General features: G+C 61.2%; 43 protein-coding genes and 1 pseudogene (1 of these 44 running past the window's edge). 12 read left to right on the forward strand and 32 right to left on the reverse strand.

What is annotated here, in order from left to right; genetic code table 11:
- Positions 1 to 147 precede the first annotated feature (147 nt).
- The 12 genes from PFU01S_RS18465 to PFU01S_RS18520 all read right to left on the reverse strand — a co-directional run bounded on the left by PFU01S_RS18465 (position 148) and on the right by PFU01S_RS18520 (position 10,043).
- Positions 148 to 930, reverse strand: coding sequence for a TatD family hydrolase (locus PFU01S_RS18465; RefSeq protein ID WP_027914365.1), 783 nt, complete (start codon positions 928 to 930; stop codon positions 148 to 150).
- A gap of 27 nt (positions 931 to 957) precedes the next feature.
- Positions 958 to 1,944 carry a DNA polymerase III subunit delta' gene (locus PFU01S_RS18470; protein WP_028687679.1) on the reverse strand — a complete coding sequence of 329 codons (987 nt, stop codon included), beginning with the start codon at positions 1,942 to 1,944 and terminating at the stop codon, positions 958 to 960.
- Positions 1,937 to 2,569 carry a dTMP kinase gene (gene tmk, locus PFU01S_RS18475; protein WP_027914363.1) on the reverse strand — a complete coding sequence of 211 codons (633 nt, stop codon included), beginning with the start codon at positions 2,567 to 2,569 and terminating at the stop codon, positions 1,937 to 1,939. The genes PFU01S_RS18470 and tmk overlap by 8 nt, the downstream gene beginning before the upstream one ends.
- Before the next feature lie 9 nt (positions 2,570 to 2,578).
- Complete coding sequence (mltG, locus tag PFU01S_RS18480) at positions 2,579 to 3,772, reverse strand: endolytic transglycosylase MltG (protein ID WP_042139780.1); 1,194 nt, start codon at positions 3,770 to 3,772, stop codon at positions 2,579 to 2,581.
- A gap of 4 nt (positions 3,773 to 3,776) precedes the next feature.
- Positions 3,777 to 4,592, reverse strand: a complete 816-nt coding sequence (gene pabC / locus PFU01S_RS18485) for an aminodeoxychorismate lyase (protein ID WP_027914362.1) — start codon at positions 4,590 to 4,592, stop codon at positions 3,777 to 3,779.
- Complete coding sequence (gene fabF, locus PFU01S_RS18490) at positions 4,592 to 5,836, reverse strand: beta-ketoacyl-ACP synthase II (RefSeq protein WP_023533084.1); 1,245 nt, start codon at positions 5,834 to 5,836, stop codon at positions 4,592 to 4,594. The genes pabC and fabF overlap by 1 nt, the downstream gene beginning before the upstream one ends.
- Before the next feature lie 187 nt (positions 5,837 to 6,023).
- Positions 6,024 to 6,260 (reverse strand): acyl carrier protein, encoded by a 237-nt coding sequence (gene acpP / locus PFU01S_RS18495; protein ID WP_027914361.1) that lies wholly within the window; start codon positions 6,258 to 6,260, stop codon positions 6,024 to 6,026.
- A gap of 203 nt (positions 6,261 to 6,463) precedes the next feature.
- Positions 6,464 to 7,204: a 3-oxoacyl-ACP reductase FabG gene (gene fabG / locus PFU01S_RS18500; RefSeq protein WP_027914360.1), complete on the reverse strand. Its 741-nt coding sequence runs from the start codon at positions 7,202 to 7,204 to the stop codon at positions 6,464 to 6,466.
- 15 nt (positions 7,205 to 7,219) lie between these two features.
- On the reverse strand, positions 7,220 to 8,158 hold the full coding sequence (gene fabD, locus PFU01S_RS18505; protein ID WP_028687680.1) for an ACP S-malonyltransferase: 939 nt from the start codon (positions 8,156 to 8,158) through the stop codon (positions 7,220 to 7,222).
- 147 nt (positions 8,159 to 8,305) lie between these two features.
- A complete protein-coding gene (gene plsX / locus PFU01S_RS18510; protein ID WP_080992891.1) occupies positions 8,306 to 9,316 on the reverse strand; it encodes a phosphate acyltransferase PlsX in 1,011 nt (336 codons plus the stop codon).
- A 3-nt stretch (positions 9,317 to 9,319) separates the two neighbouring features.
- Positions 9,320 to 9,502: a 50S ribosomal protein L32 gene (gene rpmF / locus PFU01S_RS18515; RefSeq protein WP_008096416.1), complete on the reverse strand. Its 183-nt coding sequence runs from the start codon at positions 9,500 to 9,502 to the stop codon at positions 9,320 to 9,322.
- A 13-nt stretch (positions 9,503 to 9,515) separates the two neighbouring features.
- Entirely contained in the window at positions 9,516 to 10,043 is a 528-nt protein-coding gene (locus tag PFU01S_RS18520; RefSeq protein WP_027914357.1) for a YceD family protein, read from the reverse strand.
- A 95-nt stretch (positions 10,044 to 10,138) separates the two neighbouring features.
- On the opposite strand from PFU01S_RS18520, the gene PFU01S_RS18525 reads away from it, so the two are divergent.
- Positions 10,139 to 10,717, forward strand: coding sequence for a Maf family protein (locus PFU01S_RS18525; RefSeq protein ID WP_027914356.1), 579 nt, complete (start codon positions 10,139 to 10,141; stop codon positions 10,715 to 10,717).
- A gap of 43 nt (positions 10,718 to 10,760) precedes the next feature.
- Here PFU01S_RS18525 and PFU01S_RS18530 read toward each other — a convergent pair whose 3' ends face one another.
- From PFU01S_RS18530 to rluC, 3 genes are read right to left on the reverse strand one after another with little or no spacing between them, the layout of a single operon-like run.
- Positions 10,761 to 11,750, reverse strand: a complete 990-nt coding sequence (locus tag PFU01S_RS18530; RefSeq protein ID WP_028687681.1) for a S49 family peptidase — start codon at positions 11,748 to 11,750, stop codon at positions 10,761 to 10,763.
- Between the two features lie 6 nt (positions 11,751 to 11,756).
- On the reverse strand, positions 11,757 to 12,431 hold the full coding sequence (locus PFU01S_RS18535; protein WP_028687682.1) for an HAD family hydrolase: 675 nt from the start codon (positions 12,429 to 12,431) through the stop codon (positions 11,757 to 11,759).
- Complete coding sequence (gene rluC, locus PFU01S_RS18540; RefSeq protein ID WP_023533098.1) at positions 12,421 to 13,377, reverse strand: 23S rRNA pseudouridine(955/2504/2580) synthase RluC; 957 nt, start codon at positions 13,375 to 13,377, stop codon at positions 12,421 to 12,423. Before rluC ends, PFU01S_RS18535 begins: the two co-directional genes overlap by 11 nt.
- Before the next feature lie 794 nt (positions 13,378 to 14,171).
- Here rluC and rne point away from each other — a divergent pair.
- On the forward strand, positions 14,172 to 17,525 hold the full coding sequence (gene rne, locus PFU01S_RS18545; RefSeq protein WP_028687683.1) for a ribonuclease E: 3,354 nt from the start codon (positions 14,172 to 14,174) through the stop codon (positions 17,523 to 17,525).
- Between the two features lie 112 nt (positions 17,526 to 17,637).
- Here the strand turns inward: rne and murB are convergent, their stop codons facing one another.
- From murB to PFU01S_RS18585, 8 genes are all read right to left on the reverse strand, one after another.
- Positions 17,638 to 18,657 (reverse strand): UDP-N-acetylmuramate dehydrogenase, encoded by a 1,020-nt coding sequence (murB, locus tag PFU01S_RS18550; RefSeq protein WP_028687684.1) that lies wholly within the window; start codon positions 18,655 to 18,657, stop codon positions 17,638 to 17,640.
- On the reverse strand, positions 18,654 to 19,118 hold the full coding sequence (locus tag PFU01S_RS18555) for a low molecular weight protein-tyrosine-phosphatase (RefSeq protein ID WP_028687685.1): 465 nt from the start codon (positions 19,116 to 19,118) through the stop codon (positions 18,654 to 18,656). Before PFU01S_RS18555 ends, murB begins: the two co-directional genes overlap by 4 nt.
- On the reverse strand, positions 19,118 to 19,879 hold the full coding sequence (kdsB, locus tag PFU01S_RS18560) for a 3-deoxy-manno-octulosonate cytidylyltransferase (protein WP_028687686.1): 762 nt from the start codon (positions 19,877 to 19,879) through the stop codon (positions 19,118 to 19,120). The genes PFU01S_RS18555 and kdsB overlap by 1 nt, the downstream gene beginning before the upstream one ends.
- Positions 19,876 to 20,061: a Trm112 family protein gene (locus PFU01S_RS18565; protein WP_003247142.1), complete on the reverse strand. Its 186-nt coding sequence runs from the start codon at positions 20,059 to 20,061 to the stop codon at positions 19,876 to 19,878. The genes kdsB and PFU01S_RS18565 overlap by 4 nt, the downstream gene beginning before the upstream one ends.
- 42 nt (positions 20,062 to 20,103) lie before the next feature.
- The gene (lpxK, locus tag PFU01S_RS18570) at positions 20,104 to 21,105 is read right to left on the reverse strand and encodes a tetraacyldisaccharide 4'-kinase (RefSeq protein WP_028687687.1); all 1,002 of its coding nucleotides are present in this window, start codon (positions 21,103 to 21,105) and stop codon (positions 20,104 to 20,106) included.
- Positions 21,105 to 21,539 carry a flagellar polar localization protein PocB gene (pocB, locus tag PFU01S_RS18575; protein ID WP_028687688.1) on the reverse strand — a complete coding sequence of 145 codons (435 nt, stop codon included), beginning with the start codon at positions 21,537 to 21,539 and terminating at the stop codon, positions 21,105 to 21,107. Before pocB ends, lpxK begins: the two co-directional genes overlap by 1 nt.
- Positions 21,536 to 22,171, reverse strand: coding sequence for a flagellar polar localization protein PocA (gene pocA / locus PFU01S_RS18580; protein WP_023533075.1), 636 nt, complete (start codon positions 22,169 to 22,171; stop codon positions 21,536 to 21,538). Before pocA ends, pocB begins: the two co-directional genes overlap by 4 nt.
- Before the next feature lie 61 nt (positions 22,172 to 22,232).
- Positions 22,233 to 24,449 carry a DNA internalization-related competence protein ComEC/Rec2 gene (locus PFU01S_RS18585; protein WP_028687689.1) on the reverse strand — a complete coding sequence of 739 codons (2,217 nt, stop codon included), beginning with the start codon at positions 24,447 to 24,449 and terminating at the stop codon, positions 22,233 to 22,235.
- A gap of 142 nt (positions 24,450 to 24,591) precedes the next feature.
- Here PFU01S_RS18585 and PFU01S_RS18590 point away from each other — a divergent pair.
- A pseudogene (locus PFU01S_RS18590) lies at positions 24,592 to 25,092 on the forward strand (DUF2062 domain-containing protein); the annotation flags it as partial.
- A 15-nt stretch (positions 25,093 to 25,107) separates the two neighbouring features.
- Here PFU01S_RS18590 and PFU01S_RS18595 read toward each other — a convergent pair.
- From PFU01S_RS18595 to PFU01S_RS18605, 3 genes are all read right to left on the reverse strand, one after another.
- Positions 25,108 to 25,887: an ABC transporter permease gene (locus tag PFU01S_RS18595; RefSeq protein ID WP_023533108.1), complete on the reverse strand. Its 780-nt coding sequence runs from the start codon at positions 25,885 to 25,887 to the stop codon at positions 25,108 to 25,110.
- Positions 25,884 to 26,816, reverse strand: coding sequence for an ABC transporter ATP-binding protein (locus tag PFU01S_RS18600; protein WP_027914346.1), 933 nt, complete (start codon positions 26,814 to 26,816; stop codon positions 25,884 to 25,886). Before PFU01S_RS18600 ends, PFU01S_RS18595 begins: the two co-directional genes overlap by 4 nt.
- 145 nt (positions 26,817 to 26,961) lie before the next feature.
- A complete protein-coding gene (locus PFU01S_RS18605) occupies positions 26,962 to 27,585 on the reverse strand; it encodes a glutathione S-transferase (RefSeq protein WP_027914345.1) in 624 nt (207 codons plus the stop codon).
- Between the two features lie 199 nt (positions 27,586 to 27,784).
- Here PFU01S_RS18605 and PFU01S_RS18610 point away from each other — a divergent pair, with 199 nt between their 5' ends.
- The 6 genes from PFU01S_RS18610 (at position 27,785) to PFU01S_RS18635 (ending at position 36,111) form a co-directional block, all read left to right on the forward strand.
- Complete coding sequence (locus PFU01S_RS18610) at positions 27,785 to 30,232, forward strand: acyl-CoA dehydrogenase (RefSeq protein ID WP_028687690.1); 2,448 nt, start codon at positions 27,785 to 27,787, stop codon at positions 30,230 to 30,232.
- 66 nt (positions 30,233 to 30,298) lie between these two features.
- Entirely contained in the window at positions 30,299 to 30,709 is a 411-nt protein-coding gene (locus tag PFU01S_RS18615; protein ID WP_027914343.1) for a PA2817 family protein, read from the forward strand.
- A gap of 366 nt (positions 30,710 to 31,075) precedes the next feature.
- Positions 31,076 to 31,618, forward strand: a complete 543-nt coding sequence (locus PFU01S_RS18620) for a fimbrial protein (protein WP_028687691.1) — start codon at positions 31,076 to 31,078, stop codon at positions 31,616 to 31,618.
- A gap of 91 nt (positions 31,619 to 31,709) precedes the next feature.
- Entirely contained in the window at positions 31,710 to 32,465 is a 756-nt protein-coding gene (locus tag PFU01S_RS18625) for a fimbrial biogenesis chaperone (protein WP_028687692.1), read from the forward strand.
- A gap of 27 nt (positions 32,466 to 32,492) precedes the next feature.
- Positions 32,493 to 34,976, forward strand: a complete 2,484-nt coding sequence (locus tag PFU01S_RS18630) for a fimbria/pilus outer membrane usher protein (RefSeq protein ID WP_033737064.1) — start codon at positions 32,493 to 32,495, stop codon at positions 34,974 to 34,976.
- 115 nt (positions 34,977 to 35,091) lie between these two features.
- Positions 35,092 to 36,111 (forward strand): fimbrial protein, encoded by a 1,020-nt coding sequence (locus tag PFU01S_RS18635; RefSeq protein WP_162179779.1) that lies wholly within the window; start codon positions 35,092 to 35,094, stop codon positions 36,109 to 36,111.
- A gap of 36 nt (positions 36,112 to 36,147) precedes the next feature.
- Here PFU01S_RS18635 and PFU01S_RS18640 read toward each other — a convergent pair whose 3' ends face one another.
- Genes PFU01S_RS18640 through PFU01S_RS18660 form a run of 6 tightly spaced genes read right to left on the reverse strand, consistent with a single transcriptional unit; the run spans position 36,148 to position 50,025 of the window.
- Positions 36,148 to 40,008 (reverse strand): RHS repeat domain-containing protein, encoded by a 3,861-nt coding sequence (locus tag PFU01S_RS18640; protein WP_028687695.1) that lies wholly within the window; start codon positions 40,006 to 40,008, stop codon positions 36,148 to 36,150.
- A gap of 39 nt (positions 40,009 to 40,047) precedes the next feature.
- The gene (locus PFU01S_RS22180) at positions 40,048 to 40,566 is read right to left on the reverse strand and encodes a hypothetical protein (RefSeq protein ID WP_132578882.1); all 519 of its coding nucleotides are present in this window, start codon (positions 40,564 to 40,566) and stop codon (positions 40,048 to 40,050) included.
- A 16-nt stretch (positions 40,567 to 40,582) separates the two neighbouring features.
- Entirely contained in the window at positions 40,583 to 43,471 is a 2,889-nt protein-coding gene (locus PFU01S_RS18645) for a hypothetical protein (protein ID WP_154665207.1), read from the reverse strand.
- 3 nt (positions 43,472 to 43,474) lie between these two features.
- Positions 43,475 to 45,760 (reverse strand): hypothetical protein, encoded by a 2,286-nt coding sequence (locus tag PFU01S_RS18650; protein ID WP_028687696.1) that lies wholly within the window; start codon positions 45,758 to 45,760, stop codon positions 43,475 to 43,477.
- Positions 45,761 to 45,812: 52 nt separating this feature from the next.
- Positions 45,813 to 48,215 (reverse strand): hypothetical protein, encoded by a 2,403-nt coding sequence (locus tag PFU01S_RS18655; protein ID WP_028687697.1) that lies wholly within the window; start codon positions 48,213 to 48,215, stop codon positions 45,813 to 45,815.
- Positions 48,216 to 48,243: 28 nt separating this feature from the next.
- A complete protein-coding gene (locus tag PFU01S_RS18660; RefSeq protein ID WP_028687698.1) occupies positions 48,244 to 50,025 on the reverse strand; it encodes a hypothetical protein in 1,782 nt (593 codons plus the stop codon).
- 194 nt (positions 50,026 to 50,219) lie between these two features.
- Here PFU01S_RS18660 and PFU01S_RS18665 point away from each other — a divergent pair, with 194 nt between their 5' ends.
- The 3 genes from PFU01S_RS18665 to PFU01S_RS18675 all read left to right on the forward strand — a co-directional run.
- On the forward strand, positions 50,220 to 54,920 hold the full coding sequence (locus tag PFU01S_RS18665) for an RHS repeat-associated core domain-containing protein (RefSeq protein ID WP_081783968.1): 4,701 nt from the start codon (positions 50,220 to 50,222) through the stop codon (positions 54,918 to 54,920).
- Between the two features lie 210 nt (positions 54,921 to 55,130).
- Positions 55,131 to 57,134, forward strand: a complete 2,004-nt coding sequence (locus PFU01S_RS18670; protein ID WP_081783969.1) for a hypothetical protein — start codon at positions 55,131 to 55,133, stop codon at positions 57,132 to 57,134.
- A gap of 338 nt (positions 57,135 to 57,472) precedes the next feature.
- Positions 57,473 to 57,671, forward strand: the 5' portion of a protein-coding gene (locus PFU01S_RS18675) for an autotransporter outer membrane beta-barrel domain-containing protein (RefSeq protein WP_239933652.1). Its footprint extends 1,850 nt past the window's final position; the window shows 199 of its 2,049 coding nt (coding positions 1-199); it begins with the start codon at positions 57,473 to 57,475; its stop codon lies beyond the right edge, outside the window.

Genomic DNA, 57,671 nt, shown 5'->3' on the forward strand with positions numbered 1-57,671 from the left:
TCTGCGGCGCCTGGACTACAGCGCACTTAGGAGCAAGAGCAAGAGCAAGAGCAAGAGCAAGAGCAAGAGCAAGAGCAAGAGCAACTGCAGCTGCAGCTGCAGCTGCAGCTGCAGCTGCAGCTGCAGCGTTAACTCAGAGTATGCGGCTTAGCAAACCCTTGCCAACGGAAACAACCGCTTGAAGTTTGTAGTGGTCTGCTCAGCCAACTGTTCATAGCTGACACACCGTAATGAAGCCACATATTCAGCGACTTCCCGCACATATTGAGGCAGGTTAGGTTTACCCCGATAGGGAATCGGCGCCAAATACGGCGAGTCGGTTTCCACCAGAAGCCGATCCGTCGGCACCTGCCGCGCCACCTCCCGCAACGCCTCGGCATTACGGAACGTCACGATCCCCGAAAGCGAGATGTAATATCCAAGATCCAACGCCGCCTTGGCCATTTCCCAGTCTTCGGTAAAGCAGTGCAGAACGCCTGCCTGCGGCAAGTTCGCCTCACGCAACAGCGCCAAGGTATCGGCACGGGCCGCTCGGGTATGGACGATCACCGGTTTTCCCGTCTGCCGCGAAGCTTCCAGGTGCAAGCGAAATGACGCCTGCTGCAGTTCGGCAGCTTCCGGCTCGTAATGGTAATCCAGGCCGGTTTCACCGATCGCCACTACATGGGGATGGGCCAATTCGGTCAACAGCCAGTCCAGGGCAGGCGCTGCACCCGGCGCCAGGTCCAGCGGGTGAACGCCTACCGAGCAATCCACATCGCTGTATTGCTCGGTCAACGCTTTGACTGCGCCTGCATTTTCGGCACTGACACCGATGCACAGAAAGTGCCCGACACCCCGAGCGCGTGCTGCCTTCAAGGCAGCATCGAGCGAACCCCCGTGGGCGCTGAGGTCAAGGCGGTCAAGATGGCAATGGGAATCTACAAGCATGGGTACACACACGGATAAGGATTAAAGTCAGCGCCCAGTTGGCAGTTGTAGCCAATGAGCCAGCAACGATTCGATCAGCAAAGCACGGTTCAGGTTCGCCTTGCCCAACACTTTCTGACGCTGCTCAAGGATCCAGGCCTGAACCTCGAGGACGTTCGCCGGACGGCTCTTTTGCGCAAGGTATTGCACCACTTTGCGCATGTCGGCCATGCCGAGCCCATCATCGTCCTGGGTCAACTGGTAACGCAGGATCAGCTGGGCCCAGTCGAAAAACCAATCGAACAGCAACAACAACGGCACGGCTGTCCAGGCGTCGGCCAACTGGCTGGGCGACTGCTGCTGCTTGAGCAGCTTCTTCACACCGTCGGTCACCAGGGCACGCTGTTCATGCACGCCGTGTTGATGAAGACTCAGGGCCAACAGCGGCGAGCCGGCAGACAAGGTCAACAGATCGTCACGCCGGGCCTCATCAGTCTCCGGCAAGGCGCTGGCCAGCCAGGCATGGCTCTGGGCCTTGGTCGGCTGTGGACAGGTGACCTGCTGGCACCGGCTCTTGATGGTAGGCAGCAAGCGGCTGGGTTGGTGGGTCACCAACAGCAGCACCGTGTCGCCAGAAGGCTCCTCCAGGCTTTTGAGCAGCGCATTGGAGGCGTTCACGTTCATCGATTCGACAGGCTCGATCATGACGACCTTGCGCCCGCCCAACTGCGCGGTCTGAGCGACGAATGCAACCAGTTCACGGACCTGATCCACCTTGATTGGCTTGTCCAGCTCTTCAGGCTCAAGCATGAAGTTGTCAGGGTGACTACCGGCCTTGAGCAAATGGCAGGACTTGCACTGGCCACAAGGCAGCGTGCCATTAGGCCGCTGGCACAGCAGCCGCGCCATCAGACGCTCGGCCAGATCACGCTTGCCTATCCCCTTGGGACCGTGCAGCAGATAGGCATGGGCATGCTGGGCGCGGCCAGCCAGTTGCTCCCATAGCGTCTGCTGCCAAGGATAGGCATCAGCCACGGCAGCGCTCCACGATACCTGGCAGCAATCTGTCCAACGCTTGCTGAACGTTCGCCAGCGACTGCGACGCATCCAGCAACGTATAGCGTTGGGGTGCCGCAGCTGCGCGTTCCAGGTAGGCGCGACGGACCGCCTCGAAAAACGCCTGCCCTTCCTGCTCGAACCGATCCAGCCGCCCTCGCGCTGCGGCGCGGGCCAGGCCTACTTCGACTGGCAGATCAAACACCAACGTCAGGTCAGGGCGAAGGTCGTCCTGCACGAACTGCTCAAGCGTCGCGATACGGTCGACGGGCAAGCTGCGCCCGCCCCCCTGATAGGCGTAAGTTGCATCTGTGAACCGGTCACACAGCACCACCGCCCCACCCGCCAGCGCCGGTCGGATCACCTGTGCAAGGTGTTGAGCGCGTGCAGCGAACACCAACAAAAGCTCGGTATCGGCGTGCATCGCCTCATCGCTCGGCGACAGCAGCAACTCACGAATCTTTTCAGCCAGTGGCGTGCCGCCTGGCTCGCGGGTCAGCACCACGTCCAGCCCTTGCTCGCGCAGCCGGGCAGCCAGGTATTCCCGGTTGGTGCTCTTGCCCGCGCCTTCGGGGCCTTCCAGTGTAATAAACAAGCCGCTCACATACAGTCCTTATTGGGGGGCGTCGGGCGCCGACGGTTCGGTCGCCCGATCGCCATCGACCTTACCCTGTTCAGGCGCAGCGGCCGGAGCAGATGCATCATCCGATGCTCCCGCCTCAGGCGCCTGAGATGAACCGGACGGCGCCACATTGTCCGAGGGGGTTGGCTGCGCAGTGCCGGGGCTTGAGCGGTAATCTGCCCGACGCTTGAGCTGAAACTCGCGCACAGCAGAGTTGTGATCGTCCAGGTCATCGGAAAAGACGTGGCTACCGTCACCGCGCGCGACGAAGTAAAGGCTGGTGCCATCTGCCGGGTTCAACGCCGCATGGATGGCCTCACGGCCGACCATCGCAATAGGTGTCGGCGGCAGCCCAGTCATGGTGTAGGTGTTGTAAGGCGTCGGCTGGCGCAAATCAGCGCGTGTGATGCGGCCGTTGTAACGCTCGCCCATGCCATAGATGACCGTTGGATCGGTCTGCAGCATCATGCCCAGGCGCAGACGGCGGACGAAGACGCCTGCGATCTGCCCGCGTTCCTGTGGAATGCCGGTTTCCTTTTCCACCAGCGAGGCCATGATCAGTGCCTGATAAGGATCACGATAAGGCAGGTCGCGGGCGCGCTCCGCCCACTCGCGCGCCAGCACCTCTTCCAGGCGCATGTAGGCTTGCTGCAACAGTTCCACATCGCTCATGCCGCGCACGAAGCGATAGGTGTCCGGAAAGAAGCGGCCCTCCGGGAACACGCCAGCGTGCCCCAGCTTTTCCATGACTTGGGCATCGGAGAGGCCATCAAGTGTCTGCTTGATCTTTTCGTGCTTGGCCACCGCCGCACGCACCTGGCGGAACGTCCAGCCTTCGACGAGGGTCAGGTTGTATTGCACCACGTCGGCCCGCTGCCAGGCGTCGAAAAGCTGTTTCACGGTCATGCCGGGGGTCAGGCGATACTCGCCCGTATGCAGCGGCACGCCGGCCATGTTGAAGCGCCAGTACAACCTGAGCCATAGCGCGTCGTCCAACAGCCCCTCTTGTTGCATGCGGTAGAACATGCGATTGGGCGTAGCGCCATTGGGCACATCCAGCAGGCGCTCCTGTGCCACATGCACAGGTTGATCCAACACCGAATGGACCTTCCAGGCCGACCAGCCAAGGGCCAGGCCCATGACGATCAGGCACATTTCCAGCAGCAGCAGGAATTTACGTCTCACGAATTCAGGTTTCCAGTAACGTACGGGCAACGGCCTGCAACGTTCGGGTGAGGGGGCCAGGCAGCCAGTTTAGCGCGCCTGCAGTGCGGACGGGCCAGATGCCGTAAACGCTATTGCAAACGAATGCTTCATCAGCCTGTCCGAGCTCATCGAACGCCAGGTCACGCACTTGCACAGGGATATTCATCAGCTTCGCCCGCGCCAGCAGTGCGGCGCGCATCACGCCCGCTACCCCGCAGCGATCAAGCTTGGCAGTAAGAAGCGTGCCTTGCTTGACCAGGAACAAATTGCTGTAGACACCCTCGATCAGCCGGCCCTGACCGTCACGCATCAGGCCTTCGGCGTATTCGCCGCCCTGCCATTCGGACCGTGCCAGCACCTGCTCGAGGCGGTTGAGGTGTTTGAGCCCTGCCAGCAAGGGTTGTTCCCCGAGCCGGGTCTGGCACATGAACAGGCGCACGCCCAACTCGGCGTGTTCGGCTGGGTAGATGGGCAACGGGCTGGCTTGCAGGATGCGCCGCGCCACTACGCCAGATGCGGGTGCATACCCGCGCTGGCTGTCACCGCGGGTCAGGATCAGCTTGGCCACGCCCTCACCCAGCTGAGCGGCATAGCGTCTTACTTCATCGGCCACCAGGGCCACGTCGGTGGCGATGGACAGGCGCTGACAGCCCAGTGCCAAACGCGCCATGTGCTCATCCAGCAGCGAGGGCTGCCCCTTGCGTACAGCGAAGGTCTCGAACAGACCATCCCCATACGCCAACCCGCGGTTGTGCAGGTTGATCGCAGCCGCAGGCGTGCCATCGACCCAGCTTTGCATCACTCGGCGAACCGGCGGAACACCAGGGAGCCGTTGGTGCCACCAAAGCCGAACGAATTGGACAGCACGACATCGATCGGCATGCTGCGGGCTTGGTGCGGCACGAAGTCCAGGTCACAGCCTTCGTCCGGCTCATCCAGGTTTATGGTCGGCGGCGCCATCTGGCTGTTGATCGCCAACACACTGAAGATGGCCTCCACCGCACCGGCAGCCCCCAGCAGGTGCCCGGTCATCGACTTGGTGGAGCTCACGGCCAGCTTGTAGGCGTGCTCGCCGAACACGCGCTTGATGGCTGCCACTTCGGCCAAGTCCCCCGCCGGCGTCGAGGTGCCGTGGGCGTTGATGTAGCTGACCTCCTGCGGCTGCACGCCGGCATCGCGCAGGGCATTAACCATGCAACGGGCTGCGCCTTCGCCCGATTCGGGTGGCGACGTCATGTGATAAGCATCACCGCTCATGCCAAACCCTACGAGCTCGGCGTAGATCGTTGCACCCCGTGCCTTGGCGTGCTCAAGTTCTTCGAGCACCAAGGCACCGGCACCGTCGGACAGGACGAAGCCGTCACGGCCTTTGTCCCAGGGGCGACTGGCCCGCGCAGGCTCATCGTTGCGGGTGGAAAGCGCGCGCGATGCGCCAAACCCGCCCATGCCGAGCCCACAGGCGGCCATTTCAGCGCCGCCGGCGATCATGACGTCAGCCTCGCCATGCGCAATGTTGCGCGCAGCCATGCCGATGCAGTGGGTACCGGTGGTGCAGGCGGTGGCGATGGCGTAGTTCGGCCCTTGCAGGCCCAGGTGGATCGACAGGAAGCCGGAGATCATGTTGATGATCGAGCCTGGCACGAAGAACGGCGAGATGCGCCGAGGGCCTGCGTCGTGCAATGTACGGCTGGTCTCCTCGATATTGGTCAGGCCGCCGATGCCCGAGCCCATGGCCACGCCTATGCGCTCACGGTTGGCGTCGGTCACTTCCAGGCCGGCGTTGCGCACTGCCTGAAAACCGGCCGCCAAACCGTATTGAATGAACAGATCCAGCTTGCGAGCCTCTTTGGCCGACAAGTACTGTTCAACCTCGAAGCCCTTCACCGAGCCACCAAAACGGGTGGAGTAGGCAGAAAGATCCGTATGCTCGATCGGACCGATGCCACTGCGGCCAGCCAGAATGCCCTGCCAGGTGCTCGGTACATCGGTACCCAGTGGCGACAGCATGCCCATACCGGTGACCACGACGCGTCTACGCGACACAGTACTCTCCTTTTCTAATGACAGAGTTTCTTGCCATTGCATCCAGTTGGACGGAATGAAATGGCAACAAGCTCTCGATGCGGGGCCTGGCAGCCGACACGGCGACAGCCAAAGCTTGCAAAGAAAAAACCGCACGCCAGTCAAGGCAGTGCGGTTTTTCCCGACAAGAAGCGTCGACTACAGCGTCTTAGGCCTGGTGGCTGTTGACGTAGTCGATGGCAGCTTGAACGGTAGTGATCTTCTCGGCTTCTTCGTCAGGAATCTCGGTCTCGAATTCCTCTTCCAGAGCCATCACCAGCTCAACGGTGTCAAGCGAATCGGCACCCAGGTCATCGACGAAGGACTTCTCGTTAGTCACTTCTTCTTCCTTGACGCCCAGTTGCTCGGCGACGATTTTCTTGACGCGTTCTTCGATGGTGCTCATACCTAGTTTTCACTCCTAATGGATATATGTCAGGCAGCTGGCCGGTGGCTAATTTTATAGAAGAACGTCCGCTTTTCAAGCTCAACGCGCCTTCAGCCTAGTCCCACGACCAGCCCCCTGGAATCTGATTGCAGCTTTATAACGGATTTTAGGCTCGCAGTATGACTCTTTTTTTACGAAATCCGTCACATTGAACGGCGATATTACATGTACATCCCGCCATTGACGGGCACGGTTGCGCCCGTCACGTACGCTGCGCCGTCAGAGGCCAGGAACGAAACCACCTTGGCGATTTCATCTGCCTGACCCAGGCGGCCCAGCGGAATCTGGGTCTGCAGGGCTTCGCGCTGCGCTTCTGGCAGCTCGCGGGTCATGTCGGTATCGATGAAACCCGGAGTGACCGAGTTGACGGTGATACCGCGCGAGCCCACTTCACGCGCCAGGGCGCGACTGAAGCCTTCCAGACCGGCCTTGGCCGCAGCATAGTTGGCCTGCCCAGCGTTACCCATGGCGCCGACCACCGAGCCGATGCTGATGATACGGCCCCAGCGCGCCTTGGTCATGCCGCGCAACACGCCCTTGGACAGACGGTAGAGGCTGTTCAGGTTGGTATCGATGACATCGAACCACTCGTCGTCCTTCATGCGCAGCATCAGGTTGTCACGCGTGATACCCGCATTGTTCACCAGAACGGTCGGCGCACCGAACTGCTCGCCGATGGCCGACAGTACCGAATCAACCGATTCGGCGCTGGTCACGTTCAGCTCCATGCCGGTACCGGCAATACCATGTTCCTTCAGGGTCGCGGCAATACGCTCGGCACCCGAGGCCGAGGTCGCAGTACCGATGACGGTGGCGCCTTGGCGACCCAGTTCCAGGGCGATGGCCTGGCCAATGCCACGGCTGGCGCCAGTGACCAGTGCAACTTTACCTTGCAGGCTCATGCAAGCTTCTCCAAATCAGGCCAGTGCCGCACGCGTGGCGGCAACGGCGTCAGGGGTGTTGAGGTTGTAGGTGGTTACGCCATCGGCGCAGCGCTTGTTGAGGCCAGCCAGGACCTTGCCCGGACCGCACTCGACCAGGTGCACCGCACCGTTGGCAGCCAGCGCCTGGACGCACTCGACCCAGCGCACGGGCTGGTACAGCTGGGCCAGCAGATCACGCTTCAGCGCATCCAGATCGGGTGCGATGGCAGCTGTCACATTCTGCACAACCGGAATCTGTGGCGCCTGCCACTCGATGGCATTGACCGCGGCGGCAAATCGTTCGGCCGCAGGTTTCATCAGCGCGCAGTGCGACGGTACGCTGACTGCCAGCGGCAAGGCGCGCTTGGCGCCTTTTGCCTTGCACAGCTCCATGGCCCGGTCCACGGCGGCCTTGTTACCGGCGATCACCACCTGGCCCGGCGAATTGAAATTGACCGCGCTGACGACTTCGTCTTCAGCCGCTTCGGTGCAGATCTGTACCACGACGGCGTCGTCCAGCCCCAGGATTGCGGCCATGGCACCGTGCCCGGCAGGCACGGCTTCCTGCATCAACTGGCCGCGGCGCTCGACCAGGCGAACGGCGTCCTTGAGGCTAATGCTGCCCGCTGCGACCAGGGCACTGTACTCACCCAGGCTATGACCCGAGACGAATGCAGGCTTGGCGCCGCCCTCCTCAAGCCACAGGCGCCACAGCGCAATGGAAGCGGTCAGAATGGCCGGCTGCGTTTTATCGGTCTGATCGAGTTGCTCTTGCGGACCTTCCTGAACCAGTTTCCAAAGGTCGTAACCCAGCGCCTCGGAAGCTTCCTTGAAGGTCTCGATGATCACCGGCTTCTGCGCGCCGAGCTCGGCGAGCATGCCCAGCGACTGGGAACCTTGACCTGGAAAGACGAATGCGAGAGATGCAGACATTGAACAAGCCCTTATGATCTTGTCGTCGGATAGAGGCGCCTGGCGCATGCCAGGCGCAGAATCTGAACATTTGGATGAAGACCGAAACCGTGCGGTCACATTTAAGCATTTCGTCGGCAAGACCGCTAAGTGCGGGCTCGCATCACATTACGTGAGCAAATCCTCCAGGCGACCATGGAGGCGCTTGGGCAAATTCTCCTGAATTTCGATCAGGGCCCGCTGGATTGCACTCTGAAAGCCCTCCACGCCTGCCGCGCCGTGGCTTTTGACGACGATGCCCTGCAACCCCAGAAAGCTGGCACCGTTGTGCCGTGCCGGGGCCAGATCAGCCTGCACACGTTTGAGCAGCGGCATGGCCACAGCGCCCGCCAGGCGCGACAACAGTCCGCGCCTGAAGGCCTGCTCGATACGCTGCGCAATCATGGTGGCCAACCCTTCGCTGGACTTGAGCAGGATATTGCCAACGAAACCGTCGCAGACCACCACGTCCGCTGCCCCTTCGTACAAGCCGTCACCTTCGATGAAACCGACGTAATTGAGGCCGCGAGCCCCTTGCAACAGGTTTGCCGCCAGCCTGACCTGCTGATTACCCTTTATGTCTTCGGTGCCCACATTCAGCAGTGCCACTCGCGGGCGCTGCACGCCCAGCGACTGCGCCGCCACCGACCCCATCACCGCAAACTGGTAAAGCTGCTCGGCCGTGCAGTCGACATTGGCGCCAAGGTCAAGCAGCTGGCAGTAGCCGGTGCGTGTCGGGATGGCGGCTACCATGGCTGGACGATCGATGCCCGGCAGCGTTTTGAGCACGCCACGAGACAGCGCCATCAGGGCCCCGGTATTACCGGCGCTGACACAGGCCTGGGCCTTGCCGTCACGCACCAGCTCCAAGGCAACACGCATGGATGAATCCGGTTTGCCGCGCAATGCCTGTGAAGGCCGCTCGTCCATACCGATCACTTCTGCGGCACCGAGAATGTGCAGGCGCGCGCGATCGGCAGCTGAATAGCCGCTGACAAGTTCTTCCAAGAGGGAGGGTTGACCGACGAGGGTCAGGTGAAGCGAGGGGGTAGCCGACAGGCAGGCGATGCTAGCCTGGACAATGCTGCGGGGACCGAAGTCCCCGCCCATTGCGTCGATCGCGATGATCTGAGCGGACAAGGATTACTCGTCAGCGCCCTTATCGATCACTTTGCGACCACGGTATACGCCTTCTGGCGAAACGTGGTGGCGCAGGTGCACTTCGCCGGTGGACTTCTCTACCGACAGCGCGTTTTCCGACAGGGCATCGTGCGAACGACGCATGTCACGGGCAGAGCGGGATTTTTTGTTCTGCTGAACAGCCATAATTGATTAACTCCTAAACGTTTGGGTCACGCTTTAACTGCGCCAAAACACTGAACGGGTTGGACCGCGATACCTCGTCCTTGCTCGAGTCGGGCTCGTCTGCGCCCGCCGGCTGCTGGCATTCTTCCGGATGATGAGCAGGCACGATGGGCAAGGCGAGCAACAGCTCTTCCTCGATCAGCGCCTGCAGATCCAATGGATCTTCGCCCAGTTCCAGCACGTCATAGCCTTTCGGCAACGACTGGGTATTCGCACCCTCCTTCACCACGGCGTAGGTACACTCGCTGTGGATCGGCAGGGTGACCAGCTCAAGACAACGCTGGCAAACCATCTTGACTTCGACATCCAGCTCGCTGTGGATAACCACAGTGTGCTGTTCGTCTCGTTCAAAATCGAACTTCGCCTGCACCGTACCGACATTGTCGGAAAGCGGGTCGCAGAGTCTTTCCAAATCAGCGAGTGGTAGCGAACCGCTAAGGGTTACGCCACGATCAGCCAATTTGCGCGGGTCAACGTGAGGTGGAATCGGGTCATTCAACATAGGCGCAGCATTCTAGGGATGCCCCCCGTCCCTGTCAAAGGAATTTGGTGGCATCGTGCGTGATAGGATGGGTTCAACCGAATCAGGAGCTTACCATGCTTGCACTGTTACTGGCTTCCAGTTCCCTTTATCGCCGCGAACTGCTTGCGCGCCTGCGCCTTCCGTTCACCTGGGCAAGCCCTGACATAGACGAAACGCGCCAGCCGCAAGAGCCTGCAATCGACCTGGTCCAGCGCCTGGCCATGCAAAAAGCCCAAGCCCTTGCGGGCAGCCACCCAAACCACCTGATCATCGGCTCGGATCAGGTCGCGGTGCTAGGCGAGCACATTCTGGGCAAGCCCCACACAGTCGAGCGAGCCTGCGAACAGCTGCTCGCCTGCAGTGGCCAGCAGGTAACGTTCCTTACCGCACTGGCGCTGCTCAACAGCGCCACCGGGCAGTGCCAGGTGGACTGCGTGCCGTTCACCGTGAAGCTGCGGACGCTGGACCGAGAGCGTATCGAACGCTACGTGGCAGCGGAAATGCCCCTCGATTGCGCCGGTAGTTTCAAGGCCGAAGGGCTTGGCGTGAGTTTGTTCGAAAGCACCGAGGGGTGCGATGCGACCAGCCTGGTGGGGCTCCCACTGATACGGCTCGTCGACATGCTGGCCCTGGAGGGAGTGCGCGTACCATAGCCAAACCGGGGGTCGTGCACCGACCCCCTAGAGGCGACTGGGCTTAACGCAATTGCGGGCCCTGGAAACCCATCCACATGGCCAGGCGCTCTGCCACGCTGGCGCCCATGCGCTTGGAGAAACGATCCAGTGGCGATTCCTGCACGGTGAAATCCACCAGATCCTTTTCGCCCACCACCTCACGCGCCACATAGCTGGCACTGCCCAGGCCATCGATCAGGCCAAGCGCCTTGGCCTGCTCGCCGGACCAGACCAGGCCGCTGAACAGCTCCGGGTGATCCTTGTCCTTGAGTCGCTCGCCCCGCCCCTGCTTGACCATGGCGATGAACTGGTTGTGGGTGGTGTCCAGCACGCCCTGCCAGAACTGAGTCTCCTCAGGTTTCTGCGGTGAGAAGGGATCGAGAAACGCCTTGTGCTCACCGGACGTGTAGAGCCGGCGCTCCACGCCAAGCTTGTCCATGGCGCCAACGAAACCATAGCCCGCAGCCGTCACGCCAATCGACCCGACCAGACTGGCCTTGTCGGCATAGATCTCATCAGCGGCACTGGCGATGTAATAGGCTCCCGACGCACCCAGGTCGGTGATGACGGCGTACAGCTTGATGCCAGGGTGCTCGGCACGCAGGCGGCGAATCTCGTCATACACATAGCCTGCCTGCACGGGGCTGCCGCCCGGGCTGTTGATGCGCAGGACCACCGCCTTGGTCTTGCTGTCCTTGAAGGCATCGCGCAGGCCCTTGACGATGTTGTCGGCACTGGCAGCCTCCTGGTCGGCGATGACCCCGCGTACCTCCACCAAGGCTGTATGACTGGCACCGCCCGAGGCAGCCTTGTCCATGTCGGCCCAGGGCAGGAACAGCGCCAGGATGGCGAAGAGATAGATGAACGTCAGCAGCTTGAAAAAGATACCCCAGCGTCGCGACCGGCGCTGTTCCTGGATCCCCGCCAGCAAGGTCTTTTCCAGCAGCTTCCAACTTTTGCGCTCCTCGCGCTCCTCGGGCTCGGCCTCGGGGGCCTTCCATTCGCCTGCCATGCTCACCTACCTCGAAAATGAACCTGCGGAACCGGACAGCCACTCGCGCAGCTGGCCAAAGTGATCGATACAAACCTGCGGCCCGAACTCGGCCAGCGCCTGGAGCGACATTGCGCCATAACCCACGGCGACGCAGTGCATCCCCGCGTTACTGGCCATCTGCAGATCGAACGCAGAATCTCCGACCATCAGCGCATGACCCGGTTCGACGCCGCAATGGTCGAGTATTTGTTCGAGCATCAGTGGGTGGGGCTTGCCGCGCGTCTCATCGGCCGCACGCGTGATATCGAAAAACCGCTCAAGGCCGTTGGCCTTGAGCACCCTGTCAAGACCGCGGCGCGCCTTGCCGGTAGCCACCGCCATTCGATAGCCCTCGGCGCGAAAGGCCGCCAGCGATTCGACAACGCCGTCGAACAGTGGCGAAGGCTGTTGATCGAGCGCCGTGTAGATATCGGCATAGTGCTGACGAAAACGCTCTACCTGCTCAGGTGTCAGACGCGGATAAAGGGTGTGGATCGCCTCGGCCAGCGACAGCCCGATGATCCCCTTGATGGCCTGTTCCTGACTGGGCGCGTGGCCGGCGCGCTCGGCAGCAACCTGCATGGCCTCGACGATGCGCCCGACGGAGTCGGCCAAGGTGCCGTCCCAGTCGAAGATCAGCAGCGCGTAGTCACGGCGCACTCAAACGCTCCACGGTCTTGGCCCACATTTCATCCACGGGCGCCTCCAACTTGAGCTCCCCACCATCCGGAAGCGGCACCGTCAGCGCATACGCGTGCAGGAAAAGACGCTTGCCGCCCAGCTCGCGGATTTCGCGACTGAAATCTTCGTCGCCATACTTGCTGTCGCCTGCGATCATGTGCCCGGCATGCAGGGCATGCACGCGAATCTGGTGGGTACGGCCCGTGATCGGGCGCGCCTCCACGAGGGTGGCGAAGTCGCCGAAGCGGCGCAGTACACGGAACAGGGTCAGCGCCTCCTTGCCTTCGTCGTTGACTTCGACCATGCGCTCGCCTGAGCGCAGGTTGCTCTTGAGCAGCGGTGCATTGACTTGTTTCTTCGCGGTTGGCCAGTGACCGCGCACCAGGGCCATGTAGCGTTTGTCCACGCCATCCCCGCGCAGCGCAGCATGCAGATGGCGCAGCATGCTGCGCTTCTTGGCGATCATCAGCAGGCCCGAGGTGTCCCGGTCCAGGCGATGCACCAGCTCCAGCTCCTTGGCATCAGGGCGCAACTGACGCAGCGCCTCGATCACCCCAAAACTCAGCCCGCTACCGCCATGCACGGCGATCCCGGCAGGCTTGTTCATCACGATCAACGCCTTGTCTTCGTGAACGATGGCGGCTTCGAGCCGCTGCAGCAGCCCCTGAGCCACCGGCGCCGGCTCGTCGCGCTCAGGCAGTCGCACGGGCGGCACCCGCACGATGTCGCCCGCCTGGATCTTGTACTCGGGCTTGACCCGACCTTTGTTCACTCGCACCTCGCCCTTGCGCAGGATGCGATAGACCAAGGTCTTGGGCACACCCTTGAGGGCTGTGATGAGAAAGTTGTCGATACGCTGGCCGGCAAGTTCCGGCGCGACTTCAATCAGCTGGACGCCGGAAGTCGGAGAGGTATTGGTTGTCATGGCGCAATCATACAATTTTTATGGAATTGAAGCACTTAATCATTGCTGCTATAGTCGCGAACGCCGCCATAAGCGGCAGGCCAGTGGAATCAGGCTGTGCGCCAGTCACTGACCTACGCAATTCTCCAGGACGCGAGGCCGTCCTACGGGGGTTCGCCAGTTTACCGAATTGCCTGGAATCGCCACCAGCGCCGTGTAGAGAAGACCGAAAATAAACGACAAGTGCGGTGTCAAACCTGCTTACACGCTTCTTTTCGCAGTACCTCTGCCCGCCCGTCGCTTCCACGCAACCCATGGCGAATGCCTCGGAAATACCTGCCTTGGACATGAATGGCGCCAGCGCAGAATCGCGCTGGCGAAAAATGCAACCCGTTGCGGATTCAGCGCGCGGCAGCACCCGAATTATCAGGGATACGTGCAGGGTGGAGATGCACAGCCCTCGGACCGTGTAGCACCGCGTCCGGCCACCAGCCCCATCATACGGCTGGCGAGCGGATAAGGTCCTGAACAGATGCCCCTGGGCGTCCACGGCTGAAGGTTGATTCCTCCTCCTGACTGAGTGCACCAGGCCCGCTTGGTTGATTCGGATAACAATTCGAAGCCTCCGGGGCCTTGTTGGCACCGCAGCAAAACAGGACGCGTCGTCGCGACAACGGCAGGCTGGGCAACCGGCTGGTGCCGAACGTCGCTCGACACGGGGGTGGTTAACCACCCTTTGCGCACCTTGGCACCGACCATGAGACGTCGTGTGTGCCGAACGCCGTTTCCGGCAGCCCGGAAACCGACGGTACAACATGAAAAGAATGCTGATTAACGCCACTCAACCCGAAGAGTTGCGCGTAGCCCTGGTGGACGGCCAACGCCTCTACGACCTGGATATCGAGTCCGGTGCACGTGAGCAGAAAAAGGCCAACATCTACAAAGGCAAGATCACTCGCATCGAACCTAGCCTCGAAGCCGCCTTCGTCGACTTCGGTTCCGAACGTCACGGCTTCCTGCCGCTGAAAGAAATCTCCCGCGAATACTTCAAGAAGGCCCCTGAAGGCCGCGTCAACATCAAGGAAGTGCTCAGCGAAGGCCAGGAAGTCATCGTCCAGGTCGAGAAGGAAGAGCGCGGCAACAAAGGCGCCGCCCTCACCACCTTCATCAGCCTGGCCGGCCGCTACCTGGTGTTGATGCCCAACAACCCACGCGCCGGCGGCATTTCCCGTCGCATCGAAGGTGAAGAGCGCAACGAGTTGCGCGAAGCGCTCAATGGCCTGACCGTACCAGGCGACATGGGCCTGATCGTTCGCACCGCCGGCCTTGGCCGCAGCAGCGAAGAGATGCAGTGGGACCTGGACTACCTGCTGCAACTGTGGACCGCCATCAAGGAAGCCTCGCTGGACCGCGCCGCGCCGTTCCTGATCTATCAGGAAAGCAATGTCATCATCCGCGCCATCCGCGACTACCTGCGCCAGGACATCGGCGAAGTGCTGATCGACAGCATCGATGCCCAGGAAGAAGCCCTGACCTTCATTCGCCAGGTCATGCCGCAGTACGCCAGCAAGGTCAAACTGTACGAAGACAGCGTCCCGCTGTTCAACCGCTTCCAGATCGAGAGCCAGATCGAAACCGCGTTCCAGCGCGTGGTCGAGCTGCCATCAGGCGGTTCGATCGTGATCGATCCGACCGAGGCGCTGGTGTCCATCGACATCAACTCGGCACGCGCCACCAAGGGCAGCGACATCGAGGAAACCGCGCTGCAGACCAACCTGGAAGCGGCCGAGGAAATCGCCCGCCAGCTGCGCCTGCGTGACATCGGCGGCCTGATCGTGATCGACTTCATCGACATGACCCCTGCCAAGAACCAGCGCGCCGTGGAAGAGCGCGTGCGTGAATGCCTCGAGGCCGACCGCGCTCGCGTGCAGGTTGGCCGCATCTCGCGCTTCGGCCTGCTGGAAATGTCCCGTCAACGCCTGCGTCCGTCGCTGGGCGAAAGCAGCGGCATCGTCTGCCCGCGCTGCTCGGGCACCGGCATCATCCGTGACGTGGAATCGCTGTCGCTGGCTATCCTGCGCCTGATCGAAGAAGAGGCCCTGAAGGATCGCACTGCCGAAGTCCGTGCCCAGGTGCCGATCCCGGTGGCCGCCTTCCTGCTCAACGAGAAGCGCAATTCCATCACCAAGATCGAGCTGCGTACCCGTGCACGCATCATCATCTTGCCGAACGATCACCTGGAAACCCCACACTTCGAAGTCCAGCGCCTGCGCGACGACAACCCTGAAGTACTGAACAACCAGTCCAGCTACGAAATCGCCGCCAGCGAGACCGAAGAAGCGCCACAGCCGACCGCCACCCGCACCCTGGTTCGCCAGGAAGCCGCTGTGAAAACTGCCCCGGCCCGTGCGAACGCACCTGTACCTGCCACCGAGCAGCCACAGCCTGCGCCAGCCGCCGCCCCTGCCCCAAGCGCCCCGGAGCCCAGCCTGTTCAAGGGCTTGGTGAAGTCGCTGGTGAGCCTGTTCGCTGGCAAGGAAGAACCTGCTGCCGCGCCTGTCGCCCCTGCCGCTGAAAAGCCGACTACCGAGCGCAGCCCGCGCAACGAGGAACGCCGTAACGGACGCCAGCAGAGCCGTAACCGTAACGGTCGTCGCGACGAAGAGCGCAAGCCGCGTGAAGAGCGTGCCGAGCGCGCCCCGCGCGAGGAACGCCAGCCACGCGAGGAGCGTGCTGCGCGTGAAGAACGTGCACCACGAGAAGAACGTGCCCCGCGCGAAGAGCGTGCACCACGCCAGTCGCGCGAGGACCGTCGCGGCAACCGTGGCGAAGAGCGCGTGCGTGAACTGCGCGAGCCGTTGGACGCTACACCGCCAGCAGAACGCGAGGAGCGTCAGCCGCGTGAAGAGCGCGTAGCCCGCGAAGAACGTGCTCCACGTGAAGATCGCGCGCCTCGCGAAGAACGTGCTCCGCGTGAAGAGCGCGCACCTCGCGAAGAACGTGCTCCGCGTGAAGAGCGCGCGCCTCGGGAAGAGCGTGCTCCGCGTGAAGAGCGCGCCCCACGTGAAGAGCGCGCACCTCGCGAAGAGCGTGCTCCGCGTGAAGATCAAGCGCCTCGTGAAGAGCGTGCAGCCCGGGAAGAACGCGCCCCGCGCCAACCTCGTGAAGAACGTCAGCCACGCACGACCGAGGAAGCAGCAGAACACGCCGCCGAGCTGGCCGAAGAGCAACTGCCGAACGAAGAGCAACTGCAGGATGAGCAGGACGGCAACGATGGCGAGCGTCCGCGCCGCCGCTCGCGTGGCCAGCGTCGCCGCAGCAACCGTCGCGAGCGCCAGCGCAACGCCAATGGTGAGTTGATCGACGGTGAAGAAGAAGGCAGCGAAGAGCAGCCTCAACAGCGCCAGGCCACCGAGCTGGGCGCAGAGCTGGCCGCAGGCGTCGCGGTGACCGCTGCGGTTGCGACCAGCAACATCAGCACCGACGCCGAGGCCCAGGCCAATCAGCAGGCCGAGCGCGCTACCGCCGAAGTCGCCGCTGTTGCCCCAACCGACAGCAGCGAAATCGCCCAACTGGTCGAGCAGGCTGACGCTGTGGCCCAAGCAGAAGCGGCCGCCGTGGCCCCGGCGGTCGAGCAGCCAGTCAGCGAGCCAGCGCCGTTTGTCGAGGCCTCGGCCGAGCCAGTGGTTGAGGTTGTCCCGCAGCCGGCAATTGAACAAGCCTCCGTTGCTGAGCCAGCCGCGGCCACCGAAACTGCAGCCGTTGAAGCCCCGGCAGACGTTCAGGCACCTGAAGCACCAGTCACTGAAGTGCCCGCGGAAGCCCCGGCCATCGAAGCCGGCGAAATCGAGCAGGCACCTTCCGTGATCGAGGTTGCCCCGGTAGCCGAACAGCCCGCCCCGGCGGTCGAGGCCCAGCCAGAGGTGGCCGAGCCAGAGGTTGTGGCCGAGCCTGAAACGGCCGCGCCTGAGCCTGAGCCAGCCGCCGCAGCCGCCGTGGCACAGCCTGCCACCGTCATGCTGTCCAACGGCCGCGCACCAAACGATCCACGTGAAGTGCGTCGCCGCAAGCGTGAGGCTGAGGCTGCCGCCAAAGCCGCCCAGGCTACCGCCGCTACCGACGCGCCAACGTCAGAGACCGCCGACGAGCCGAAAACCCATCAGGGTTGATAGCCAAGGCTGAATGAAAAAGCCCCGCCAGTGCGAACTGGCGGGGCTTTTTCTTGGCCGGGCGTTTACCCTTATGGACGGACACGGCGCCTGGACGACGCTGTAGGCAGCATCAATAAAGATTGGGCTCCATCTCGAGCTCAACCCCGAACCGCTCCAGGATGTCGGCCTGGATTCGCCGCGCCAGAGCGTGCATTTGCGCCCCGCTCGCCTGGCCATGGTTGACCAGCACCAGCGACTGCAGGCGATGCACCCCGGCATCGCCTTCGCGATAGCCCTTCCAGCCCGCCCGCTCGATCAGCCAGCCCGCTGCCAGCTTCACTTGGCCATCGGCCTGAGGGTAGGCAATGACATCTGGATGCTGCGCACGAATGCGCTCAACCACCTGCGCCGCGACCACGGGGTTCTTGAAGAAACTCCCGGCATTACCCAGCTCGGCCGGATCAGGCAATTTCTCACGACGAATACTGCAGATAGCATCACTGATGGCCTGCGCAGTGAGCACGGTGCTGCCCTGCTCGGCCAGGCGCTGACGCACCGGGCCGTAGTCCAAGCGCGCCTGCAAGGTGCGACTCAAGGCGAAACGCACACGCAGTATCAGCCAGCGACCAGGGTTACGCTTGAACAGGCTGTCACGGTAGCCGAACGCGCAGTCGGACAAGGCGAAGTCACGGACTTCACCCGTCTTGCGGTCCAGCGCGGTCAAGCCAGCGAAGACATCCTTGATCTCGACGCCATAAGCGCCCACGTTCTGCATGGGTGCAGCGCCTACTGTGCCGGGAATCAGGCTGAGGTTCTCCAACCCGCAAAACCCCTGCGCGAGCGTCCACTGCACAAACGGGTGCCAGGCCTCACCCGCCTCGGCCTCGACCACAACGTGTTCGCCATCGTCAGTGAGCACGCGACGACCCTGGGTTGCGACGTGCAGCACCAGGGCATCGACATCGCGGGTCAGCAGCAGGTTGCTGCCCCCACCGATCACCAGCACCGGTACACCCTGCTGCTGCGCACCGTCCAGCGCCTGACGCACCTGCAGGTCGTCTTTGGCCTGGATGAAATAGCGCGCTTTCACGTCGATGCCAAAGGTGTTGTACGGCTTGAGCGAGACCTGCTCCTGCCAATGCTCGGTCATAACCGCCCCTTGATTTCCACGACCAGCGCTTGGCAGGCGGTTTCGATCAGGTCGAGCACCTGCTCGAAGCCGTCGGCACCGCCATAGTACGGGTCTGGCACTTCATCGAGCGCAGAACCGTAGCGGCGCAAAAACAGGTCGAGCTCACCCACTGCCGTGGACGGGCGCAGGGCACGCAGATCGCGCAGGTTGCTCTGATCCATCGCCAGGATCAGGTCGTACTCGGCGAAGTGCGCCACCTTGACCTGCTGGGCACGCTGCTTCGACAGGTCGTAGCCACGTGCCAGCGCGGCCTTGAGGGTGCGGCTATCGGGCGCCTTGCCAACGTGCCAGTCGCCCGTACCGGCCGAGGCTACCTGCACCTGATCGGCAAGCCCTGCGGCCTGCAGTTGATGACGCAGCACGCCTTCGGCAGTAGGCGAGCGGCAGATGTTGCCCAGGCACACGAACAGAACGCGCATTAGGCCTCCAGCAAGCGCCGTACGCGCTCCAGGTCTTCAGGGGTGTCCACGCCCACGGCGGGGGCCTCGATGGCATCTTCCACATGAATACGCACGCCGTGCCACAACGCACGCAGCTGCTCCAGCGCCTCGGTCTGCTCCAGCCAGCATGGGCCCCAGCCGACGAAATCATGGAGGAAACCAACCCGATAGGCATACATGCCGATATGGCGACGGTAAGGCACACCGGGTGGCAGATCCTGGCCTTTGGCAAACGCATCGCGGGCCCACGGCAGCGGCGCACGGCTAAAGCTCAGGGCCAGGCCGTTCTTGTCGCTCACCACCTTGACTGCGTTGGGGTTGAACACCGCTTGCGGTTCGTGGATCAGCTCGGCCAAGGTCGCAATACCGGCTTGCGGGTTAGCCGCCAGGTTGGCGGCCACCTGGTCGATGATCACTGGCGGAATCAGCGGCTCGTCACCCTGCACGTTGACCACGATGGCGTCGCTGGGCAGGCCGAGCCGCACGGCCACCTCGGCCAGTCGGTCAGTGCCGGATTCATGGTCGACGCGGGTCATCAGCACTTCGGCGCCAAATGCCTGGCAAGCTTCGTAAATGCCGGCATCGTCGGTTGCGATGACGACACGGCTGGCGGCACTTCGGCGCGCCTGTTCCCACACGTGTTGCACCATTGGCTTGCCGGCGATGGGCAGCAGGGGCTTGCCTGGCAAGCGCGTGGAGCGCAGGCGGGCTGGAATGACGACAGTGAAATCCAGGCTCATTTGTCCAGGCGCTCATCATCGGTCAGGGTACGTGCCTCGCTTTCCAGCATGACCGGGATACCGTCGCGAATGGGATAGGCAAGGCCGGCGCCCTTGCTGATCAGCTCGGTCTTGTCGGCGCTGAGCTTGAGCGGGCCCTTGGTGATTGGGCAGGCCAGGATATCGAGCAGTTTGGTGTCCATAAAAGGCTTCCTTTGGCCAGATGGCCGACATTGAAAACGGGATCAGGGCTTGGGTAGCAAACGTTGCAACTGCAGGTCGAACCAAGTGCCAAATGCCGGCGTGGGTTGGGCTTCCACAGCCAGGTACCACCAGTTCTCGGCCGCGAAAGAGCGGCACTTCACCGCATCCTTCTCGGTCATGACCAGCGGCAGTGGCGGTGTGAAGGCAAGGTTCTGGGCACTGAATTGTGCGTGGTCGGCAAATGGGTGCGGCAGCGGCTGCCAGCCTAGCCCTTGCAAAGTATTGAAGAAACGCTGCGGATTACCGATGCCGGCTACTGCATGCAGGCGCTGGCCGGCGGAAAAATGGTCGAGTGCCCGGCGCTCGCCCGTGCGCAGATTGACCAATGCGCTGGGCTGCAGGCGAAAACCAAAGCCTTCGGCAGTGTCTTGCTCTGCGCCATTGAACAGGACCGCGTCGGCCGCCTTCAGGCGCTCGACAGGCTCGCGCAAGGGGCCGGCCGGCAGGCATCGGCGGTTGCCCAGGCCGCGAGCGGCGTCGATCAAGACCAATTCCAGGTCTCGCGCCAGGCGGTAGTGCTGCATGCCGTCGTCACACAGGATCAGGTCCAGGTGTTCGCTGGCCAGCAGGGCCTGCACCGCACGGGCGCGGTCCGGGTCGATCATCAGCGGCACACCGGTACGCTGCACGATCAGCAGCGGCTCGTCGCCCGCCTGCTCGGCAGCCTGATCGGCCGTGACCCGCCAAGGCAACTGCGGCGGCTTGGCGCCATAGCCACGGCTGACCACCCCTACCCTCAAGCGCCGCTGGCGGCAGTGCTCGATCAGCCAGAGAATCATGGGGGTCTTGCCCGTACCGCCGACGGTGATGTTTCCCACCACGATGACGGGCACCGGGGCGCGGTAGCTGGCCCGCTGGTCGTTGAGAAAACGCCTGCGCTTGCGTTTGACCACCCAGCGGTACAGCGCTTCCAGCGGACGCAGCAACGCCAGTGCAGGATGGCCGGTGTACCAGGCAGCAAGCAGGCGATCGGCTAGTGTCATCAGGGTGTGCTCTGGGCCGCCTCGACGGTGGTCATGCGCAACTGGCTGAAGCCGAGCTTGCCGGCGGCATCCATTGCGGTGACCACAGCCTGGTGCGGGGTCTTGCCGTCGGCACTGATGGCCAGGGGCAGTGTGTTGTCGCCACCTGATTCACGCTCGATGGCCTCGCTGAGGGTGGCCAGGTCGCTCTTGGGCAGCAGGTGGTTATTCACTGAATACACCCCTTCGGCACTGATGGTGATCTCTACCAACTTGCCCTCATCGCCCGGTGCCCGCTCGGCGCTGGCCGCTTCGGGCAACTGGACGCGCAGCTGGGTTTCGCGAGTGAACGTGGTGGTGACCACGAAGAACAGCAACAACACGAACACTACGTCGATCAACGACGCGAGGTTGATGTCGATGTTCTCGCGCTGGCGATTGCGCCGAAACTTCACGCCTTGCCTCCCGCCACTTCCACCTCGCGGTCCCCCTGAATCACTTCCACCAGTTTGATCGCCTCCTGCTCCATGCCCACCACCAGCTCATCGATGCGGCGCAGCAGGAAGCGGTGGAAGAACACCGCCGGGATACCGACCATCAGCCCGGCTGCGGTGGTTACCAGGGCCTTTGAAATACCGCCCGCCAGCACCGAGGCGTTGGCGGTCATCTGCGACCCCATGAACGCGCTGAAGATGTCGATCATGCCCAGCACGGTGCCCAGCAGGCCCAGCAGCGGCGCCATGGCGGCAATGGTGCCCAGCGTGCTGATGTAGCGCTCCAGCTCGTGGATGACGCGCGAGGCGGCTTCCTCGATGCACTCTTTCATGATTTCGCGACCATGACGCGAGTTGGCCAGCCCTGCCGCGAGGATCTCCCCCAGGGGCGAGTCGGCACGCAGGGCCTTGAGCTTGTCACTGGTCAGTTGTTTGTCCTTGATCCACATCCACACCTGGCCCAGCAGGTGAGGCGGACTGACGCGACTGGCGCGCAGGGTCCACAGGCGCTCGACGACGATAGCCATGGCGGCGATGGAACTCAGAATGATCGGCAGCATCATCCAACCGCCTGACTTGACCAATTCCCACACAGTAGAAGCCCTCTGGAAAAGGTCGCCACTTTACCATAGGCGCGCCAGGGGCTCATCAGCATTAACCACCCCTGGCGTCACGCCAGAACCGACGCTGGCTGCGCATACCCTCGACCTTTCCTTGCACACCGAGCACCAGATGCAACGCCCCCTCCACCGCCGTGTCGTGAAGGGTCATGCCATGCCTGCGATAGCGTTCGACCACCTGTGCATGGGGATGCCCGAAGCTGTTGTTGCGCTCGCGGGATATCAGTACCCCACGCGGGGCTGCAGCGCGGATGAAGGCTTCGCTCGACGAACTGCGGCTGCCGTGGTGAGGCGACTGCAGCCAGTCGATGCGTGGTGAGTCCATGGCAGCCAGCCACGCACGTTCGGCCCCCGCCTCCATGTCCCCGGCCAGCAGCAAACGCTCGCCCGACGCCTCGACCAGCAACACGCAGGAGCGGTCATTGCTGGTGCGCGCATCCGCCCAGCGCCACAGGGAAAAGCGCACGCCGTCCCACTCCCACTGCTCGCCACTGACGCAAGGCTGTAACTGAACCGCTTCCAGCGGCTCACCGCCAATCGCCCGCCTGATCGGCAGCCCGCGCCCGATTGCACCTGCACCGCCGGCGTGATCGGCATGGGCGTGACTGACCACCAGCAGATCCAGGCTGTCGACCCCCAACTTGCGCAAGGTGGGCAACACGACCCGTTCACCCAGATCGCTTTCACCCCTGGCTGGACCTGCGTCATACAGCAGACTGTGCTGCCGGGTACGCAGCAACACCGCCAAGCCTTGGCCCACGTCCAGCTGCCACACCTCGACTTGGCCATCCGGGACAGGCTCGCGAGGTGCCCAGAGCGCCACGAGCATCACCGCACCCAACCCACGCAGCGGCACACCCCGTGGCAGCAACAGCAGCAGTGCACCCAGGCAGACCAGCAGCCAGGCCCACAACGGCAATGCGGGAGGCACCCATGCCGGGCGCTGCTGGGCGACCAGCGCCAAGGCGCGAAACAAGATATCCAGCAGGCCGCCTGCCAGCCACAGCAAGGCCTCACCTGCGCTTCCCAAGGGCAGCAACAAGGTGCCCAATAGCGCCAGCGGCAATACCGCCAAGCTCACCCACGGCACCGCCACCAGGTTGGCCAGCGGGGCACTCAGGCTCACCGGCAAGCCCACCGCCAGCAGCACTGGGAGCAGCCCGACGGCGATGACCCACTGCGCTCGCGTCCAGGCCTGCCAGGGTTGCCAAGCCCCTAGCCGGTCACTGAAGGTGTAGATGAGCGTGGCCACGGCGCCGAATGACAACCAGAAACCTGGAAGCAGCGCTGCCAATGGCTCGAACAGCAGTACGGCAACCAGCGCAAGTAACAAGGGGTGAAACGCACCCAGATGACGAAAGCGCAGCCGCCACAGCAGCACCACGGCCAGCATCAGACAGGCGCGCTGTACTGGCACCCCTGCCCCAGCCAGCCAGCCGTAGGCCAGCGCCGCACTCATCGCCAGCGCACAGGCCCAAGGCAGCCACGGCACCCGGGCCGGCCACAGCCCCCAGCGGGCCAACCACGCGACCACGGCGTAGAGCAGACCCGCCACCAGACCGATGTGCTGGCCCGAAATCACCAGCAGGTGCACGGTGCCGGTTGCCTGTAGCGCCTGCCAGTCCTCGCGTGCCAGGCCTGCCCCATCGCCAAGCACCAGCGCCACCAGCGCGGCTTGCCGACCATTGGCCTCGACAGCCAGCAGCCGCTCGCGCAGCGCATCGCGCCAGCTGGCTGGCGCGGGCGTCAGTAACTGCCCGGCTTTGACCGTTCCGCTGGCGCCGACCCGGCGTGCCAGCAACTGCGCCTCCCGGTCAGGCCCGTGGGGGTTCAAAAGCCCGCCCGGCCGCTGCAGGGTCACGGCCAGGCGCCACTGCTCGCCGGCACGCAGCGGTGGCCCGTCAAACCAGCTCAATTGCAGGCGTTGCGGCAATTCGGCACGCCGGGAATGCGCCCCCTCAAGGTCGAAGCGAACGCCTTGCGCGGTGCGCGCCGGCAGGCCGACCACGCGCCCTTCCAGCCATAACGTGCGACCCTCGAGCCCTGGCGCCAGACGATCATCCATGGCCTGCTTGGCAGACCAGCAAGCCCAGCAAAAGCCCAGCAGGAACACGCCCAGTAACCACCCGCGGGTGAACAGACTGACGACAGCGCCCGCCGCAAGCAATAACAGCCATCCGACCGATGGCAGTTGAGGCACCAGGCCGAGGCTGAGCAGACCAAGTGCAAGCGCCAACATCCCTGTGCGCATGAGGTAGAGCTCCAGAAGCTGTATCAACCTCTGAGGCATAGCCCACTTGTCGGCAATGCTTGCTCAACAATTGTCACAAACTCTGAACGAGGCCGACCGGGAATCAGGGCATACTGCCTCGGTCAACGCTCCGGGAGCCCCCATGCCGCGCCGACTATTCAAACGCTACATGCCGGACCCGAGCAGTATTCGGGAACACAAGTCCTTACGCTTTTTCGGCACGTTGCTGCATGACCCGAACCTGTGGCACCTGAACCGTCATTCGGTAGCACGAGCCATGGGCGTCGGCCTGTTCGCCGCCTTGATCCCGATGCCTGCGCAAATGCTGCTGGCCGCGGCGTTGGCCATTCCGTTGCGGGGTAACCTGCCGATCGCCGTCAGCCTGGTGTGGCTGACTAACCCGCTGACCATGCCACCGGTGTTTTTCGTGACCTACATGGTCGGTGCCTGGCTGATGCAGGTACCGCCACGCGCGCTGCCCGACACATTGACCTTCTAGTGGATCACCGACCAACTGTCGACGGTCTGGCAACCCTTCCTGCTCGGTTCAATCGTCTGCGCCGTGCTGCTGGGTATGCTCGGCTATTTCAGCACCCTGCTGTACTGGCGCTGGTGGGTGGGCCGGCAATGGCGTCGTCGCCAATGCCGGTGCAACGTTTCAGGCACGCATGCCCCGGCCACTGACCAGCAGCCGCACGCACAGCAGGTAGAGCACGGCAGTGGCCACCAGCATGAAGGTGATCGCCGTGCCAATGCTGATGTCCGACACCCCTAGAATGCCGTAGCGGAACGAATTGACCATGTGCAGCACAGGGTTGGCCAACGAGACGGTCTGCCAGAACGGTGGCAGCAGGGTGATCGAATAGAACACGCCGCCCAGGTAGGTCAGCGGGGTCAGCACGAACGTCGGGATGATCGAGATGTCGTCGAAATTGCGAGCAAACACCGCGTTGACGAAGCCTAGCAACGAGAAGATGGTCGCCGTCAACAGCACCACCACCACGGTCACCCCCAGGTGATGCACCTGCAGGTCGGTGAAGAACATCGACAGGATGGTCACGATCACACCTACCGCCAAGCCACGCAGTACTCCGCCCAGTACGTAGCCCACCAGGATGGTGTGTGGCGACACCGGCGAAACCATCAACTCCTCGATCGAGCGCTGGAACTTGCTACCGAAGAAGCTCGAGACCACGTTGCCGTAGGAGTTGGTGATCACCGACATCATGATCAGCCCCGGTACGATGTACTGCATGTAGGTGAACCCACCCATGTCGCCGATCTGCCGACCAATCAGGTTTCCGAAGATGACGAAGTACAGGACCATGGTGATCGCCGGGGGCAGCAAGGTCTGCGGCCAGATGCGCAGGAAGCGCCGTACCTCGCGATAGACGATGGTGTTCAGGGCGACCCAGTTGGTGCGCAGCTCCACACTCATACGGCCACCTTCGACAGGTTCTTTTCCACCAGTGACACGAACAGCTCCTCAAGTCGATTGGTCTTGTTGCGCAGGCTCAATACCTCGATGTTCAGCAGCGCCAACTGGCTGAACAGCGCGGTAATGCCGATGTCCTTGTCCACCTGTACTTCCAGCGTATGAGGCGTCAGCAATCGGCAAGGATACCCTTGCAGGGCCGGGGCACTGGCCAGGTCCTGCTTGAGGTCGAGCACGAAGGTTTCAACGTGCAGCTTGCCCAGCAGGTTGCGCATGCTGGTGTTCTCGACGATGGTGCCGTGGTCGATGATGCCGATGTTGCGGCACAGCTGTTCGGCCTCTTCCAGGTAATGGGTGGTGAGGATGATGGTGATGCCCTTCTCGTTGAGTTCGGTGAGAAAGCTCCACATCGAACGGCGCAGTTCAATGTCCACCCCGGCAGTGGGTTCGTCGAGAATCAGCAAGCGCGGTTCGTGGATCAGCGCGCGGGCAATCATCAAGCGGCGTTTCATGCCGCCAGAAAGCGAACGCGACGGTACATCGCGCTTGTCCCAAAGGCCCAGCTGGGTCAGGTATTGCTCGGCCCGCTCCTTGGCGATTTTTGGCGCAATGCCATAGTAGCCGGCCTGGGTCACGACAATGTCGAAACACTTCTCGAACTGGTTGAAGTTGAATTCCTGCGGCACGACGCCCAGGCAGCGCTTGAGCGCAGACGGCGCACGGTCTAGGTCGTGACCGAACACGTTGACCGTGCCGCTGGTCTTGTTCACCAGGGTAGAAAGGATGCCGATGGTGGTGGACTTGCCGGCGCCGTTGGGGCCAAGCAAGGCGAAGAAGTCGCCTTCGGCAACATCGAGGTCGATGCCATTGAGGGCTTGAAAGCCGTTGCCGTAGGTCTTGGTCAGCTGTCGGATGGACAGGGCAGAACTCATAGCGGGTCACTTACCGAAGAATAGGGTTCAGGACACGCCAGACAGGTTCACTGGCGCAGTGAGTGCGGCCAATGGTGCAAGGCTCGGCCGCACAAGTACAGTCACGTGTATCGATAGTGACTATCGAAACGGCTGCGGTGTTCGATCAGGTCAGCGCAGTCATCACGCCAGCCTGATAGGCCGGGCGGCTCTTGAGGCGTTCGTACCACGCCTTGAGGTGGTACATGTCCGGACGCTCGATGGGCATCTCGAACCAGGCGTAGGCGAAGCACCCCAGTGGGATATCACCCATGCCAATGTGTTCTCCCGACAGATACGGCTGTGTGGCCAGGGCCTGATCGGCCATGGACAGCAACTGTGCGCACTGCTTGTGCGCCGCATTGATCGCCACCCAGTCCCGCTGATCTTCAGGGGTGCGCAGCATGCCCCAGAATAGCGGACGGAAAGGGGTCGCCAGGGAAGAGGTGGTCCAGTCCATCCACTTATCGGCCAGGGCGCGCTGGCGCGGATCGTCCAGGTACCAGCCCTGCGCCTGACCATATTCGGCGCACAAGTAGCGGACGATGGCGTTGGATTCCCACAGGGTCAGGTCGCCATCTTCCAGCATAGGCACCAGGCCATTTGGGTTGCGTGCGCGGTAGTACGGCTCATCTACCACGCCGAAAGCGCCTCCAGCGTCGATCGACTCGAAATCCAGATCCAGCTCATGGGCAATCCACAATGCCTTGCGCACATTGCTCGAGTTCTTGCGGCCCCAGATCTTCAGCATGACGACGTCCTCAGGAATGCTCAGGTCATGCAGTCTACTCCAGACATTAGCCGGCTGTACGCGCGAAGATACCGGCAAGAACGAGCATGAACTGAAACTCACGCTGCCACACCCTGTCACTGTTCTGACAGTGCCGTTCATAGCGTGGTGTCTAAGCTCTGTGGGATGGCCAAGCCCCTGGTTCCAAGGAGGAGTGATTATGTTGCTGTTGTGGCTGCTAGTGCTGGTGATCGGCACTCTTTACCTCATGCACCGGCGCCTGCCGCCCTTGCAGATACTTGGCATCGTTGCCGTCTACACGCTGCTGATGGGCATCTTCAGCAAAGCCCCCGGCTGGCTGTTGGTTGTGGTGTGGCTGGTGATCGCGCTCAACGCCGCGCTCGTGTTACTGCCCGAGTGGCGCCGCAAGGTATTCACGGGCCCGGTGTTCAAATGGTTCAAGCGCACATTGCCCCCCATGTCGCAGACCGAGCGCGAGGCGATCGATGCCGGCACCGTGTGGTGGGACGGCGAGCTGTTCAGTGGCCGCCCCGACTGGCGTACCCTGCTCGCCTACCCTGCGCCAATGCTCACCGAAGAGGAGCAGGCCTTCCTCGATGGCCCGACCGAGGCACTCTGCGCGATGGTCAGCGACTGGCAGATCGGCCAGGACATGGACCTGCCACCGCAGGCCTGGCAGCACATCAAGGATCACGGGTTCTTCGCCCTCATCATTCCCAAGGCGTACGGGGGAAAGGGCTTTTCCGCCTACGCCCACTCCCAGGTGGCGATGAAACTCGCCACGCGCAGCGGTGACCTGGCCTCCACGGTCATGGTCCCCAATTCGCTGGGCCCTGCCGAGTTGCTGCTGCATTACGGCACCGACGAACAGCGCGATCACTACCTGCCGCGCCTGGCTCGCGGTGAAGACATCCCCTGCTTTGCCCTCACAGGTCCCCACGCTGGCTCCGACGCCGGGGCAATGCCCGACACTGGCGTGATCTGCAAAGGCCAGTGGAAGGGGGAAGACGTCATAGGCCTGCGCCTGAACTGGGAGAAGCGTTACATCACCCTCGGGCCGGTCGCCACCCTGCTGGGCCTTGCCTTCAAGGCTTACGACCCGGACCACTTGCTCGGCGAGACAGAAGAACTTGGCATCAGCCTGGCGCTGATTCCCACCGACACACCCGGCGTTGAGATCGGCAAACGCCACCTGCCGTTGGGCGCGGCTTTCATGAATGGCCCCAACAGTGGCAAGGACGTGTTCATCCCCCTGGACTACCTGATTGGCGGCAAGGACATGCTCGGCAAGGGCTGGATGATGCTGATGAACTGCCTGTCGGTAGGCCGCTCCATCTCGCTGCCGGCAGTTGGCACGGGCGCTGCCAAGTACACCAGCCTGGTCACAGGCCAATACGCGAACATCCGCGAGCAGTTCAACGTGCCCCTGGCGGCCTTCGAGGGTATCCAGGAATCGTTGGCACGCATCGGCGGCAACGCCTGGTTGATGGACAGCGCCCGCTTGCTCACGGCCAAGGCCGTGGATTTGGGTGAGAAACCGTCGGTGCTGTCGGCGATTCTCAAGTACCACCTGACCGAGCGCGGCCGTGAGTGCATTCAGCACGCGATGGACGTGCACGGCGGCAAGGGCATCATCATGGGCCCCAACAACTACCTGGGCCGCAACTGGCAGGGCGCGCCCATATTCATTACCGTCGAGGGGGCCAACATCCTCTCGCGCAACCTGATGATCTTCGGCCAAGGCGCCATACGCTGCCATCCGTTCGTACTCAAGGAAATGGCCCTGGCCGCGCGCCAGGACCAGGACCAGGCGCTGGTGGAGTTCGATGATTTGCTGGCCAAGCACATTGGTTTTGCGACGGGCAATGCGGCCAGCACCCTGATCTACGGACTGGGCCTGGGCCGCTTCGAGCAGGTGCCCGGCGATGCCCTGAGCCAAGGCTACTTCCGCGCCCTCAACCGCCAGGCGGCGGCATTTGCCCTGTTGGCCGACCTGTCCATGATGCTGCTCGGTGGTGCACTTAAGCGCCGCGAGCGACTGAGCGCGCGGCTGGGTGATGTACTGAGCTATCTGTATCTGGCCAGCGCAGCGCTCAAACGCTACCACGATCAGGGCTCGGCCGAGCACCTGCGGCCGCTGTTGCGCTGGGCCTTGGAAGAGAGTCTGGGGCAAGCCGAACGCGCCCTGGATCGGCTGCTCGATAACTTCCCCAATCGCTTCGTGGGCTGTGCACTGCGCGTACTGGTGTTCCCTTTCGGTCGGCGCCATACCGGCCCCAGTGACGAACTCGATGCCCAAGTGGCTGAGCTGATCGGCCGTAGAAAGGGTGATCCGGCCCTGGAAGAACTGCTTGCCGGCTGCTACCGCCCACAGGGCGAGAACGACCCCGTTGCCGCCCTCCAGCAGGCCAGCGATCTGCTCGACAGCACGGCACCGCTGAGCAAGGCCTTGCACCAGGCGCTCAAGCAAGGCGATGTCCGCCCTGCGCCTGGCCAGTCGACCATCGATGCAGCGGTCGAGGCTGGCGTCTTGCAACCGGACGAGGGGCAACGCCTGCACGCGGCTGAACAGGCGCGGCGCAAGGTCATCGATGTGGATGCCTTTGACAAGGTGCAGTTGACACCCGAACCCGGGAAAGTGCGCTGAGTCTTTCCGAACGACAGGGGAGGCGTATACTCCGCCCCCCTTTCAGCCATACCGAGGACCCCTGCCATGGCCAACCCACACCTGGAATACCACCTGCAATTGCTGCAGCACCTGCGCACCATCCTCGTGGCGCTGGGCGAAGCGGAGCAGGTGCCGGAAGAAAGCCATACCCTGTTCCTCGAGCGCTTTGACGAACTGCTAACCGTGTTGCCACAAGACCCACTGCAAAGCCAGTACCTGGGCCAGGACTTGATCTGCCAAGTGATTCAGCGTTACCCGCAAATCGCACATTTGGTGCCCCGCGATCTGCTATGGTTCTTTGCCGGTGATTGCCTGCACTTCATGCCTGATGAAGAGCTGGATATGTATCAACAGCTCGAGGAGCTTCGCTTCGCAGCGCAGGAAAGCGGTCAACCCTTTGACTGGCATCAGCACAAGCAGCTGCTGAGCCAACAACGCCAAGGCAGTAGCCACTGATTCACCCAGGTATCCCACGCCGGACGTGGGATACCTCGTCCTCCCATGGAACGTGTTCTTATTAATACGTTGCCTTCAGCTGATGCCGTATTCACGCTTTCTTACTCTTTGTAGAGAATAGGCCTATTGCGCCACACCGCTCAATTATTAACTCGAAAAAAATTCCCCCGCCCCTCAGAAAAATCAACACACAACTAATACATAGTCTTATAGTTAAAAAATATAACAAACATCGAACTCATATTATCCTTGCAACTAAAAAAGTGACTTCTATAAAATTCGCGCCGAAGTTAAAGAACACCAATACCACTGGCGTTCAATTAACCTTTCAGTCATTTAATATTAGTCACTCGAACAAGGATCCTTATGAAAACGTCTCTCCTGGCCGCATCGCTCGGCTTCCTCATGACGGCCATTGGCACGTCGGCAAACGCCAACACAGGCCTTGTAATGTTTGACGGCAAAATCACTGCCGACACTTGCCCGATCATCATTTCGCCACCTTCCGGCGCCATCGGCAGCTCCGTGGAGATGGGTGAGCTGCCAGCCAGCGCCTTCAAGGCCAGTGGTGAAGAGTACAACCAACGCACCTTCGCACTGGTAGTGGAAGAGGGCGCGGTGTGTGGTTTCAGCAGCAACAAAGCCACCGTCACCTTCGAGGGCACTGCCGATGTCAGTGGCAACTATTTCGCGGTCACCCCTACTTCCGATGGTGCCAAGAACGTAGCCATCGCGCTGCGTGACCGCACTGGCAGTGCGGTCGCCCCAGGTAGCGCATCGGCCGAGTACGACCTGAATGATACGGGCCAGTCTCGCATGGTGTTCCACGCGACCTACCGCGCAACCAGCGTACCTGTGTTGCCAGGCGCAGCGTCGGCCAGCATTCACTTCACCGTCGACATCATCTGACCTGCCGAGCCCGGCTACAGGCCGGGCTCACACCCTGTACCCCCATCGCGTCCAGGTGCCGTTGCGCACCTGGTCTAGAGGACGACTTTCAATGCCAGGTTTTTCAGTACGGGCGGCTTCGCTGCGCGCGATATTCAGCACCTGCGCAGCGGCATTGCTGCTTATCCTGCCCGTTGGCAGCAGTCAGGCTGCGCTCACATTGAGCAACACGCGGATCGTTTACCCAAGCGACAGCCGCAGCACATCCGTCGTGGTGCGTAACCCCAGTAAACAGACGTATGCAGCGCAAGTCTGGATCAATACCCAGGCTGACGACAGTGTCACCGCAGTGCCGCTGATGCCTTCACCGCAGTTGTTTCGCCTCGATCCTGGTCAGGAGCAACTGTTGCAGATCAGCGCCTTGCCCAACGATCTGGCCGAAGACAGAGAAAGCCTGTTTTTCCTGAACCTCCAGGAAATCCCGCACGCCGTGCCAGGCCAGTACAACACCCTGAACATCGCGCTGCGTACACGTCTGAAGCTGTTTTACCGGCCCCACCAGCTCAAGGGCAGCCCTGCCACCCAGGCAAACCACTTGCAGTTTTCACTGCATTCGGCCAACGGCCAGACGCAACTCAGGGCACACAACCCCACCCCGTTCCACGTCACCTTCAGTCAGCTGGAGGTGGTCGGTGCGCAGCGTTCCGGCAAGTTGGAAAACCTTCCGATGCTGCCACCGTTTGGCGATCACTACTTGCCGCTGGACGGAGTTCGGCCTGGCCCTGACCTGCAGGCCAGGTTCAGCATCATCAATGACTTCGGTGGCTACACCAAGCCTTTCACCCTGCCTATCGCCAATCGCCCCTAGCTTGCCGTCATAGGCGAGGAACTTTCCATGCCATTAATCACGCCCGGACGCCCGTGCGGCGCCTGCTTGTGCCTGCTAATCGGCATCAGCCCCTGGCTGCCAGTCGCCCATGCCAGCTCCCACAGCCAACCTGCAATGCAGTTCGATGCGCATTTCTTGCGCCAGGCCGGTACCCAGCCTGACAGCGTGTCGAGTATCGCACTGGACGCCCTTGCCGACTCGACCTCGCTGCCGCCTGGCCGCTACCGGGTCGATGTCGTGCTCAACCTGGAGTTCGTGGGCAACCATGAATTGACGTTCATCCTGCAAGACGAGCGCCTGGACGCCTGCTTGCCCGGGCCCTTGCTCGTCGGCATGGGAGTGCGGCTCGAAAGCCTGCAGGATCCTACACTGGCCACGGCGACCTGCCTGGATTTGCCTGCCGTCATTCCAGGCGCCACATCGACGTTCGATGCCGCAACGCTACGCCTGACGTTGTCGGTGCCACAGATCGCCATGCGCCGTGATCTGGCCAGCCAGGTGGAGACTGCGCAGTGGGACCACGGCATCAACGCAGCCTTCATCAATTACCAAGCCTCCACCTACCAAGGCCACAACCGCTATTCGGGGCGTTATTCGAGCGCTGACCTGAACATCAACAGCGGTGTCAACCTTGGCGCCTGGCGGCTGCGCAGCAGCCAGGCATGGCGCGAAAACGGTACGGGTGCAACACGCTGGAGCCGGTCCCAATCCTACGCACAACGAGGTATCGCAGGGCTGCGCGGCAATCTCACGATCGGCGAAACGTTTCTCGACAGCGATGTCTTTCGCGGTATTCCTCTGCTTGGCGTCCAAGTTGCCTCGGACACGAGCATGCTGCCCGAGACGCTGCAGCAGTACGCCCCGATCATCCGTGGCGTGGCGCAAACCCGGGCCAAGCTCGAGGTGTGGCAGAACGGGTATCCGATCTACACCACTTACGTGAGCCCTGGGCCCTATGCCATCGACGACTTGAGCCCAGGCGGCAGCGGTGAGCTGGATATTGTCCTGACCGAGGACGATGGCCGCGTACAACGCTATACCCAGCCCTATGCCACGCTCAGCAACCTGTTGCGTGAAGGCGTGTGGCGCTACAGCATTGCCGTGGGTCGCTACAACCCAGCCTCTAGCTTCGACCGCCCGACCGTATGGCAATCCACCGCCGCAGTGGGCATGCCGTGGAACACCACGCTCTACGGTGGGCTGATGGCCAGCCACTACTACCACGCCGCCAATATCGGCCTGGGCAAGGATTTAGGCGATTGGGGCGCGCTTGGCTTGGACATCACCCAGGCCAACAGCGAAGCGGCCTCTGGCAACCAACAAGGCCAAAGCCACGCGATCAGGTATGGCAAGACCTTTGCCAGCCAGACCACCCTGCGCTTTGCCGGCTATCGTTACTCGACCCGCGGATACCGCGACTTCGACGAAGCCGTGCGTGAACATAGCGGACAAGACAGCTTCATGGGAGCCCGTCGAAGCCGCCTGGAAGCGGCCGTTCACCAGCCTGTGGGGCAGCGCAGCGGCCTGAGCCTGACCTATTCGCAACAAGACTACTGGCAACGGTCGACCACCCAGCGTCAGTATCAGGTCAATTTCACAACCCACCATGGCGGGGTCAACTACAGCCTGTTTGCCTCCCAGTCATTGAACGACGACTTCCCGTCCCAACGCCTGTTCGGCCTGACGCTGAGTATGCCGCTGGACATCGGTCACAGCGCCACGGCGTCCTTCGATGCGCTGAGCAACAACCAGGGCCACAGTCAGCGTGCCACGCTCAATGGTTCCAGCACACAGTACCCCATCAGCTACAGCGCCAGCCTCAGTCAGAACGAAAGCAAGCAGAAGGCCGCAGCATTGAGCATCGCGCACCAAGGCCGCAGTGGCTCGCTGGGCGCAGGTTTCACCGAAGCCGGTGATTACCGCAGCCTTTCCCTCAATGCCAGTGGTGCGTTGTTGTTCCATGAGGATGGCTTGGCCGTTGGCCCGTACCTTGGGGATACGGCGGCCCTGATCGAGGTCCCCGACATTGCGGATGTGGGTGTGCGCAATGCCACCGGAGCGCTGACCAATGCCAAGGGCTTTGCCTTGGTACCGCACCTGCAACCCTACCGCAACAATAGTCTGGTGCTGCAGACCGACCGCCTCGGCCCGGAGGTGGAAATCGACAACGGTTCGGCACGCGTGGTGCCAAGCCGAGGCGCCGTGGTCAAGCACCGCTTCGAGGCCCGCCGCGTGACCCGCTTGGTGCTGACGCTGCGTACTGCACAAGGCAGACCGTTGCCTTTCGGCGCCCAAGTAGTCGACAGCCTGGGCAAGCAGCTGGGCATCGTCGGCCAGGCGGGCCAAGTCATGCTTTCCACGCATACCCAGGCGCAGGTGTTGAGCGTGCGCTGGAACGAGCATGAGGACGGCATGTGCCAAGTCGCAGTTGACCCCAAAGACTCGCCTGCTCAGCAAGGCTATCACCTGCTATCGCTGGTCTGCGGCTAGGCCCTATGTTTGTAGCGCCCAGCCTGAGCACAGGCTGGGCTGTGAAGGAGTCCCAATGATGAAATACCTGACAGTGTGCGCTGCGTTGGTGCTAAGCATCAGCAGCCAGCCAGCAGTGGCCGCCTCCGAAGTCAAAAGCAAGGCCTGCTGGTGGTACGATAAATACCCAACAGGCCCAATGACGTTCATTCGTAAACTCGGTACCGTGCATGTGCCGCGCGATGCCCAGGTAGGTCGCCAACTGGGCGGTTTCAACGTTTATGATTTCACGAATAACGAGGCGAACAGCCTCTTGGAGTGTTTTAACCGCGGGACGCGCTGGCACTTCAAGTTTGAACCGGTACGCCCGTTGCTCCCCATCCATACCATCGATGGCAGCCCGATCTTGCAAACCAATATCCCGGGTATTGGTGCACGTATCGAGTTGGGTTGGCCATTCAGTGACCAAGGTCCGACAACATTCATACCTTACGGGCGCAACCCACCGCTGGTGCCGTTTACTGCCTATCACGATGCCGAGAACACGTCAGCGTTTCAGCTGAGATTCATTGAAAACAACGTGACCCTGTACAAGACCGGGCCAATTCCGCCCGGCATCCACAAACTCGATACGAGCATGTTCACAGGGTACTTTGATGAACCGACCGTTGGCTTGGCGCTGACCTATTATTTGCAAGCCGAAGTGGTCAACAGCGAGTGCAGCCTGGCAGGCACAGGCGTCAGCCCTAACCCGGTCAAGCTAGGCGAGTGGGAGCGCTCGCGATTTAGCGCGCCCGGAATCACCACGCCGTTAGAACCCTTCACCATCACGCTCAGCGGCTGTGAGGTCGACCCTGAGCACAACACCTACGCCACCATCGAGCTCACCGGCATCAATGGTTCAGTTCCGATCGGCTCGCCCCTGGAAGGTATTTTTTCACTGACTACCACATCGTCGGCGCGAGGCGTAGGCATACGAATTCTCAAGCAAGATGGCACGCCCCTGGCATTGAACAAAGAGGTGCCGCTGAGACCCCTGGCCGATGGCACCACGCCGCTGCATTTCAGTGCGCAGTTCATTCAGGTGGAAGCGGCCACCGCCGTGCGTGCGGGTGACGCCAACGGAGCACTCAACTTCACCATTCGCTACCGCTGAACTGCGCTTCGATGCCCTACCCCGCCTATGCGCCTTCTACTGGCTCATACCGCTGAGTACATCTTCGGGATCGTAATGGTAGCGAGCAGCACCGGTGGGTCCATCGACACTCTGCAGCCGGTTCAACGCATCGTACGTCAGGGTACGGCCGGCTTCGTCCTGGATCAGGTTGCCATTGGCATCATAGCGCAGCTGCACCGCCGGCAGAGATGAATGCTCGATGGAGGTCAACTGCGCTGGGTCCGCGGCATTTTCGAATTTGTAGATGACCCGCGAACGGCTATTGTCGGCCGCAGTGGTCGTCAACAGGTCGATGTTGTCGATCGCATCCAAGCGGAACAGTTGAGTCTTGATTTGCTGGCCATAGGGGTCAATCGGACATTGCTCGCCCGCGCAGTTGTAGTCGGTCAGGCGTCCGCGCAAATCGTATTTGTAGGATTCTTCGCGTAGCACACCGGTTTCATCGGACAGTACCCGCAGGACGAGCTTGTCGACGTCATCATAAGCTTGGCTGAGGGTCTGAGTATGCTCGGCCACGAAGACCCACTCGCCCGTATCCTCGTCCAGCGCAAAGCGGCCGAACTCGAAGGTGCGTAGGTCTTCGCGATCATGTGGGTCATACCGCAGTTGCGTACGCAGCGCCTGATCACTGGCCATGTCCCGGGTGGTCGTGGTGTGCAGGCGACCAAACAGGTCGTAGCTGAAGTGGGCCTGAAGCAGCGGCTGGTCGGTTAGTGCGGCGTACAAGGTGGTGCATTTCAGCTGCCCCAGGGCATCGTAGTCGTTGCTTTGAACCTGGCCGAGCACATCCTGGTACGCCAGCAGACGGCTGCGATAGCTGTAGTCGTAACGCATCTCGAAGGGCGCAGCCTCGCCCTCAACCCAGCGCCTTTCCACTTTCACGTCCCCATTACTGAAATGATCCCGAGTCAAGCGCAGGTCAGGGATTTCACAGTCGATCAAGCGCGCATTTTGTGGATCGTGGGTGAAGCGGGTGGTGACGCCGCCGACCGTACGCACCGTAGGCTGCTCGCTGAGGCTGGGCTGGTACTCGTAATGGACACGCTCGCCGCTGGGCATGGTTACCCAGCACGGCTTGCGCTGGCCGGGTTCGTACTCGAAGCGCTGCAGGCGCCCCCCGGTCGTGGCGCTGATACGCCGGTTCAGGCCGTCGAAGCCTTGTTCACCCAGTAGTTGATCGCCGCCGCGGCTGCTCGATACGCTGATACGCGTGGGCAGGTCTTCGCGGCTATGGGCGGCAAAGCTTCGCCGCACTTGGGCAGCATCGGGCAGGGTGTGGATCACCAAGCGCTCGAAGGCGTCATAGGTGTATCGATTGACACGCTGAGGTTTGCCCGCCATGCCTACGCTCTCCTCGAACAGGCGCCCAAGCCCGTCGTACTGATTGCGTTGCAGGCTGATGGCGTCAGCTGGCTCCAGCTTGCCAGGCGCAAAGCGTTCTATACGCGTGGGTTTATCGAACAGGTTGAGCCACGTAACGGTGATACCGCTGGAGACGAGGTTCCCCTGCTCGTCGAGTACCTCACGCCATTGGGTGATAACAGGGCCTTTGGAAGCAGGGGTACCGACGGGGTCAGTGCGCGTGTACTCGCGCACGCCGTCTGGCCCAACCACGCAGTCCTGCTCGCCCCAGTCGTCGTACTCGAACGTGCTGGTCAGTTCCAGCTGCTGATCGCCGAGCCAGTCGATTTCGGTTTGCGTCTGCATCTGACCCAGTGCGTCGTACCTGGCGCGGTAGGTCTGGCGCAGCGTTTCGCCGAGCAGAGGGTGATCGACGTCCATGCGCTGTTCCTCGACCACCCGGTTCAGGCCGTCCAGATAGGTGATGGTCTTTACGCCCTTGACGTCAAACTGCCACTGTTCGGGCACACCGTTAGCGGAATCTCGCAAGAAATACGTATAGCGTCGATTGGCTTCGTGGGGTTTGCCCGGCGCTACCGTCTCTTGGGTCACCCGTTGCAACGCGTCGTACTCGTAACGGATTTCGACGTCATTGTCATCGCGGTTGAGCAGCGGCTGGCCGGTGTGCAGCGAATGCTCCAGGGTGATCTGCTTGACCTCACCGTCGTACCCGGTCAGCGTCTCAAGCGTGTGCAAGACGCTCTGCCGGGTGTAGGTGCTCAGTGGCGTAGAGTAGTCATAATGGGTGACGGTATCGAGGGTCGCTTCGGGTGGATCCTCCGGTCCTGCGGGGTACTGCACGGTTTTTTCCCTCACCCGCCCCATACAGCTGGCTGCCTGATGTTCGTACTCATAACGCGTGCACTCCAGCCAGCGCTCGCCATCGTCCACATCGACCAGCGTTTCGCTTTCGACTTCGAACCACGGCACCGTCAACCTTGGACCGGGCTGCTCGGCGTCGTCAAGCGGCGCATAGGCCACATAGCTGAAACGTTGGCTGAGCACCGGTGCCAAGCCCTGCCCGTCGCTGGCCGGATAGGTGGTCGTGCTTTTGAGGTGCCGCACAAAGCCACTGGGGTCGTGCGGATGCCCTTCTTGCTCCGCCGCCTGGAACCATTCGTTGCGCACCTCGATGCCGTTGGCTTCCTTGCGGGTCAAGACGTTGCCATGGTTATCGTAGGTACTGATAACCGATTCCGAACGCGCGGGTACTTCGCTGCCGACCACCACCCACCGGCGCGTTTCCTCGGTGGGCAACTGGAACGTGGGCGGCTGGCGGTGGAAGCCACCTGCGTTAATGGTGTATCCCGTAGCAGAGGTTTGTTGGCAATTGCCTTGCAGGGTCTTTACTTCAGTCAGCAGATGGTAACGGTTGAAGGTGCGGGTGATGCTACGAATCTCCTGGCCTTCCTGTTTCCAGACCTCCACGCTCTGATACTCGTAGGTATCGCTGTCGGCGAGTTTGTAGAGGTTATCCAAGCCATCGTCGCGCCATGGCAGCGATGTGCCGCCACCTATGAAGTTGTGCGCGCCAGGGTAGCGGTAGTCCACATCCACCAAAGGCTGCCCTGCCCCGGGTTCGATTTGATGCCGGGTGACCCGGGGAAGCGGCGAAGGCCGGCCGCTGCCAGCAGGGAATTGGTGACCGGCATCAGCGTATGAGAGCATTTCCACTGCTCCCGTTGGCGTAGTCACACGGCTCAGACAGAGGTGCCCGTGTGTACGTACGTACATCATATCCCACCGCGCCTGTTCGACCTGCTTGCCCTGCGCTTCGCCCAATACACTGATGCGCTCGACCCGTTGATCATCCTCCTTGAGCTGCATGTCGTAGGTGACCAGGGGCGCTCCGTCTGCACCGACGAACGGGTGCAGCTTCAACACGACGGCATTGGCCGTGCGAGCGGTCTGGAACAGGATACGGCGCTTGCCATCGTTCTGCTGAGTGTCGTCACTGATGGAGTCGAGTACCGGATGCTGGCTGTTGAACAGCCGATACGTGAAAGCCAGGCTCTGGCCCTGGGCCGAGAACAGCCGAGCCGGCAAGAATACCGGAGCCTGGTTACTGCCTTGGCGAGTCAGTATCTCTACCAAGCCCGAGCGGTGCTCAATCCTGAAGGCATCATCACTGTCACGATAGACCTTGAAATTGACCAGTTTCTGCTCTGCCAGCACCATCGGCTGCGCATTCCGGTCGGTGATGCGGTACGTTTCGCCTGTGCCCAAGGCCAGCACCTGGTTATCCGGTGTGTACTGGGATAACTGGAGCGTCCAGCCAGCGCCGTAGCCGGAGTCGATGATATTGAGGGGCGAGAATGACAACGTCGGTGTGAATTCCGGGCCCAGCAACGTATTGGCACAGAGGTCGGGCAGTTCGATCTTCATCGTGTATTGCCCGGTGCGCGGATCGACACCGCCCTGGATGAAGCTCATGAAGTTGAAGGCGTTGGAATGGAGTGAGTGCTTGACGGACATGGTGCCCCCCCGGCCTTGGCGGTAACAGTGGGTTGGATGCTATGGGAGATTACGAATCTTTACGCAGCTGAGTTGATGCTCCCATGGAGGAACGATGGTAGAAATCACTTCTTTTTTAAGTAATTGGACACCCGCTACCACAATACCGCGGACCGGCGTGTCTCGCACTTCAGTCATTTTTACCCACCGGGTGGTCGTCGGATGTTTTATCGTTTCGACGTGGGCAGTCCAATTGTTTTCACGGGGCGGATGCACAGGCTTCACAGGCACCTCTTTACAATCAACTTGATCATAGAACCGTATCTCCACCGCCGAGGCGACGTTGCTCATGGAAAAATAATCCGAGTTCCTCTTACAACCGTGATTTTCTAATCTATAGGTGTGCATCGAATCACTTGGCGCCGGTATCGGGATGGAACAGGAATTGACAGGTGACTGATTTTCATAACGCTCAGCAATCAGCAACCTGCCGTAGTCTTGTGCAGCTACCGCATCGGTCCCATGACTACACGCCTGGAGCAGCGATAGCACTGGCACCATCAAGTACTGGATTTTCATCGTCGACCCCTTTCATTCAAGCGTTATTATGCAAGGTCAATACGGCGCGCTGGTGCGCGTTCAGAACGTTCGGCGAAACGCTGATGTGATCAAGGTAATTACGGTGCTCAGGCTTACTGGTTGACAAGTAACTGAAGCGACGGTAGTGGCTGTTGCCATTTTCGTCACGCAGCAACACGACCAGCGATGGTGTCAACCACCGCTTTACCCAATCCTGGAGAGTGCGCCTGTAAACATCTTCCCGGCGCAAGTTCACCAGCACCAATGACCCAGAGGCATACCACCGTCGATCAACTGGCAGCGCGTCCAACTCAAGATCTTTGCGAATGGATTCCATGGCAGTATCAAACTCTACAGTCTCAGGGTAAGGTTCAAGAGAGTCATGGAAAATCAGCCCTGTGTAGCTGAACATCCGGTCATTCTGGCTGGGCCCTTCCCACGTGATCATCGAAATGTTCGGTGTTGTAAGCGGTGACACCCGATTTCCTTCCATACCCAGCACTTCACAGGATACGAATTTGGCGTGCGCGTAGCGGAACGTCCAGTAATCAATGGTCGTCAGGAAGAAATCGAAATCATCTTGCTCATTATTGCCGCCGCCGCCATCGACCCGTTGGCGCGTGAAACTGTAGTCGTTCTCGAGCACCTGCAACTGCGCCGCCGACACTTCGATCCTCGCGTTATGCACGGTGGTGTCGGTGGAATAATGCATCTGTTTGGAATCGGCCTGGAAACCCGCATAGAATTGCCGGGTCTGCCCAGCGCCCGCTCGGCAGTGCAAGTACAGGTAAACAATGCTTTCGCGGTTAGTGACTGCACGCCGGGGCGCGGCAGCCGCCGCGCGCCCGTTCGCCAGGTGAAAGCGATTGGGTCGGGTACTGACCGCCCAGAGTTCAGGATCGCCCAGTTCGATGCCTTCGCGTTCCAGGGCAAGCGTGCTCACGCGCTCAGGCGTGCGTTCGTGGTAAAGCCCCAGCGTTGCCAATTCGGTCACGCTCAAGGGATAGTCCTTACCATTGACCTGAGCTGTCTCGACATAGACTTCCAGTTCCAACTGCTGGAAGCCATTGTTGAATTGGCGGCCCTGGCGGTTGCCATCCTGGCCGCTCATGACCCTGACCGTGAACTGATTCAGCTCTTTCCAACTGCCTTCCATTTCCAGGTCGCTATGCTGCACAACGCTGTGGCCGCTGGCGAACACCACGCCATTACTCACCACCTCACACGTCACCACGCTGGTGCCACTGTGCTGGCCACGGCTGGAGAAGGCGCCAGTCTGGTCAACTTCACCCTCCCCTGATAACACACGCCAGCGGCGGTCGGCGCCTGGCATGAACTGCACGGGCTCACTCAGCTGCGCAGTTTGCCCATGTTGTACATTCGCCACATGGGCTGGGTACAGGCTCAAAAGCGGCTGGCTATTGACCATCACCAATGCCGCATCGCGAGCTTGTCCGGCGTGCGCCTGCACCTGTTGTACGACCAGTGGCCGTACGCCAGGCCCGCGGTCGGGTACGAACAGCGCACGGTGCTGGTCCTGGTCGGACAACTCACCGTGAAACGGTTCGAGCAACGACCACTGCACCCCTTGTGCATCCTTCTGCCAGCCAGCCAAAGGAATCACCTCCTGTTGGTCTGGCCAGTAACTCGCAGCGTTGGGAAACGTCGCTACCGACTCGAAACTCACTTGCAGGCGAGCGGAGGCGACGAAGACCTCGCCCGGCTTTGTGCCATCGAGCTCGGCGGTCACCACCACGGTCAGGCTCTGGTGGCCAATGTCCTGGGGGCTGGGCGCACTGTAGCGCCCCTTTGAGTCGATCTGCCCATGCCCTTGCGGCAAGTGGCTGTGGAGGCTTACTGCATGCCAACGGCTAGCGCTTACGGCCCTGCCCTGGCCGTCATGCAAGGTAAAACTCAGCGCCTCGCCTGCCTTGATAACCGCTTCGGCGGGCTCCACCGAATAGGTGGTAACCAGCGGGTCGATATTGCCCAGCACCAGCATGTCGAAGGGCTCATGGCGCTCGGCCTCCACGAAGGCATAGGTGCCAGGAAACAACAGGCTATTGAGTATTTCCAGTTGTTGACCGTCTGCATACCTGGTCAACGAACGGTCCAACAGCAAACTGGCTGAGTAGTTACCATCGGGGATCAGGTAAGGGTAACTGCTGTCGGGGTAGTAGCCGTCGGCACTGTTGGCACTCACACGAATGAACACCAGTACCGCGCCATCGCCCTGATTGACAGCCTGACTCAACTTGGCGCCCGGCGCTGCCTGGGTGCGGATGATGAAACGCCGTGGGCTCAGTGGGTGATAGCCTTGAAGATCAACAATCCCCAGATCGAACTGGGTCATGCGTGCAGGCAGGCCATGAAACCAGGTTTCAAGCGCTGTCACCAGTTGCTCGTTGAGGGGTGGCTGGTCTTGCAGCAAACTGCAGCGCAGGCTGCTGCCATGGGCGAGGTCCAGGCTAACCCGGCCATGGCGATCGACCTCGCCTGTGACCAGCATCAGGTCCAGGTCAATCTCCAGGGTATAGCCCATGGCCTCGGTCACGTTGAACGTGTTGATCAAGGCGCCATCGCTCAGCTGCACGGTGGTGCAGCGCCCTGCGATCAGATTCATGATCAAACGCGCCCGCGAATTGCTCAAAGAAGCGTTGATGAACGACAGTCGCGGTGCACCGAACTCCAGTCCCTCCAGCTCGATGACCGCCGCACGCGCGCCGGTGAACGCCAGCTCATCGTTGAAGGGCGGCAGAAAGCTCAGTGTATCCAAGCGCTGCTGATACTGTTGCATCAGCAAGCGGTTAAGCCTGGACCGGCTATAGGCCGCCACTGCACCCCAGCCCAAGGTCGCGGAACCTTTACCCAGCCGCTCAAGCATTTGTCTTTTTGAATAGGCCATGATCTATCCTCGTGGATCTATGTCTGAGTGCGTTGTGGTTTCGGACCCGACCCATACCGCGTCCGGCCAACGCTCATCGAGCACCACGATCAGGTGCCCTTCCAAAAGACCGAAGGGGGAGTCCAGGTCGGCGAACACCAGCAGGAAACGCTCACCATCGTTCGAGCCTGGCTCATAACGGCCACGCTGCACGAAATGGCCCGGTCCGAGAGCCACGCGCCAATTCACGTCGGCCATGGACTGCCCATTGAACATCGCAGTGAACTGCCGACGCCCGGCAGCCAGTGGCGTACACGTCAGGGTGAGGCTCGATGGTTTTTGCCGGACCAGCACATGCAGTGAGCGCTCCTGCCCGCTGGTCACGTCGCGCACTTGTACCTCGTCCAGCACATAGTGCAGGTCCGCGACCTGGGCACCGGCGATGTAGGTGCGCTTGAACGGCGCCCCTTCCACGACGTCCAAGGTACCGCTGCCTGGACGCGGGTTGATAATTTGCCACTCAAGCTGCTCGCCGGTGGTCCCGGCCGACAACTCCACCTGATCTTCCGACCAACACACCTGGATCAACGGATTGACGGTCAGTGCGTGAGGCAACACGGTGATCAAGCCAACCTGCTGTATTGCGGTGGAGGGTTGAGTGACGGTTATCCTTATCTTCACCCCATTCTCGTCAATCGCATGCCGTGGCGGCGCCGTGTAGACACCGGTGGTCGGGTCGATTCTGCCGGGCTCGCCCCGCTCACCCGGCAAGATTGCAACGCTCCAACGCACACCGACCTGTGGGGGATAGACGCGAAACACATGGGATGCACCTGCCGCCAAGTGGACATTCTCGTCGATCAAGCGAAAAGCGTCGGCGCCTTGTGCCTTGACGAAGGCCGCCAGTCCATGGGGGTACTCGGCGTGCTCCACGAACAACGACGTGCCCCCGGGCAGCAAGGCGGTGGCCAACAACTGCTCTGGAACATAGGCCGTCAGGTTGCGTGAAAGCCCTTCGAGTATGGCCTGCTTGAGGACCAACCCAGCGGCGTGTTCGATTTGCGCCACCTCAGCTGCCGGCAAGGTGGGCATGCCCGATACTGGGGTGACTTCGCCGATAACACCCAAGGGCCAGTGGAAATAGCCCAGCAATAGCCCACCGGCGTCCTCGGCCGGGGTCGCCAGGCACAGGTCGAAGCGGTGCGACATGGTGAACGCAAAGGTTACTGCCAGCAGTTGCGGATACTGCGAGTCATGCCGGGTATAGGAGCACTTCAGCGCGAACTGCGAACGCCACGTCATCTGCACCCCATCGTCGTCGAACAACGCGCCCAAGGGCTCGATTCCGCCCGCCGCCGGCACTTCGAATGCTTCGCAGTTGAACATGAAATCACGTGCGCGCACCTGCCTACGAGCCCCGCGCAGCACACCGGAGGTCGCCCGCATCTCAGTCAATACCTGGCCCGCGTGGGTATAGCTGAACGAGGCAGCATCGAACATCCCAGTCAAGCCATTGGCGTAGGCCGCCCGGTGCAGGACGCGCCTGGACAGCAACACGCAGGCATTGGCTGGCACATCGCCGGGCAGGTCGTCGGGCAGCAGGAACGGAAAATTCGACCGGTCGCTAGGTAAGCTGCCGGTCGGCCCTTGTTCCAGCGATGCGAACAGCACCACTGCCAGCTGGCCATCGGCCTTGCTGTCATGGGTACGCAGAGCAAGCTGGCGCACACCCAGGAAGCGGTTGCCAGGCACACTGGGGAAGTCGAACAGCGTACTGACACGCTTGCTCTCGGGCAGGGCATTGAACAATGCGCGGATAAACGCTGTGCTTTCCTCACTGCCTGCCACCTGATCGTTCAATGCGAAGTGCACCTGCTCGATCTGAGCCAAGTCCACACTCAGGCGTGGGCCGTCGCTGACAACAGGCAAGCGATACTGCAGGGCCAAGGCATCCAAGGCATCGTGGGCACTGAGCGCAGTCACTTCGCCACGCTCCGTAGCTACCAGCAACCCCCCTTCCATGGCGACTGCCTGGGTCAGGCGCGGCGTCTGCCAGGACGCCTGGCCAGGCACCAGGCTTGCAGGGCCCAGCCGGTACCCGAACAAATGGTAGGTCAGTTTGGTATTGGCGATCTGCAGAGTCCCAGTCAGGTCATCAATGGCCGTGTGAGTCAACCACCGCTGCACATGGTGGGCCTGCAGCAGACTATTCAGTTGGCCGGCCGAAAACGCAGTGATGAAGTCCCACCCAGAGAGGTTCGGGTTATCACGCATCCAGGCCAGCAATGCGCCTAATGAATTACCAGACATGAGCGTCTCCTGATTCGGTACGTTAAGTGCAAGCGTTCGCCCAAGCGACCTGTCAACCCGCCACGCCCGTCACCTCGGCGCACAGCGTTCGATAGGCTTGATCGTGATCGAACAAGGGCAAGGCAAGGACGATGACGTTGGTGAAGACCCCAAAGGGTGGAAACTCGAAGCGCCCCTCGACGATCGCGAAACGCTCGGCGCTCGCCGGGTCGGCGTGGTAGAGGTTCTGCTCCATGCGACCTGGGCCGGCCAACACCGTCCAATCCGCCTCGAGGTCGCTGGCGTTGAGCTGCAACTGCAACTGGGCCGTACCCTTCGCCAGATCCATGGCTTGCAACACCACCGAAGCGCCACTTCTACTGCGCGTCACGATGCATATCTGACGCGTCTGACCGGTCTCTTTGTCGCACACCTCGATACGTTCAATCAGGTGCTCGGATGTAGAGCTGTCGGGCCTGGCGAAGTAGGTGTTGTGGCTAGCGGTGGTGCTGGCCAAGCGGCCTTCAGGCGTGTCGCCCAGGATCCGCCACTCCAGGTCAGCGCCGCTGGCGCCCGCTGCGCTCAACGGCACTCGGTCCTCGGCGTCACACAACTCAACCAATGGGCTGACGCTCAGCACATTGGTCACCACCGTTATCAAGGCAGAGGCGGCAAACCCTGTCTGCGGATCGGTAGCCGTCACTTTCACGCGGATGAAATCGCCGTCGATTGCGCTGACTGGGGGAGCTTGGAAGAGGCCGTCGATCACCGTACCTGGGCTTGAAGACTGTCCCCAGACAAGTTCTGCGCACCAATTGAGCCCCGGGGTCAATGGCGTAACGGTCAGTGGTTGGGTAGCCCTAGCGGAAATGATCGGCTCCAGGGGCGAGAGCTCGAAGGTAGTTAGCCGGGGTGCGATGCTGCCGAAGCAGGCTATGTCTTTAGGCATTACGACATCGTCCGCTATGATCGCACCGCCGAATTTCGTGCGTAGCGTCTCGCGGGCCGTCTGCTCGACCAGCATATCAGCTTGTAAATTGCGCTGGATTGGGCGTATGACTAACTGGACCAGGCTAGTCAGGGGATCTCGAACGGCTAGGTATGTCACAATTAACATTTCAAGAAAGATCAGTTTCAGCACCAGGTCCCGATTTATCGCTGAAGTGGCGAGCGAGGCCGGGATTTCCGTCCCCTCTTCCGGCGGCTGCGGCTCGGCGGGTCTCGTTAGGCTGAAGTCCAGTAATTCCATCACACCGCTTTCATTCATCTGATAAACGGCCGCTAATTCGGAGGGGTAAGTTACCGGCATATCATCGAACTGGCGGAAGTCATCTTCGTCAAGAAAACCCAGGTCATCTCGTAAACTCAACACTTCGGTGAAGCCGACCGGGTTCAAGACAAACTTAAACTCCATACGCTCACCGATGAAGGAAATACTGAAGTTGTCCTTTAGCACGATTGGGTCGATGGTCAGGCCCCAGTGCACCTCGTAGTTGATACGCTGACCCTCAATCGCAAAAAACGAGGCCCCGTATCGGCTAAACTCCTTCCGCTCGAACGATATGTGCCCCGAAATGGCCCTGACCGACTCCATTTGACCCTGCTCATCGTGTGTCACGGCAAAGACCGAATCGTCACTCAACAGAGGCCGCAGCGCCTGCAGCAAGGTCGCCACCATCAAGCGCTGCTTGTCGAACAACACCGTTGCCGAGTAATTCCCCTCACTCGGGATCAGGTACTTGAAGTCGGACTCATTACCCGGCAGGTTGCCTTCGTGGGAGCCGTGCATACGAACGAATGCCAGTACTGCACCGTCGCCCTGTTCGCCAACCTCGGCGGTGGGCGCAGACTGAGTGCGCAGGCGAAAAGACGCGGGTTCAAGCAGCGGCTCCGACCCTGGTATAATTTGCCCTAATTGCCAAACACGTTGAGCCGGTTCAAGGGCTTGAAACTTTCGCTTGAAGAAATCCGCACTCAATTGCTGGATCTGATTGTGATCAGGAAACGACAACTGGAAGTCATCGCTGCGCTGCAAATCCAGGAACACTGCGCCATCCTCGGCGACATTGCCAGGCACGTCGTTCAAGTCCAACTCAAGACTAAGTTGCGGCCCCACCAAAGGATCGACCCAGTCGATGCGGTAGATGTACCAGTCGCCCCGCCGCTCCAGATTGACCTGATTGCCACCGATCACCGTCATGCGCAAGCGTGCCTTAGAACTGTTCAAATCGGCATTTTCGAATGACAGCCTGGGTCGGTCGAGGATGAAGTTCTGTAAATACACCTTGTAGTTGCCAACCAATGAGGCATCGCCATTGATGGGCGGCAGCATGCCGTTGCCACCGAAGCGGGAGATGTATTCCTGGCTCAGCAGCTGGTTGAGCTTGGCGCGATCCATGACTGCGATGCTGCCCCAGCCTGACAGTCGGTGCTTGACGCGCATCCATTGGACAATGGCGGCCTTTGAGTTGCTCATGGTTGACGCCTCCGCTAATTACACTGGATCAAGCGATCAGTTGGGGTTCCAAGTGAGGAAAAGACTTGTAACTTTCGCCGTCATCGAAGCTGACCTGCACGCTGACGCGCAGTACCCTGTTCAGCTCAAGGCGCTGCAAAAAGACGTTGGGCAGTTCGGCTGTCACATGGCCTTGGTAATATTCCTCGTCGCTGACTGGCTGCGCGTTACGCATCACATGATCCAGCTCGCCCCCCCCGACCTTGGCTACGCCAGCGGCTCTGATGATCAAGCGCTGCCCTGGCGCCATGAACGGCCACACATCAAGGCTGAAATGGGCGTCGTCGCCCTGGAGCGCCGATAGGGACAACTTGCCGTCGATCAGTTCATCGCGGTGACCCTGGATCACTGGAAAACGCCTAGTGGCGAAGTCGGCCACTTTCAGGTCGAACGCTGACGATTCATAAGGTGCCTGGTCCGGCAAGTGCAGGCTGTAATACACGTTCAGGCGTTTGCCCAGGTTGGCGGGAATCGCCGCTGCCGGTATATGAAACAGCCGTGGGTCCGCAGGATCGGCTTGCTTGACGATGACCTTGCCGGTGCTGGCGTGCCCGTCCCAGTGCATCCAGATATCACCGTCATTGGTTTCGGCAGCCAGTGGGACCCTGACCCTGGCGCCCCAGCGAACCTGCTCTGGCGTCACCGTCCCCTGGTTGGCTTCATCTCCGCTCTCCGGTATGACAGTGTCGATCAGTGGCCAAGGCAGGTAGAGCGGCCTGCGCACCATGACCTCAAGCACCTGCGAGTGCCAGGCCGCACCCAAGCGGGCCACCTGATAGCTTACCCGAAGCGGCTTTCCGATCAGCTCGTCACTGTACCAACTGCCCTCAACCCGCACTTGAAGCTGGCGGCTGACAACCGTACTGACGTCGGCCCGAAAGCCCCTCAAGCTCAAGTCTGGCCCCTCCAGGTACACCACCAGCTGGTCACCCAGCTGCAGGTCGGCATAGTCGTCGATAAGCAGGGTGAAGCCGCCAATCAATGCCCTCGGGTCCAGGTCGCTGCTGCCGTCATGACCTTCGATCAACGGCTTGGGCAACAGCGGGCTGAGCGGCGGCCCCGACTCTACGATGTCGACTCGCTGAACTGGCGACTCACTGTCACCCCCCGAGGCGTATCGAATGCGGTAGGACAGCTCGGCATGGTCGCCGTCGAATAAGTGCATGACCTCCTGGAGCGGCAAGGTCATGCCTACGACCATGCCAATATCCCGTTCGGTCACCGAGTGAGACTGGCTGTAGGGGGATTGGGGGTCGCCAGCGAAATACGGCACCCATTCAAAGATCAGCGTATCGCCCACCGTCATCGCTTGGTAGGGCGGCACGGCCACGGTCAGGTCCTGGCTGATCAGTTCCAGGTCGATGACCAAGTCATGGGCTTCACGCAGTTGCGCCACTGCCAGGGTTTGCTCTTCAACCGCCGGACGGTCGATGCTGAAGAACACCCGCAATGACTCATTATCGGGACGGGCTTCAACCCCGGGATGGTAGGAATAAAACACATACCCACCCGAGAGCCGCTGGAGACGATCGTTATCGATGGAGAATCGTACCCCTTGCGGCTCGATGGACACGATCCGGAACGTCTGGATCATGTCCAACACTTCGCCGTCCGCCGCGCATCCGCGCCAGTGAGGGGTGACCCAGTCACCGACTTTGAGCGCCGGATCGGTCAGGAAGGTTTCCAGCAGCTCGCCGCCCAAGCTACTCAGCTCCAGGTTGTCGCCGGTGCCCAGTAACGGCACGCTGGGCCGGTCAGGTCGTAGCGTCATGCATTCCCCCACTAGCGCCCGAAGCGCTGAATTGGTCATGTTCTGGCTGTTTTATACGTCCGGTATTGCGCTGGGCGAAACTGGTAGAAATGACAGGTGACGCCCCTCCCCCCCGGCGCCTAGGCTCTGTCCAAGCGAGTGTCTGAACGCCGGATCAGCCGTCCTGCCAGGGGCAACAGGGAGCGAAAATCGTCATGAGCGTTACATCATCCGTTCACTCTAATGCCCTGAATTTCATGAGCTTCATCCAAGGGGGGGTTGACCCACGCACGGGGCAGTACAGCCTGAAGATCGAGCTGCCCGAGCTGGGCGGCAACAACCTGCTTGGCCCAGAATTCAGGCCAACCTTGCAGTATTCACCGCTCAACGTGACCGACTCCGGGCTGGGCATGGGCTGGACGCTGGAGCTGTCGCAGTACACCCCGCACAACCAGGTGCTTTCGCTAAGCACCGGAGAAAGCCTGAAGATCACCGACCGCACCGCCCGCCCAATGCGGCTCGAAGAGCAGCGGATCGACAACTTTCATGTCTACCCCGAGGGGGACGATGGGTTGCGGGTGGTGCACCGCTCCGGCCTGGTGGAGATCCTCACCGAACAAGGCACCCAGCAGGCCTCCCTCTACTTGCCGGTGGCACAGTATTCGCCGCTCGGCCACCGTCTGACGTTCAACTATCAGCGTTTTTCCGGGCAACACCCTTTGTTGGAAAGCATTCAGGATGGCGATGGCCGCATGCTGCTGCGCGTGCTGCGTGATCCGACGGGTTACCAGGTCGAACTGCAATTGCAGCCACTGTCCGGCAGCGACGGCAAGGCGCTTGCCAGTTACGTGATGAACCTGGAAGCCGACGACCGCCGGGTAAAGGAGATTGTCATCCCCAGTGACGATCAGGCCCGGTGGACGTTCGGCTATCAAGAGGTGCTTGCACACCTGTGCATGACCAGCGTGACTCAGCCTACCGGGGCTACTGAACGCCTGTCCTACCTCGATGGAGGGCATCAATTCCCTACCGGTAGCGGTCGCCAGCCGTTGCCCCGCGTTACCCGTCACGTTATCGAGCCGCACTTCGACCAGCCCGCTGCAGACATTCACTACCGCTATCCGACCCCGCGCAACTTCCTCGGCGGCGGTAGCGATATGAGCTGGAGCGACGATGGCCGTGACAACCTTTATCAACGCCTGGACGACTACGACTACAGCTCGGTTGAAATACTCATGGAAGGCGAGAGAGAAGTTCGCCGTATCGAGCGCACCTATAACCGCTTTCACTTGCTCACCCATGAAACGACGCTTCAGGGCGACTGTCTGCAACGGCTGGTCACTGCCTACGGGATGGTCGAAGGTGCGTCATTCAAGAGCCAGCCACCGACGTGCCAGTTGCCCGTCAGTGAAGAGCGATTCTGGCAGATGACCAGCGGCGAGCGCCCATGGCGTAGCGAACAGACCGCCACCCAGTACGACAATCACGGCAATGTGCTCATCCATACCTATGCCGATGGCACGGAGCAGAGCAATGAATGGTACTCAGCGGCAGAGCAGGACGGCCACCCGGCTGATCCTGAAGGGTTCGTGCGTCACCTCAAGGCACAAACCCTGCGCCCTTCACCCAAGGGTCAACCGGGAGCAGCCACCCTTACCCGAACCTATCGTTACACGACGCTGCCCGTGTTGGCTGCGTCTGACACCTCGGCAGTATTGCAGCACCCACACCATGTCGTGAGCAGTGAAACCCTGATCGATCAGGCCAGCGCTCAGACGCCTCTTGCGCACCTGCGCAACCAGTGGGTCAATGCCCCGCGTGATCGGGCACTGCACGGTCGCCAATACCTGAAGATCGAGAACCTGCAAGGGCTGGAAACGGTTACCGAGTACCACTATAGCCTCGAGCGCAGTGCAGGCACCGACGAGCCTGTGCTGAACGTTCAGCAGCTGCGTATCGGTTACGACGGCACGCAGGCCATCACCACCGTGCAATATGGCTTGCGCCATGGGCAGGTGATGCAGCAGCGTGACAGCGATGGTCTCGAAACCCGCTACGTCTACGATCGCCTGCAAAGAGTGGTGAAGGAGACCGTGGCTGCCGGGCTGCCGACAGAGGCCTCACGCCATTACCACTACACCCTGACGCCGATCAGTGGCGAATCGGCCAGCCAGACGTTCACCGACGAGCACGGCGTGTGCACCAAGACCCTGCTCGATGGCCTGGGCAGGGTGCGCGGCGAGGAACGTGACCATGTGGATGAGGCCATGGCGCCACGGCTATACCCGACGCTCGCAGTAACCTACGACAACCAAGGCCGGCCAGTGACCGAAACCCACATCGACTGGTTGGAGGGCCTGCGCAAGCTGAACCTGCCCCAGCACTACGCCTACGACGACTGGGGGCAACGTTGCTGTACAACCGGGCCAGATGGCGTGCAGCAGCATGAACACCAGGACCCGCTGGGCAACGCTCAGCACCGCGGTCTGATCGTTCATCGCTGGCGCCAGGCCGGCAGTGGGCCCACGGCAATGATCAGCAGCCGCAGCGAGACCTGGATGAACCGCTTCGAAAAACCGGATGTGATCCTGCGCCAGGATGCCGAAGGCTTGACCTTGGCCACACGCAGTTTCGCGTACGACGGGCTAGGACGCCTGGTGAGCGAAACCGATGAGCGTAGGCACACCACCAGGTTTACCTACGACATTTTCAACCGGCCCCTGCAGCGCATTTTGCCCGACAGCACCTGCGTGGAAACCCGCTATGCGCAGCACTCCACTGCGCTGTTGCCCATCGGCCTCACCGTCAAGCCCGGCAACATCAGACTGCCGGCCGTCCAAGTTGGCGCACAGTCCTTCGACGGCCTTGACCGACTGCAGGGCAGTACCACCGGCTGGCGCAGCGAGCGCTACCACTATGAGGGCAGTGAATCGCGTGCGCGGCGCAAACGCAACGCTGCCGGGCAGAGCATCGACTACGCCTATGACCTGAGCTTGACCACATACCCAATCACAAGCAGCAGCGCGGAGGAAAACGCAGTCTTCGACTATGACCCCATCGGGGCACGACTGACACGCGCCAGCGGTGCCCACGGCTGTTGCGACTACCAATACAACGCCCATGGCCACTTGCTCGAAGAACACTTGCAAGTCAGCGGCCATGCGCCTTTGAAAACTGAGCACCATCCCTCGTTGCAGGGTCGCCCGCAACGCACCGTCGAAGCCAGCGGCCTGGAAACGCTCTATCACTTTCACGACAACGGCCTGCCTCGGGGAATGCAGCAGCACAAGCTCGACGTGAACCTGCAGTATGACTCACTGGCGCGGCTTGAAAAGATCACCAGCAACGACTCGGACAACGGGACCACGGTGGTCACGGTCGTCGAATTTGACGACCAGGACCGCGAGATCAAACGATCCTGGCAACAGAGCGGCCACCCTGAGCGCATCCAGACACAACTGTGGGATCTCGATGGCCTGCTCAAGGAACGTCACCTCTACCAGGGGGCCATTACCCTGCTGAAGGAAACATTCACCTACACCGCCCTTGGCCAATTACTCAACCACCACTGTGCAGGTATCGAACTGCCCCGCGATAGCCAGGGCCGGGCGATCACGCAGCAAACCTTCAGCTACAACAACTACGAAAGCCTCAGCATGGTCACCAGCCAGTTCGCCGATGGATCTGCCCGTGAGCGTGCGCAGTACGTTTATGCCGACGATGACCCTTGCCAGTTGCGCAGCATTGTTTACACCCCTGCACGCAGCAGCCCCCATCCGACCTTCAAATACGACCGCAACGGCAACATGGTGCTTGACCAGTACGGTTGTACATTGCGCTATGACAGCCAGAACCGTCTGCAGTCGCTTGTGCGGGCCGCCGGCACTGGCCAATACCGGTACGACGCCCATAACCGCCTGCTTGGCAGCACCGACGGCAGTGGGGCCGACAGCGTGCTGGTGTACCAGAACCACCGTTTGACGCTGGCGGTCCGCGGAGCCTTGCGCACTCAATACCTGGATCTGGATGATCAACCCGTCGGCCAACAAACCCTCGATGACGCTAGCCAGACGCTGCTGCTTCACGCGGCGGATAACGCCAGTGTGGTTGCTGAAGGCCAGCACGGTTCGCTACGCAGCATGCGCTACAGCGCCTATGGCGAACGCTACAGCGACACACCGGTGAGCAGCGCCATGGGCTTTAATGGCGAAGCCCTCGACCCACTGAGTGGCCGTTACCTGCTGGGCAGCGGCTACCGCGCCTACGACCCTGAGTTGCGCTGCTTCCTCAGCCCCGATTCGCTCAGCCCATTCGGGGTTGGCGGCCTCAACTGCTACGCCTACGCCCGAGGCAACCCCATCGCGTTCCGTGACCCGACCGGGCATGAAGCGATTGGCTTCAGTGGTCGCCTGCGGCGCCCCGATGAAGACATCACGCCGCAAAGCCAGCCAGAAGAGATCAAACAGGGAGACGGGGGCTGGCTGAAATGGTTGTGGGTAGGCATTGCCGTTGTCATGACCGCTGTAGCGATTGTGACGTTCGGTAAAGCAACGTTGGCGGCGGTAGCCGCTTGGAAAGGAGCTGCGGCCGCTTTAACGGCCACGGCAGTAACGGCCGCAAAAACGGCGGCGGCGTTGGCCATCGGTAAGGCAGTGGCTGCGGGTGTATCAGCCGCACTGGCTGTGGCCGGCACGGCAGCCCAGGTCCACGGCACGATCACGAATAACCAGACAAGCTTTGATGTGGCTCAGTGGCTCGGTATCGCGAGCGTCGGTGTCGGGCTCGCCAGTGCAGGGGCCTTTTATGCTGCGGGCAGGATGATGAGAAGCGCTACCGGCAGTGTGGGAGTGGGATCGAGCGCGGCGAACCTGGCCGACGATGCCGTTCCGGTCGATGCCGTTTCGGTCGATGCCTGAAGGAAAAACTGGCTGTTAGGCACCCGTTCCGAGCAAGTCGGATTACCGCTTAGGGCCAACCCTCCTTCACCGCCTCCAATACCAACGAGATTTGGTCCGATGGTAAAGGTGGGCAGAAACAGATCGGATCAACTTAGAAGGCGCATATTCCTCAACCCTATTGAAGGCAGTTGAAACCTCGAACTTCAAACGGCACTAGGAAAGCAAAACATGAACGAACAAACACCCCCCACCTCCAAACGCGCACTTGCCGAACAAACCCGCCAGGCCCAGCGCGAAGCCCGGCGCCGGCGCAACGCATCGCTGCTGGCAGAATTGGCGCCGTCCGTGCTGGGTATCGCCGATCCCAGCGACGGCACCCTGCTCAAGAGTGCCGTGGACAACGATCTTGAAGTGCGCATCCCCGCGTGGGTGAACTTGCCTGAAGATGGCGACACTGAAACCGTGTATCTGCAATTATCGACCAAAGGCGATGCTGCCTCTGACTTTGGAGACGTCGGTCAGCCCCTGGAAGTGGTTGGCCCAGTCACCTCAGCCGATTTTCCGCTGGTAATGCATGTGCCCTTGGCCAGACTCGTCGAAGGCAGGCTATGGCTGCGTTACCGTATCGTGACCTTCAACGGCGGTCATGCAGTTTCGGCAGTGGTACCGCTGATCTGTGACCGCACCGCACCCCGCAACAGGGTCAATCCCGACGAGAAACTCGACGGCTTGACCGTCGGGGCAGCGTTTATTGACGACGAGTACCTCAAAAACAATCCGTCCGGCATCGTTGCCCAAGTGCCAGAGTATGACACCTACGCGCCTGGAGACACGTACAAGGTGTATTACTTCGAGAGCCCACCTGAAGAGCATGAGGATTACGAAAATCAGGTCGATGAGGGGCCTCTCGATGCGTCAATGCAAGTGGTTATTCCGAAGGACGTGGTAGAACGTGCCGGCGATGGCAAGTATTACCTTGCCTATTACCTGTATGACAAAGCGGGAAACAAGAGCCGAGGCTCGCTGATCACCAGCATCGACGTCGCCCTTGGCCCATTGCCGGCCAACCTGCAAGACCCTTTGGTGCACGCCGCCGACGACGGCGTTGTCGACCTCAAGGACGCCATTGACGGGGTATCGGTCGATATTCCGTATTACGACGGAGCCAAAGCCCACGATGCTATCGCAGTGACCTGGGGTAGCACGCCATTACCACCGGAAACCGTCGGTGCCAAAGCCTTTCCAATTCCTGTTCACGTGCCCAACCCAACCTTGCGCGCTGAATACGGCACAGCCTCAGATGAACTGGCCACCAACGTCAGCTACCAGATCATGCGCGGTGCCGTACCGTTTGGCCCCAAGGCCATCAGTGTGAACGTCGACTTCAGCGTGGTAGGCCCCGAGCGCCCCGACCCCGACCCCACTTGGCCCAACCCGATCAACCCTAACCTGTCGGCACCCACGGTGCGAGGCGCACGTTCGGCAACGGATAACGTGATCGATCGCAGTGACGCCAATGAAGACGCCACACTGACCATCCCCTTTTACGACAATGCCGAGGACGGGCACGTGCTCGTTGTCTACTGGCATGGCAGGTGTGCAGGGACTCACACCGTGGACACGGCCCGTGATGCACGCGGCATTACCGTTCCTATCGATTGGGGCATCATCTTCGCGGAGGGTAACGACCCCGCGTTGCCGGTGCACTATACCCTGCGCGAATCGCAAGACGCCCTCAACGAGCAAATGTCGCAGACACAGTGGGTGGACGTGGATGCAGTTACCGTGATCCTGCCGCTTCCGCAGTTCCTGGGGGTTAGGGCCGGTTGGCTGAACTGTGATTCATTGCGCGATGTCGCGGGGGTACCGACCAACAACATGGTCCTGAAGGTGGAGATCCCGGACATGTCGGCCTACCTGAAGGCAGGCGACATAATCGAACTGGAGTGGGCACCGTTGATCGGCTCCAAAGATGAAGATGGCGACGACCCGGTACCCAATGCGGAGAAAACCGAACTCGTGGTGCTGGACGAGACGTCAGTCAAAGGCTTCATCTGGGAAATCAAGCCTTATACCGACCACCTTCTGCCAACCTATGACGCCAACCTTAACGGGGGCCGTACGCGGGCACGGGTGCGCTACGTCAAAGCCGATGACCCTGATTTAGCCTCGGAATGGGCAGTGCATAAGTTAAGCCTGGCCGAAGGCAGCGACTCTTGCGCAATGCCGTAACCTTGAGCTCCCTACGCGGTAGCGCGGCACGGTGCTGCCGCGAAGGGAGCACTGTAGGATTTTGGTCAGAACAGAAAGGAAAATTCCTACATTAGATAGAGAAACATCACTTTTACAATTCACCCTAACGATGCGAGCTCAGTACAGGAAGTCGTAGCAGCCATCTGCAAACAGCCTCTTCACAGGGTGATCCAATGTCCAGTTTCCATGCTTTCAAACCCACACTTTTTACTGTAATGATCCGAGCCACCACCGCACTTCCATTAGTGATTATCGGTAACTCGGCGGTGGCCCAGACTAATGTAGAAGGTCGTACTGATATCCAGTTTGGTACGCCCTTGGATAATTACCGTGTATTCAGTGGTGCCACCCTGAACGCCACGGGCGCGAATCTGTTGTATGTCGATGCCGAGGCAGGCGCGCACGTGTTGCTCAACGATTCGGACGTCACCCCAGGGTCGTCCGCCGTCGCGCTGGCCTTGACTGGTGCGAACGCAACGCTCGAGCGCTCGACCGTTACCGCCAGCAGCCGTGCGC

This window comes from Pseudomonas fulva NBRC 16637 = DSM 17717 (assembly GCF_000730565.1).
In the GTDB taxonomy this organism is placed as follows: Bacteria; Pseudomonadota; Gammaproteobacteria; order Pseudomonadales; family Pseudomonadaceae; genus Aquipseudomonas; species Aquipseudomonas fulva.

Coding starts and splice junctions, on each gene's coding strand:
- rluC (WP_023533098.1), bottom strand. CDS start 13,377: ATGACAACCAATACCTCTCCGACTTCCGGCGTCCAGCTGATTGAAGTC.
- murB (WP_028687684.1), bottom strand. CDS start 18,657: ATGACCGAGCATTGGCAGGAGCAGGTCTCGCTCAAGCCGTACAACACC.
- kdsB (WP_028687686.1), bottom strand. CDS start 19,879: ATGAGCCTGGATTTCACTGTCGTCATTCCAGCCCGCCTGCGCTCCACG.
- fabD (WP_028687680.1), bottom strand. CDS start 8,158: ATGTCTGCATCTCTCGCATTCGTCTTTCCAGGTCAAGGTTCCCAGTCG.
- PFU01S_RS18630 (WP_033737064.1), top strand. CDS start 32,493: ATGCCATTAATCACGCCCGGACGCCCGTGCGGCGCCTGCTTGTGCCTG.
- PFU01S_RS18655 (WP_028687697.1), bottom strand. CDS start 48,215: ATGAGCAACTCAAAGGCCGCCATTGTCCAATGGATGCGCGTCAAGCAC.
- PFU01S_RS18530 (WP_028687681.1), bottom strand. CDS start 11,750: ATGGCAGGCGAATGGAAGGCCCCCGAGGCCGAGCCCGAGGAGCGCGAG.
- lpxK (WP_028687687.1), bottom strand. CDS start 21,105: ATGACACTAGCCGATCGCCTGCTTGCTGCCTGGTACACCGGCCATCCT.
- PFU01S_RS22180 (WP_132578882.1), bottom strand. CDS start 40,566: ATGAAAATCCAGTACTTGATGGTGCCAGTGCTATCGCTGCTCCAGGCG.
- PFU01S_RS18525 (WP_027914356.1), top strand. CDS start 10,139: ATGCTTGCACTGTTACTGGCTTCCAGTTCCCTTTATCGCCGCGAACTG.
- PFU01S_RS18565 (WP_003247142.1), bottom strand. CDS start 20,061: ATGGACACCAAACTGCTCGATATCCTGGCCTGCCCAATCACCAAGGGC.
- PFU01S_RS18595 (WP_023533108.1), bottom strand. CDS start 25,887: ATGAGTGTGGAGCTGCGCACCAACTGGGTCGCCCTGAACACCATCGTC.
- PFU01S_RS18615 (WP_027914343.1), top strand. CDS start 30,299: ATGGCCAACCCACACCTGGAATACCACCTGCAATTGCTGCAGCACCTG.
- PFU01S_RS18610 (WP_028687690.1), top strand. CDS start 27,785: ATGTTGCTGTTGTGGCTGCTAGTGCTGGTGATCGGCACTCTTTACCTC.
- rne (WP_028687683.1), top strand. CDS start 14,172: ATGAAAAGAATGCTGATTAACGCCACTCAACCCGAAGAGTTGCGCGTA.
- PFU01S_RS18620 (WP_028687691.1), top strand. CDS start 31,076: ATGAAAACGTCTCTCCTGGCCGCATCGCTCGGCTTCCTCATGACGGCC.
- PFU01S_RS18520 (WP_027914357.1), bottom strand. CDS start 10,043: ATGTTGAATGACCCGATTCCACCTCACGTTGACCCGCGCAAATTGGCT.
- PFU01S_RS18585 (WP_028687689.1), bottom strand. CDS start 24,449: ATGCGCACAGGGATGTTGGCGCTTGCACTTGGTCTGCTCAGCCTCGGC.
- PFU01S_RS18660 (WP_028687698.1), bottom strand. CDS start 50,025: ATGACGCTACGACCTGACCGGCCCAGCGTGCCGTTACTGGGCACCGGC.
- PFU01S_RS18600 (WP_027914346.1), bottom strand. CDS start 26,816: ATGAGTTCTGCCCTGTCCATCCGACAGCTGACCAAGACCTACGGCAAC.
- PFU01S_RS18625 (WP_028687692.1), top strand. CDS start 31,710: ATGCCAGGTTTTTCAGTACGGGCGGCTTCGCTGCGCGCGATATTCAGC.
- PFU01S_RS18555 (WP_028687685.1), bottom strand. CDS start 19,118: ATGCGCGTTCTGTTCGTGTGCCTGGGCAACATCTGCCGCTCGCCTACT.
- PFU01S_RS18605 (WP_027914345.1), bottom strand. CDS start 27,585: ATGCTGAAGATCTGGGGCCGCAAGAACTCGAGCAATGTGCGCAAGGCA.
- PFU01S_RS18465 (WP_027914365.1), bottom strand. CDS start 930: ATGCTTGTAGATTCCCATTGCCATCTTGACCGCCTTGACCTCAGCGCC.
- PFU01S_RS18665 (WP_081783968.1), top strand. CDS start 50,220: ATGAGCGTTACATCATCCGTTCACTCTAATGCCCTGAATTTCATGAGC.
- pabC (WP_027914362.1), bottom strand. CDS start 4,592: ATGCAAAGCTGGGTCGATGGCACGCCTGCGGCTGCGATCAACCTGCAC.
- PFU01S_RS18645 (WP_154665207.1), bottom strand. CDS start 43,471: ATGGCCTATTCAAAAAGACAAATGCTTGAGCGGCTGGGTAAAGGTTCC.
- fabG (WP_027914360.1), bottom strand. CDS start 7,204: ATGAGCCTGCAAGGTAAAGTTGCACTGGTCACTGGCGCCAGCCGTGGC.
- acpP (WP_027914361.1), bottom strand. CDS start 6,260: ATGAGCACCATCGAAGAACGCGTCAAGAAAATCGTCGCCGAGCAACTG.
- PFU01S_RS18640 (WP_028687695.1), bottom strand. CDS start 40,008: ATGTCCGTCAAGCACTCACTCCATTCCAACGCCTTCAACTTCATGAGC.
- PFU01S_RS18670 (WP_081783969.1), top strand. CDS start 55,131: ATGAACGAACAAACACCCCCCACCTCCAAACGCGCACTTGCCGAACAA.
- rpmF (WP_008096416.1), bottom strand. CDS start 9,502: ATGGCTGTTCAGCAGAACAAAAAATCCCGCTCTGCCCGTGACATGCGT.
- PFU01S_RS18650 (WP_028687696.1), bottom strand. CDS start 45,760: ATGTCTGGTAATTCATTAGGCGCATTGCTGGCCTGGATGCGTGATAAC.